This is a genomic window from Allobosea sp. P1_B10, from assembly GCF_056406735.1.
Genome location: NZ_JBFTZP010000001.1, coordinates 166,409 through 223,066, shown reverse-complemented (window position 1 = coordinate 223,066; position 56,658 = coordinate 166,409). Strand labels below are relative to the sequence as shown.

At 66.5% G+C, this 56,658-nt stretch carries 49 protein-coding genes and 1 pseudogene (2 of these 50 only partly in view); 34 read left to right on the top strand and 16 right to left on the bottom strand.

The window, feature by feature from the left end:
* Positions 1-335, bottom strand: the 5' portion of a protein-coding gene (locus AC1D2L_RS01100) for a LysE family translocator (RefSeq protein ID WP_476843967.1). It extends 298 nt beyond the left edge of the window; 335 of the gene's 633 nt are visible here — the first part of the coding sequence; its start codon is at positions 333-335; its stop codon lies off the left edge, out of view.
* A 207-nt stretch (positions 336-542) separates the two neighbouring features.
* On the opposite strand from AC1D2L_RS01100, the gene AC1D2L_RS01095 reads away from it, so the two are divergent.
* A complete protein-coding gene (locus AC1D2L_RS01095; RefSeq protein ID WP_476843966.1) occupies positions 543-1,157 on the top strand; it encodes a cold-shock protein in 615 nt (204 codons plus the stop codon).
* Positions 1,158-1,299: 142 nt separating this feature from the next.
* On the opposite strand, the gene AC1D2L_RS01090 is transcribed toward AC1D2L_RS01095, so the two are convergent.
* Complete coding sequence (locus AC1D2L_RS01090) at positions 1,300-1,650, bottom strand: HesB/IscA family protein (protein WP_476843965.1); 351 nt, start codon at positions 1,648-1,650, stop codon at positions 1,300-1,302.
* A gap of 98 nt (positions 1,651-1,748) precedes the next feature.
* Here AC1D2L_RS01090 and AC1D2L_RS01085 point away from each other — a divergent pair, with 98 nt between their 5' ends.
* The 15 genes and pseudogenes from AC1D2L_RS01085 to AC1D2L_RS01015 all read left to right on the top strand — a co-directional run bounded on the left by AC1D2L_RS01085 (position 1,749) and on the right by AC1D2L_RS01015 (position 17,216).
* Positions 1,749-2,978, top strand: coding sequence for a deoxyguanosinetriphosphate triphosphohydrolase (locus tag AC1D2L_RS01085; protein WP_476843964.1), 1,230 nt, complete (start codon positions 1,749-1,751; stop codon positions 2,976-2,978).
* 136 nt (positions 2,979-3,114) lie between these two features.
* The gene (gene argS / locus AC1D2L_RS01080) at positions 3,115-4,881 is read left to right on the top strand and encodes an arginine--tRNA ligase (protein WP_476843963.1); all 1,767 of its coding nucleotides are present in this window, start codon (positions 3,115-3,117) and stop codon (positions 4,879-4,881) included.
* A 97-nt stretch (positions 4,882-4,978) separates the two neighbouring features.
* Positions 4,979-6,556, top strand: a complete 1,578-nt coding sequence (locus AC1D2L_RS01075; RefSeq protein WP_476843962.1) for an SPOR domain-containing protein — start codon at positions 4,979-4,981, stop codon at positions 6,554-6,556.
* 225 nt (positions 6,557-6,781) lie between these two features.
* On the top strand, positions 6,782-7,879 hold the full coding sequence (locus tag AC1D2L_RS01070) for a TRAP transporter substrate-binding protein (RefSeq protein WP_476843961.1): 1,098 nt from the start codon (positions 6,782-6,784) through the stop codon (positions 7,877-7,879).
* A gap of 135 nt (positions 7,880-8,014) precedes the next feature.
* The gene (gene nagZ / locus AC1D2L_RS01065; RefSeq protein ID WP_476843960.1) at positions 8,015-9,025 is read left to right on the top strand and encodes a beta-N-acetylhexosaminidase; all 1,011 of its coding nucleotides are present in this window, start codon (positions 8,015-8,017) and stop codon (positions 9,023-9,025) included.
* A gap of 44 nt (positions 9,026-9,069) precedes the next feature.
* Positions 9,070-9,897: a segregation and condensation protein A gene (locus AC1D2L_RS01060; RefSeq protein ID WP_476843959.1), complete on the top strand. Its 828-nt coding sequence runs from the start codon at positions 9,070-9,072 to the stop codon at positions 9,895-9,897.
* A gap of 5 nt (positions 9,898-9,902) precedes the next feature.
* Positions 9,903-10,601 carry an SMC-Scp complex subunit ScpB gene (gene scpB, locus AC1D2L_RS01055; RefSeq protein ID WP_476844648.1) on the top strand — a complete coding sequence of 233 codons (699 nt, stop codon included), beginning with the start codon at positions 9,903-9,905 and terminating at the stop codon, positions 10,599-10,601.
* 173 nt (positions 10,602-10,774) lie between these two features.
* Positions 10,775-11,887 carry an ABC transporter ATP-binding protein gene (locus AC1D2L_RS01050; protein WP_476843958.1) on the top strand — a complete coding sequence of 371 codons (1,113 nt, stop codon included), beginning with the start codon at positions 10,775-10,777 and terminating at the stop codon, positions 11,885-11,887.
* A 68-nt stretch (positions 11,888-11,955) separates the two neighbouring features.
* Positions 11,956-12,201, top strand: coding sequence for a twin-arginine translocase TatA/TatE family subunit (locus tag AC1D2L_RS01045; RefSeq protein ID WP_476843957.1), 246 nt, complete (start codon positions 11,956-11,958; stop codon positions 12,199-12,201).
* 48 nt (positions 12,202-12,249) lie between these two features.
* Entirely contained in the window at positions 12,250-12,804 is a 555-nt protein-coding gene (tatB, locus tag AC1D2L_RS01040) for a Sec-independent protein translocase protein TatB (RefSeq protein ID WP_476843956.1), read from the top strand.
* Positions 12,801-13,625: a twin-arginine translocase subunit TatC gene (tatC, locus tag AC1D2L_RS01035; RefSeq protein WP_476843955.1), complete on the top strand. Its 825-nt coding sequence runs from the start codon at positions 12,801-12,803 to the stop codon at positions 13,623-13,625. The genes tatB and tatC overlap by 4 nt, the downstream gene beginning before the upstream one ends.
* Before the next feature lie 95 nt (positions 13,626-13,720).
* Positions 13,721-14,003: pseudogene (locus AC1D2L_RS01030) on the top strand (GIY-YIG nuclease family protein).
* Between the two features lie 329 nt (positions 14,004-14,332).
* Positions 14,333-15,637, top strand: coding sequence for a serine--tRNA ligase (gene serS, locus AC1D2L_RS01025; RefSeq protein WP_476843954.1), 1,305 nt, complete (start codon positions 14,333-14,335; stop codon positions 15,635-15,637).
* Positions 15,638-15,641: 4 nt separating this feature from the next.
* Positions 15,642-16,403 carry a 5'/3'-nucleotidase SurE gene (gene surE, locus AC1D2L_RS01020; RefSeq protein ID WP_476843953.1) on the top strand — a complete coding sequence of 254 codons (762 nt, stop codon included), beginning with the start codon at positions 15,642-15,644 and terminating at the stop codon, positions 16,401-16,403.
* Positions 16,404-16,538: 135 nt separating this feature from the next.
* The gene (locus tag AC1D2L_RS01015; protein ID WP_476843952.1) at positions 16,539-17,216 is read left to right on the top strand and encodes a protein-L-isoaspartate O-methyltransferase family protein; all 678 of its coding nucleotides are present in this window, start codon (positions 16,539-16,541) and stop codon (positions 17,214-17,216) included.
* Between the two features lie 82 nt (positions 17,217-17,298).
* Here the strand turns inward: AC1D2L_RS01015 and AC1D2L_RS01010 are convergent, their stop codons facing one another.
* Entirely contained in the window at positions 17,299-17,547 is a 249-nt protein-coding gene (locus AC1D2L_RS01010; protein WP_476843951.1) for a hypothetical protein, read from the bottom strand.
* A gap of 22 nt (positions 17,548-17,569) precedes the next feature.
* On the opposite strand from AC1D2L_RS01010, the gene AC1D2L_RS01005 reads away from it, so the two are divergent.
* Positions 17,570-18,799 carry a peptidoglycan DD-metalloendopeptidase family protein gene (locus AC1D2L_RS01005; RefSeq protein ID WP_476843950.1) on the top strand — a complete coding sequence of 410 codons (1,230 nt, stop codon included), beginning with the start codon at positions 17,570-17,572 and terminating at the stop codon, positions 18,797-18,799.
* Positions 18,800-18,978: 179 nt separating this feature from the next.
* Here AC1D2L_RS01005 and AC1D2L_RS01000 read toward each other — a convergent pair whose 3' ends face one another.
* On the bottom strand, positions 18,979-19,857 hold the full coding sequence (locus tag AC1D2L_RS01000; RefSeq protein WP_476843949.1) for an ATP-binding protein: 879 nt from the start codon (positions 19,855-19,857) through the stop codon (positions 18,979-18,981).
* A 329-nt stretch (positions 19,858-20,186) separates the two neighbouring features.
* On the opposite strand from AC1D2L_RS01000, the gene yajC reads away from it, so the two are divergent.
* The 5 genes from yajC to AC1D2L_RS00975 all read left to right on the top strand — a co-directional run bounded on the left by yajC (position 20,187) and on the right by AC1D2L_RS00975 (position 24,501).
* Complete coding sequence (gene yajC, locus AC1D2L_RS00995) at positions 20,187-20,456, top strand: preprotein translocase subunit YajC (protein WP_476844647.1); 270 nt, start codon at positions 20,187-20,189, stop codon at positions 20,454-20,456.
* A 55-nt stretch (positions 20,457-20,511) separates the two neighbouring features.
* Positions 20,512-22,122 (top strand): protein translocase subunit SecD, encoded by a 1,611-nt coding sequence (gene secD, locus AC1D2L_RS00990; protein ID WP_476843948.1) that lies wholly within the window; start codon positions 20,512-20,514, stop codon positions 22,120-22,122.
* A 28-nt stretch (positions 22,123-22,150) separates the two neighbouring features.
* Complete coding sequence (gene secF, locus AC1D2L_RS00985; RefSeq protein WP_476843947.1) at positions 22,151-23,101, top strand: protein translocase subunit SecF; 951 nt, start codon at positions 22,151-22,153, stop codon at positions 23,099-23,101.
* 9 nt (positions 23,102-23,110) lie between these two features.
* Positions 23,111-23,500, top strand: a complete 390-nt coding sequence (locus tag AC1D2L_RS00980) for an Mth938-like domain-containing protein (RefSeq protein WP_476843946.1) — start codon at positions 23,111-23,113, stop codon at positions 23,498-23,500.
* Between the two features lie 107 nt (positions 23,501-23,607).
* Positions 23,608-24,501, top strand: coding sequence for a phytoene/squalene synthase family protein (locus AC1D2L_RS00975; RefSeq protein WP_476843945.1), 894 nt, complete (start codon positions 23,608-23,610; stop codon positions 24,499-24,501).
* 81 nt (positions 24,502-24,582) lie between these two features.
* Here the strand turns inward: AC1D2L_RS00975 and AC1D2L_RS00970 are convergent, their stop codons facing one another.
* The 4 genes from AC1D2L_RS00970 to AC1D2L_RS00955 all read right to left on the bottom strand — a co-directional run bounded on the left by AC1D2L_RS00970 (position 24,583) and on the right by AC1D2L_RS00955 (position 29,944).
* Positions 24,583-25,896 carry an MFS transporter gene (locus AC1D2L_RS00970; protein WP_476843944.1) on the bottom strand — a complete coding sequence of 438 codons (1,314 nt, stop codon included), beginning with the start codon at positions 25,894-25,896 and terminating at the stop codon, positions 24,583-24,585.
* A gap of 161 nt (positions 25,897-26,057) precedes the next feature.
* Positions 26,058-27,488 (bottom strand): methylenetetrahydrofolate--tRNA-(uracil(54)-C(5))-methyltransferase (FADH(2)-oxidizing) TrmFO, encoded by a 1,431-nt coding sequence (gene trmFO / locus AC1D2L_RS00965; protein ID WP_476843943.1) that lies wholly within the window; start codon positions 27,486-27,488, stop codon positions 26,058-26,060.
* Positions 27,489-27,705: 217 nt separating this feature from the next.
* Entirely contained in the window at positions 27,706-27,858 is a 153-nt protein-coding gene (locus tag AC1D2L_RS00960) for a DUF1127 domain-containing protein (RefSeq protein ID WP_476843942.1), read from the bottom strand.
* Between the two features lie 490 nt (positions 27,859-28,348).
* Entirely contained in the window at positions 28,349-29,944 is a 1,596-nt protein-coding gene (locus AC1D2L_RS00955; RefSeq protein ID WP_476843941.1) for a gamma-glutamyltransferase, read from the bottom strand.
* A 317-nt stretch (positions 29,945-30,261) separates the two neighbouring features.
* Between AC1D2L_RS00955 and AC1D2L_RS00950 the strand changes: the two genes are divergently transcribed.
* From AC1D2L_RS00950 to AC1D2L_RS00935, 4 genes are all read left to right on the top strand, one after another.
* The gene (locus tag AC1D2L_RS00950; protein WP_476843940.1) at positions 30,262-31,140 is read left to right on the top strand and encodes an ImuA family protein; all 879 of its coding nucleotides are present in this window, start codon (positions 30,262-30,264) and stop codon (positions 31,138-31,140) included.
* Entirely contained in the window at positions 31,052-32,593 is a 1,542-nt protein-coding gene (locus tag AC1D2L_RS00945; protein ID WP_476843939.1) for a Y-family DNA polymerase, read from the top strand. Before AC1D2L_RS00950 ends, AC1D2L_RS00945 begins: the two co-directional genes overlap by 89 nt.
* A 169-nt stretch (positions 32,594-32,762) precedes the next feature.
* The gene (locus tag AC1D2L_RS00940) at positions 32,763-36,377 is read left to right on the top strand and encodes an error-prone DNA polymerase (RefSeq protein ID WP_476843938.1); all 3,615 of its coding nucleotides are present in this window, start codon (positions 32,763-32,765) and stop codon (positions 36,375-36,377) included.
* 103 nt (positions 36,378-36,480) lie between these two features.
* Positions 36,481-37,266: an SDR family oxidoreductase gene (locus tag AC1D2L_RS00935; protein WP_476843937.1), complete on the top strand. Its 786-nt coding sequence runs from the start codon at positions 36,481-36,483 to the stop codon at positions 37,264-37,266.
* Between the two features lie 99 nt (positions 37,267-37,365).
* On the opposite strand, the gene AC1D2L_RS00930 is transcribed toward AC1D2L_RS00935, so the two are convergent.
* Genes AC1D2L_RS00930 through AC1D2L_RS00905 form a run of 6 tightly spaced genes read right to left on the bottom strand, consistent with a single transcriptional unit; the run spans position 37,366 to position 42,778 of the window.
* Positions 37,366-37,773: a RidA family protein gene (locus AC1D2L_RS00930; RefSeq protein WP_476843936.1), complete on the bottom strand. Its 408-nt coding sequence runs from the start codon at positions 37,771-37,773 to the stop codon at positions 37,366-37,368.
* A 41-nt stretch (positions 37,774-37,814) separates the two neighbouring features.
* Positions 37,815-39,455: a benzoate-CoA ligase family protein gene (locus AC1D2L_RS00925; protein ID WP_476843935.1), complete on the bottom strand. Its 1,641-nt coding sequence runs from the start codon at positions 39,453-39,455 to the stop codon at positions 37,815-37,817.
* A 1-nt stretch (position 39,456) separates the two neighbouring features.
* Complete coding sequence (locus tag AC1D2L_RS00920) at positions 39,457-40,650, bottom strand: acyl-CoA dehydrogenase family protein (protein ID WP_476843934.1); 1,194 nt, start codon at positions 40,648-40,650, stop codon at positions 39,457-39,459.
* A 1-nt stretch (position 40,651) separates the two neighbouring features.
* Positions 40,652-41,485, bottom strand: a complete 834-nt coding sequence (locus AC1D2L_RS00915; RefSeq protein ID WP_476843933.1) for an enoyl-CoA hydratase family protein — start codon at positions 41,483-41,485, stop codon at positions 40,652-40,654.
* Positions 41,482-42,018, bottom strand: a complete 537-nt coding sequence (locus AC1D2L_RS00910; protein ID WP_476843932.1) for a MarR family winged helix-turn-helix transcriptional regulator — start codon at positions 42,016-42,018, stop codon at positions 41,482-41,484. The genes AC1D2L_RS00915 and AC1D2L_RS00910 overlap by 4 nt, the downstream gene beginning before the upstream one ends.
* A gap of 4 nt (positions 42,019-42,022) precedes the next feature.
* Complete coding sequence (locus AC1D2L_RS00905; RefSeq protein WP_476843931.1) at positions 42,023-42,778, bottom strand: SDR family NAD(P)-dependent oxidoreductase; 756 nt, start codon at positions 42,776-42,778, stop codon at positions 42,023-42,025.
* Between the two features lie 226 nt (positions 42,779-43,004).
* Here AC1D2L_RS00905 and AC1D2L_RS00900 point away from each other — a divergent pair, with 226 nt between their 5' ends.
* The 3 genes from AC1D2L_RS00900 (at position 43,005) to AC1D2L_RS00890 (ending at position 47,278) form a co-directional block, all read left to right on the top strand.
* Positions 43,005-45,332, top strand: a complete 2,328-nt coding sequence (locus tag AC1D2L_RS00900; protein ID WP_476843930.1) for a bifunctional salicylyl-CoA 5-hydroxylase/oxidoreductase — start codon at positions 43,005-43,007, stop codon at positions 45,330-45,332.
* Between the two features lie 66 nt (positions 45,333-45,398).
* Positions 45,399-46,175, top strand: coding sequence for a metallophosphoesterase family protein (locus AC1D2L_RS00895; protein WP_476843929.1), 777 nt, complete (start codon positions 45,399-45,401; stop codon positions 46,173-46,175).
* 155 nt (positions 46,176-46,330) lie between these two features.
* The gene (locus AC1D2L_RS00890) at positions 46,331-47,278 is read left to right on the top strand and encodes a ring-cleaving dioxygenase (RefSeq protein ID WP_476843928.1); all 948 of its coding nucleotides are present in this window, start codon (positions 46,331-46,333) and stop codon (positions 47,276-47,278) included.
* A 192-nt stretch (positions 47,279-47,470) separates the two neighbouring features.
* On the opposite strand, the gene AC1D2L_RS00885 is transcribed toward AC1D2L_RS00890, so the two are convergent.
* On the bottom strand, positions 47,471-48,424 hold the full coding sequence (locus tag AC1D2L_RS00885; protein ID WP_476843927.1) for a phosphoribosylaminoimidazolesuccinocarboxamide synthase: 954 nt from the start codon (positions 48,422-48,424) through the stop codon (positions 47,471-47,473).
* Positions 48,425-48,548: 124 nt separating this feature from the next.
* Positions 48,549-51,296 carry a type I DNA topoisomerase gene (topA, locus tag AC1D2L_RS00880; protein WP_476843926.1) on the bottom strand — a complete coding sequence of 916 codons (2,748 nt, stop codon included), beginning with the start codon at positions 51,294-51,296 and terminating at the stop codon, positions 48,549-48,551.
* A 234-nt stretch (positions 51,297-51,530) separates the two neighbouring features.
* Between topA and panB the strand changes: the two genes are divergently transcribed.
* The 5 genes from panB to dprA form a co-directional block, all read left to right on the top strand.
* A complete protein-coding gene (gene panB, locus AC1D2L_RS00875) occupies positions 51,531-52,352 on the top strand; it encodes a 3-methyl-2-oxobutanoate hydroxymethyltransferase (RefSeq protein ID WP_476843925.1) in 822 nt (273 codons plus the stop codon).
* Between the two features lie 122 nt (positions 52,353-52,474).
* Positions 52,475-53,419, top strand: coding sequence for an aspartate carbamoyltransferase catalytic subunit (locus tag AC1D2L_RS00870; protein WP_476843924.1), 945 nt, complete (start codon positions 52,475-52,477; stop codon positions 53,417-53,419).
* 89 nt (positions 53,420-53,508) lie between these two features.
* Entirely contained in the window at positions 53,509-54,801 is a 1,293-nt protein-coding gene (pyrC, locus tag AC1D2L_RS00865; RefSeq protein WP_476844646.1) for a dihydroorotase, read from the top strand.
* Positions 54,802-54,837: 36 nt separating this feature from the next.
* The gene (gene plsY / locus AC1D2L_RS00860) at positions 54,838-55,461 is read left to right on the top strand and encodes a glycerol-3-phosphate 1-O-acyltransferase PlsY (RefSeq protein ID WP_476843923.1); all 624 of its coding nucleotides are present in this window, start codon (positions 54,838-54,840) and stop codon (positions 55,459-55,461) included.
* A gap of 14 nt (positions 55,462-55,475) precedes the next feature.
* Positions 55,476-56,658: the 5' portion of a DNA-processing protein DprA gene (gene dprA / locus AC1D2L_RS00855; RefSeq protein ID WP_476844645.1), read on the top strand. Its footprint extends 17 nt past the window's final position; only the first 1,183 of its 1,200 coding nucleotides appear in the window; the start codon lies at positions 55,476-55,478; the stop codon falls past the right edge of the window.

Below are 56,658 nucleotides of genomic sequence, written 5' to 3'. Positions count from 1 at the left end.
CGGCGCAAGGGAATCGCGGCCTTGGAGGCGGAAGGGGCGAAGAGCGATGTCCGCGCCCTCAGCGTGGTCCAGGCCAGCCAGGCCAGATACGCCGCGCCGACCCAGCGCAGGATATCATACGCCATTGGCACTAGAACGAAGAGCTGAGACAGGCCGAGCGCTGTCGCGAATGCCTGCAGATAGCTTCCCGTCGCGATGCCGGCATAGGTCAGGAAGCCAGCCGCACGGCCCTGGCTGAGGCTGCGCGACGCGATCAGCAGCATATCGGGTCCCGGCGTGGCCGTGAGAACCGCGCAGGCCGCGGTGAAAAGCACCAAAGTCTGAAGATCGGGCATCGGGCGCTTCCGTTGCGAGGTGTCGTGTGGCGGCACGCTGCGAGCTGATCCTACCGCAGAATCGGTCCGGCGCCGGCGGACAATACGAAAGACCTAGAAAATCGACATCGAGGATGTGGATGAATCGGTGTGGGCTGTATCGCGACTCGGCAGCAATGATATCGTGAGATCAACGAATCAAGCCATTCGCGCGGAGATAGGCGACAAATGTCCGACGAGTTCGGTGAGAGCGGGCGACCACCAATGGGACCGATCCAGTCGCTCAATCGCGTCATGCGTCTCGATGGCCCCGATGGGCTCTCGCATGAGATCGGCGTCGAGCTCGCCGGTTATGTGAAGTGGTTCGACGTCAGCAAGGGCTACGGTTTCGTGGTCCCGGAAGACGGCGGCGCCGACATCCTGGTTCATGTCACCATCCTCAAGCGCGACGGCTTCAATGCCATCGCGGAGGGCGCGCGCATCGTTCTCGAGGCGATCGACAAAGCCCGGGGACGCCAGGCGATCCGCGTGCTCTCGATCGACACGACCGCCGCCCGCCACCCCGCCGAGTTGCCGATGGCGCGCACCAACGTCGCGGTGACGCCGACGAGCGGGTTGGAGCGGATGGTTGTGCGCTGGTTCAACCGGCTGCGCGGCTTCGGCTTCGTGTCGAAGGGCGAGGGCGCTCCCGACATCTTCGTTCACATGGAAACGCTGCGCCGCTACGGCATCGTCGAGCTCATCCCCGGCCAGACCGTGCTGGTGCGCTACGGCCCCGGCCCCAAGGGCCTGATGGCTGCCGAAATCCGGATGGAAGAAGGCGGCCCGCCAAGCTCGCACTGAGCACGGCCTGCAAAGCGTTCGCGCGATCCGCACGTTCTCGCGTCATTGCGAGCGAAGCGAAGCAATCCAGAGCGGAAGCGCGCCACGCCTCCTGGATTGCTTCGCTTCGTTCGCAATGAGGGTTTTTGTCGTCTCTGCCGACCTAGAGAGCGAACGACGTGCCGCAGCCGCATGAGCTGGTCGCGTTCGGATTGGTGATCCGGAACGATTGTCCCACGAGATCGTCGACGAAGTCGATCGTGCAGCCTTCGAGCAGGTCGACCGAAGTCTCATCGATCAGCACCGTGGCGCCGTCGCGCTCGATCACCAGGTCGCCGGGCGCTTTTTCATGGTCGACATCGAAGATATACTGGAAGCCGGAGCAGCCGCCGCCGGCGACGCTGACGCGCAGCATCGAGCCGGGCGGCTCCTTGGCCATCACGGAGAGAATGCGGCTGGCGGCGTTGCCGGTGACGGCGATGCCACGCGGGTTGACTTCGGTCAGGGTCGTCATGGCGATCTCCCGGAGCAGAAGCTCCTTGCACCTTCGTTGCCCACATAGGTAATTGCGCGACACCGCCTCGACAAGCAGGGGCCTGCATCGGGTCAGCCATGCCGAATCCACAAAGCCCCGAATTCGAGATCGGCGACCGCTGGCGGGCCGCCTATGCCTGCCGTTCGCGCCTCAGTCGGGGCCGTTTGATCGCAGAGCCGGGCTCGGCGACCCGCAATCATTTCCAGCGCGACCGCGACCGGATCATCCACAGCACAGCGTTCCGCCGCTTGAAGCACAAGACGCAAGTCTTTGTTTCGCATGTGGGAGATCACTTTCGCACCCGGCTGACGCACACCATCGAAGTCGCGCAGATCGCCCGGGCGCTCGCCCGTGCACTCGGGCTCGACGAAGATCTCGCGGAGGCCTTGGCATTGGCCCACGACCTCGGGCACACGCCCTTCGGCCATACGGGCGAGGATGCGCTCGACGACTGCATGGCTGAGTTCGGCGGCTTCGACCACAACGCGCAGACCCTGCGAATCGTCACGCGGCTGGAGCATCGCTACGCGGATTTCGACGGCTTGAACCTGAGCTGGGAGACGCTGGAGGGCCTGGTCAAGCATAACGGCCCGTTGCTCGGCGCCGATGGCCGGCCGACCGACCGCTATGCCGATACCGGGATTCCCGTCGCGATCCTGGAATACCAGCAGCAGCAGGATCTATGGCTCGACAGCTACGCCTCGGCAGAAGCGCAGGCTGCGGCGCTCGCCGACGATATCGCCTATAATGCCCACGATATCGACGACGGCCTAAGGGCAGGGCTGTTCGGCCTGGAGGATCTGCGCGCCCTGCCGTTCCTGGCCGGGTTGCTCGACGAGATCGAGGCGCTCCACCCCGGCCTCGAAGCGGGCCGGGCGACCAATGAGCTGGTCCGGCGCGCCATCACGCGCTTCGTCGAGGACGTCATCACGGAATCGCAGGCGCGGCTCGCGGCGCTCGAGCCTGCGGATGCCGACGCGATCCGCCTGGCGTCTGCGCCGGTGATCGCATTCTCGCCGGAGATCGCGACCGCAGACAGGCAGATCAAGGCCTTTCTCTATCCCAACATGTACCGGCACCCGCGTGTCGGTACGATCCGGGCCAAGGCAGCGCAGGTGGTACGCGACCTCTTTGCGAGGTTTTCCGCTGTGCCGACGACGATGCCGGCCGATTGGGCCGCTGGCTGCGACACCCTCGACGAAACCCGCCGCGCACGCCGCATCGCCGACTATATCGCGGGCATGACGGACTGGTACGCCCTCGACGAACATCGTCGCTTGTTTGACGCCACCCCCTCGCTGCGATAGGCGCAGAGCGCCATGCTTAATGCCTGAACCCCACAGCCCTCATCCTTCGAGGCGCGCGCAGCGTGCTGCTCAGGGTGATGACTGAAGAGGGCAGGCCCGCCCGAAGCTCGTTCCAAAGCGCGAAGACGTAACTGCGATGAATCTGTTTGAGAGCTATTCCGCCCATGTCGCTGTCGCCCTTGGGGAATTGGCGGCGCGCGGTGCGATTCCCGCTGGCCTGAACCTCGGTCGCGTCGTGGTCGAGCCGACGCGCGACCCCGCCCATGGCGATCTCGCGACCAACGCCGCGATGGTGCTGGCCAAGGAAGCGGGCATGAATCCCCGTGCCCTCGCCGAGCTGCTCTGCGCCGAACTCGCCGGCAAGGCCGAGATCGTCAAGGCCGAGATCGCCGGTCCCGGCTTCATCAATCTGACCCTGCAGCCAGCCGTCTTCACCGCGATCCTGCGAGCCGCTGTCGAGGCCGGTCTCGACTATGGTCGGGGCGCGGCAAAGCCGCTGCCCAAGGTCAATGTGGAGTATGTCTCAGCCAACCCGACCGGGCCGATGCATGTCGGCCATGGCCGCGGCGCGGTGTTCGGGGATTCATTGGCCAATGTGCTGGCCTTCGCCGGTCATGCCGTGACGCGCGAATACTACATCAACGACGCCGGTGCGCAGGTCGATGTGCTGGCCCGTTCGGCCTTCCTGCGGTACTGCGAGGCGCTGGGCCAGGATATCGGCGAGATTCCCGAGGGGCTCTATCCCGGCGACTACCTGAAGTCGGTCGGCGCGACGCTTGCCGCCACGCATGGCGATGCGCTTTTGGCCAAGCCGGAGGCGGAGTGGCTGCCGTTTGTCCGTAGCGTGGCGATCGACGGCATGATGGCGATGATCCGCGACGACCTGGCGGCGCTCGGCGTCGTCCATGAGGTCTTCTTCTCGGAGCGTTCGCTGCAGTCGGTCGACGGCAACATCGATGCGGTTCGCGCCACGATTGAGGACCTGCGCGCCCGCGACCTGATCTATGAGGGACGCCTGCCGCCGCCGAAGGGCCAGAAGGACGAGGATTGGGAGGATCGCGAGCAAACCCTGTTCCGCGCCACCCAGTTCGGCGACGATGTCGACCGGCCGCTGCTGAAGTCGGATGGCAGCTACACCTATTTCGCCAATGACATCGCCTATCACCGCTCGAAGTTCACGCGCGGCTTCACCGAGATGATCGACATCTGGGGCGCCGACCATGGCGGCTACGTCAAGCGCATGCAGGCGGCGGTCAAGGCTGTGACGGCGGGCGAGGGGGCTCTCGACGTCAAGCTCTGCCAGATGGTCCGGTTGTTGCGCAACGGCGAGCCGGTCAAGATGTCGAAGCGCTCGGGAGACTTCGTCACCCTGCGCGAGGTCATCGACGAGGTCGGCCGCGATGCCGTGCGCTTCATGATGATCTTCCGCAAGAACGACGCGACGCTCGACTTCGATCTCGCCAAGGTCGTCGAGCAGTCGAGGGACAACCCGGTCTTCTATGTGCAGTACGCCCATGCGCGCTGCGCCTCGATCTTCCGGCAGGCGCGCGAGGCCTTCCCGGATCTCGATCTGTCGCCTGCGGCCCTGGCCAAGGCGGAGCTCGAGCTGCTGACCGACGAATCGGAGATCGGCCTGATCAAGATGATCGCCGCCTATCCGAGGATGATCGAGGCGGCGGCAGCCGCTCATGAGCCCCATCGTGTCGGCTTCTTCGTGCATGAAATGGCCAGCGCTTTCCATTCGCTCTGGAACAAGGGCAAAGACTCGCCGCAATTACGGTTCGTTAATCAAACTGATCGAAACTCAACCCTGGCGAGATTGGCGTTTGTGCATGTGGTGCGCAGCGTTCTTGCTTCCGGTCTGGCAGTCGCGGGCGTCGCGGCGCCGGAAGAGATGCGTTGACGGCGAGTTTCCGGCAGCGCGCACAAGGTCAGGTTGACCGCGCGAAGTGTTCGGCGTTCCTATCGCCGCGCCGATCCGCGCTGGAATGGATCAAGCCATGAGTGAGCCAGCTAGAAATCGTTTTGCCCTCGATCTCGAAGATCTCGAGCGGCAGCTTCGCGGCGCGGCGCAGAGCCCCAAGCCCGGCCATGCGGCCGACCCGCTGACGGAGCTCACGCGCATCGTCGGTCAGGATGACCCGCTGAAGGACCTGTTCGCCCAGCGTCCGCAGCCAGGTCGCCCGCAGGCCGTCGCAGCGCCCGTCGCCGTTCCCGCCTGGCAGCAGCCGAGGCAGGAGCCGTCCTTCTCGCCGGCCGCCGCTGTTGCGCCGGTCCCCGAGGCTGCGCCTCCGGCGGAGCTTCGCGGCGCACTCGACGAATTCGAGGCACTGTTGCGTCGCTCCGAGCCGGCTACTGCGCAGCCGCGTCCGACCGACGCAGAGCTCGCGGCACGCGAGTATCAGCCGCCCGAACCGGAAGCCTATCAGCGCCCGGTCCCGGCCGCGCCGCAGGCGCCGGCTGCACGTGATCTGGACGAGGAAGCAGCGTCCTACGGCTATGGCTATGACGAGCCTGCGGGCGCCGGCATGGCCGAGCCCGCGCCGTATCCCGACGAGGACATGCCCGATCTGGAGCCGCGCCGCTCCTATAAGGGGCTCTGGACGGCAGCGGCCCTGCTTGCTGTTGGAGTCATCGGCGTCGGTGCCGCGATGACCTTCCGCTCGACGACGACGTCGAACAACGGCCAGCCGTTGGTGATCTCCGCCGATACGGGCCCCACCAAGGTCGAGCCCGCCAATCCCGGCGGCACCGAGGTTCCCAACCAGAACAAGCAGATCTATGACCGCGCCAGCGTCCCGCCGGCTGCGCCGACCAAGGTCGTCAGCAGCAGTGAGCAGCCTGTCGATGTCCAGCAGGCCGCGCGTTCCATGGCGCCGCGAGTCGTGCTGCCGGGTCCGGGCTCCGCTGGCTCGAACGGCACCGATGGCACGACCAACCCGCTTGCACAGGCGCCCGCAGCGCCGACGCAATCGGCGACCCCTGCCGAGCCCGCTTTGACCGCGGTGCCTCCGGTTCCCGGTCTCGGTGAGCCGCGCAAAGTCCGGACCGTCGCGATTCGGCCCGACGGCACGCCCGCCGGTGCAGGCAGCGTCGCCAACAACACGGCGCCGATGGTCACGGGGTCGGCCCCGTCGCGCTCTGCGCCGTCGATGGCGATGGCCAATCCGGCGTCGCCCGCCGACACCCCGCGCCCGGCTGCCAAAGTCCAGGAGCGCGCTTCGGCACCCGCCACCACGCCGGCCCCGACGCCTCCGGTGCGGGTTGCCGTCGCGCCGCCTGCGGCTGCCCCGGCCGCGACGCCGTCGACCGCGGCGATCCGCAGCGGGACCGGCGACTTCACGGTCCAGCTTGCAGCCCCGGGCAGCGAGGCCGAGGCGCGCGCGACATTCGCAGCGCTGGTGCGCAAGTATCCCGACCAGCTTCGCGGCCAGAACCCGATCGTCCGCAAGACCGATCTGGCCGGCGGCAAGACGGTGTTCCGCCTGCGCGTCGGTCCCTATTCCCGCGACGACGCGACCACGATGTGCACGGCGCTGCAGGGCGCCGGCGGCCAGTGCTTCATCTCGAAGAACTGATCGGCCCATCCATGCTCATCGAAAGCCGGCGGCGCACCCAGCGCCGCCGGCTTTCGGCGTTTTCGGACCGGCCTCTGGCGGTCAGGTGAATGTGACGGGCCAGGGGTCTTGCGTATCGGGTGTATTGGGTCTGACGATCGGTTATCGTGTGGCCTCGCAGCATTGCGTGCCCTATTTCGATAACGTGAGGCTGGGACTTCGAACTCCGGAAACGTCGAGGACACCATGGATCGTCGCACATTCGTCAAGTCGGCCGGCGCGGGCACGGCCGCCGGCGCCGCCACCATCGCCGCCCCGGCGATCGCGCAGTCCCAGCCCAAGATCAACTGGCGCCTGACCTCGAGCTATCCCAAGAGCCTGGACACTCTGTTCGGGCTCAGCCCGCAGGTCGCCAAGCGCGTCGCCGAACTGACCGACAATAATTTCCAGATCCAGGTGTTTGCTCCCGGCGAGATCGTGCCGGCGTTGCAGGCGCTCGACGCCGTCCAGAACGGCACTGTCGAGTGCAGCCACAGCCTGTCGAGCTTCTATATCGGCAAGGACCCGGCCTTCGCCTTCGAGACCTCGCTGCCCTTCGGCCTCAACACGCGCCAGCAGAACGCCTGGCTCTACTCCGGCGGGGGCCTCGAGCTCTGCCGCAATTTCATGAAGACCTATAACTGCCACACGATCCCGTCGGGCAATACCGGCGCCCAGATGGGCGGCTGGTTCCGCAAGGAGATCAAGACGCTCGACGACCTCAAGGGGCTGAAGTTCCGGATCGCAGGCCTCGGCGGCCGGATCATGGCCAGGCTCGGCGTCGTGCCGCAGACCATCGCCGGTGGCGACATCTATCCGGCGCTGGAGCGCGGCACGCTCGATGCCGTCGAGTTCTCCGGCCCGCTCGACGATGAAAAGCTCGGCTTCCAGCGCGTCGCAAAATATTACTACTATCCCGGCTTCTGGGAGGGCTGCGCCAATGTCAGCTTCCTGGTGAACCTCGACAAATGGAACGGCCTGCCGCCCTCCTACAAGGCGGCGCTGGAGGCCGCCTGCGCAGAGGCCAACGCGCTCTGCATGGCGAAATACGACCACGGAAATCCGGACGCGCTGGTGCGGCTGGCGGGCGCGGGGGCGGAATTGCGGCCCTTCCCGCAAGAGGTGATGCAGGCCGCCTTCAAGGAGGCGCATGCGCTTTATGCCGAACTCGCCGCCAGCAACCCGAACTTCAAGACCTTCTATGATTCGTTCCTGCCCTACTGGAAGAAGGAACAGCTCTGGTTCCGCGTCGCCGAGCTGCCCTTCGATGCCTTCAACGCCCAGATGGCGCAGCAGATGCGCTGAACCTCGGAGTCATGCCAGCGCAGCGAGGCAATCCAGGAACGTGGCCTTGCCGTCCTCTGGATTGCGTCGCTGCCGACGCATCCTGCGATGACGGGAGTGCTTGACCGCCGCCGCGCCGCTTCCTACGCCTGAGGCATGACCTCGCGCGCATTCATCGCCGGCTGCCTCGGCACGACTCTCACCCCCGACGAACGGGCGTTCTTCAAGGACGCCCGTCCCTGGGGCTTCATCCTGTTCAAGCGCAACACGCAGAGCCCGGAACAGGTCGCGGCTCTGACGGCCGAGATGCGCGAGACCGTCGGCTGGCATGCCCCGATCCTGATCGACCAGGAGGGTGGTCGCGTCCAGCGCATGGGGCCGCCGCACTGGCCGGCCTATCCGCCGGCACGCGCCTTCCTGGGGATCAACGATCCCGTCCAGCAGCGCGAACTCGTGCGGCTTTCCGCGCGGCTGATGGCCCATGACCTCAAGAGCGTCGGCATCGATGTCGACTGCCTGCCGGTGCTGGACGTGCCCGGTGCGGGCAGCCACGACGTCATCGGCAACCGCGCCTATGCCCACGATCCCGATCAAGTCGCACGCCTCGGGCGTGCGGCGGCGGAGGGGTTGATGGCGGGCGGCGTCCTGCCGGTGGTCAAGCACATGCCCGGCCATGGTCGTGCCAAGGCCGACAGCCATCACGACCTGCCTGTTGTCGATGCCTCGCTCGAAGAGCTGCGCGGCCATGATTTCCGGCCGTTCCGGCACCTTGCGGACATGCCGATGGCGATGACGGCCCATGTCGTCTTCACCGCGCTCGATGCAAGGCATCCCGCGACGGTGTCTCGCAAGATCGTCAGCGAGATCATGCGTGGCGAACTCGGTTTCGACGGCCTGATTATGACCGACGACATCTCGATGAAGGCGCTCTCGGGGGGCTTTGCCGAGAAGAGCCGGGCCGCGATCCGGGCAGGGGTCGATGTCGTGCTGCATTGCCACGGCATCATGGACGAGATGGTTGCGGTCGCCGGTGCGGTGCCGGAGATGAAGGGCGCAAGAGCGCGCCGCGCTGCCATGGCGCTGGCGCGCATCCGGCACGAGCCCGAACCTGTCGATCTCGATGCCGCGCGAGCGCAGATCGCGGCAGCCCTTGCCTTGAGCGCGTGATCGTCGGACGTTGACGCGGGGCGATCTTGGGGGGCGGGCCTGACATGGCAGCTGAGCTGCCATTCGACGATGACAGGCCGCGCCGTGGCAAGGGCGACGGCGAGGGTGAACCTGCGCTCGTCGTCGACGTCGACGGCTATGAAGGGCCGCTCGACCTTCTGCTCGATCTGGCGCGCCGGCAGAAGGTCGATCTGCACCGCATCTCGATCCTGGCGCTGGCCGAGCAGTATCTTGTCTTCGTTGAGCAGGCGCGGGCGCTGCGTCTCGAACTCGCGGCCGACTATCTCGTCATGGCCGCTTGGCTGGCCTATCTCAAATCGCGACTGTTGTTGCCCGAGCCGCCGAAAGGCGAGGAGCCGAGTGCGGCCGACCTCGCCACTGCGCTGGCGCTGCGCCTGCGTCGCCTCGAGGCGATCCGGGCGGCAGCCCGCAAGCTGGCATCACGCGAGCGGCTTGGGGTCGATGTTTTCGCGCGGGGCGCGCCGGAGGCGGTCGTCGCCGGCAGCCGTCCGGTCTGGGAGGCGGAGCTCTACGATCTCCTTGCCGCTTACGCCCATCAGCGCCAGAAGCGCGTCCAGGGCCATATCTCGGTCGGCCATCGTGTGGTCTGGTCGCTTGTCGAGGCGCGCGACGCGCTCAGGCGCCTGGTCGGCGAAGCCGGGGACTGGACCGCGATCGACCCCTATCTCACGCGCTACATGGCAGCGCATGGCCTGCCCGCGAAGGATATGTCCGCGACCGTCCGCGCCTCGGCGCTTTCTGCCATGCTCGAGATGGTCAAGGAGGGCACCCTCGACCTGCGCCAGGACCACGCATTCGCGCCGCTTTATATGCGCCGCCGCTCGGCGCGGCCACCGAGCCTGCCTATATGATCCCAATGAATACGGCTCAACGGATTGACGAGGACGACGACGGGCCGGAGGAGGCCTTCGCACTGGCGCTGCGCATCGTCGAGGCGCTGCTGTTCGCATCCGCCGTGCCGCTCCCGGCGGAGGAACTGACGCGCTCGGTCCCGGCCGGCATTGATATCGAGCAACTGCTCGCACGGCTGACGGAACTGTATGCGGGGCGCGGGGTCAATCTGCGACGTGTTGCCGGCGGATTCGCCTTCCGGACCGCGCCCGATCTCGGCTATCTCCTGGCTGCCGACGTCGAACCGCCCCGCAAACTGTCGCGCGCGGCGCTCGAGGTGCTGTCGATCATTGCCTATCACCAGCCGGTGACCCGCGCCGAGATCGAGGAGATTCGTGGCGTCGCGACCGCCAAGGGCACGCTCGATATCCTGCTGGAGGCGGGCTGGGTCAGGCTGCGCGGCCGGAGACGCACGCCGGGGCGCCCCGTGACCTATGGCACCACGCCGGGCTTCCTCGACCATTTCGGGCTAGATCGCATCGACGACCTGCCCGGACTCGAGGAGTTGAAGGGTTCGGGCTTCATCGAGGGCCGGCTGACCAAGGACCTGGCGATGCCGATCCCCGACGATGATCCAGACCTTCGCGCCGACGAGGACCCGCTGGGGGATCTGTTCAGCCCGCTTGACGAGGGCGATGACGGGCCGCACAGGGCGGATGAGTAGTCGGTAGTCGACTTCCGGGTCCTGATCCTTCGGATGCGGCGGTCCCCCTGCCTGCGGTCGCCCGGGATGACAGAGCGCATCGATCTGGTATTCCAGCCGACTGACATCGTTCGCTGTCTGATCGGCCAGACTCTCGGGACGCCGACTTTTGGCCGGTACATGAAGGATAGGTTTTGACCCTGAGCGACTCCAGATCACGCTGGCTGAGTTGGGGCCGGCGCGGGACGGCCGGCGCGGCGATCCCGATGGCGCTCGGCTTTCGCAATGTCAGCCAGCGCTTCGGCGACGTTTCCGCGCTTGAGGATGTCAGCTTCGCTGTCGAGCCCGGCGAGATCGTCGCGCTGCTCGGCGAATCGGGTTGCGGCAAGACGACGCTGCTGCGGCTGGCCGCGGGCGTCGAGCGCCCGACCACAGGCTGCGTGCTGCTCGAAGGGCAGGATGTCTCGTCGCCCGGCAGCTTCGTCGAGCCCGATCGACGCGGCATCGGCCTCGTATTCCAGGATTACGCGCTCTTTCCCCATCTGAGCGTGCGCGAGAACGTGCGCTTCGGACTGCGGGACAGCGGCGCCGTCGCAGCCGATGCCACGGCGCTGCGCGCGCTCGCCCGCGTCGGTCTCGCCGATCTCGCCGACGCTTATCCCCATATGCTTTCGGGCGGCGAGCAGCAGCGCGTCGCGCTGGCGCGCGCGGTCGCCCCGCGCCCGGGCGTGCTCCTTATGGACGAACCCTTCTCCAATCTCGATCGGCGGCTGCGCGATGTCGTCCGCGACGAGACAGCCGCCTTGCTCCAGGAAACGGGCGCGACGTCGATCATCGTGACGCATGATCCCGAGGACGCGATGCGCATCGCCGACCGGATCGTGCTGATGCGGGCAGGGCGCGTCGAGCAGCTCGGGACCGGCGAAGAGCTCTACCACCGACCCAAAAGCCTCTTTGCCGCCCGATTCTTCTGCGATTTTACGGAAGTCGAGGGACGCGTCGCACGCGGCGCGATCGATACCCCGCTCGGGCGATTTCCGGCTCCCGGCCTTCGGGACGGCACTGAGGCCGTGGCCTGCATCCGGCCACATGCGATCCGGCTGGTGCCCAAGGGTTTCTATCTGGCCGGCAGGGTGGTGACGCGCCGTTTCCTGGGCGAAGTCGATCATGTTCTGCTCGCCATCGACGGCTTCGATCACCTGCTTGCGGCGCGATTGTCACTTGCGGGCCGAATTCGCGAAGGCGACGAGGTCGGGATCGAGATTCCCTCTGATGAAGTTCTTGTGTTCCCTGCGGGGGACACATAGGTTCCGCCGCAAGCACTTGGACCGGGTTCGAAAAGCCCGGCCGCAGGACATTCGTAAGGGAGACCGCCATGGGTGGCGTCAGTATCTGGCACTGGATCGTCGTCGGCGTCATCGTGATGCTGCTGTTCGGGCGCGGCAAGGTTTCCGAGCTGATGGGCGACGTCGCCAAGGGCATCAAGTCGTTCAAGAAGGGCATGGCCGAGGACGACGAGGCGACCCCGCCTGCGCCGAGCGCGGCCCCGGTCGATCCCAAGATCATCGACCATGCGGCAACCACCAATCCCGCTCCGGCCAAGGCCGAGCACAAGGCCTGATGGCGCGTCCTTCGCCGCAAGGCGAGGGGCTGAGAGGACGAGCCGTCGATGTTCGACATCGCCTGGAGCGAATTGATGCTGATCGGGGCGGTTGCGCTCGTCGTGATCGGCCCCAAGGATCTACCCAAAGCCCTGCGCACCGTCGGACAGACGGTGGGCAAGGTCCGCCGCATGGCCAGCGAATTCCAGGGCCAGTTCAACGACGCGATGCGCGAAGCCGAACTCCACGACCTGAAGAAGCAGGTCGTGGATGTCGGTGGTTCCGTGTCGAGCGCGATGAACCCGGATTTCAAGCCGATCGAGATGCCCAAGGATGAGCCGCCGGCCTCGACGGGCCTCGACGACGTCGCGCTGAAGGAGGCCGAGGCGAAGCTCGCCGACCTGCCATTGCCAGAGCTTCCGCCGGTCGAGATCGCGCCCGTCGAGATCACGCCTCCCGTGGTCGAGGAGCAGGCCAAGCCAAAGCGTCGCCGCAAGGTCGCCGCCGAAGTCGCTGCAGCCGACGTCTCTGAGCCCGTGGTCGTCGCAGAACCGGTTCCGGCGAAGGCCCCGCGCAAGCGCAAGGCCAAGGTCGCAGAACCCGATGATGGGAGTGCGGCATGAGCGTCGCCAATCTCAAAGACGGCGAAGACGAGATCGAGGCCTCGCGCGCTCCGCTTATCGATCACCTGATCGAACTGCGCTCGCGGCTGATCAAGTCGCTTATCGCGTTCCTGATCATGTTCTTCATCTGCTTCGCCTTTGCGACGCAGATCTACAACCTTCTGGTCCTGCCCTATGTCTGGGCCGCCGGGCCGGGCGCGAATGTGCAGCTGATCTACACGGCGCCGCTGGAATATCTCTTCACACAGATCAAGATCGCAGCCTTCGGCGCAGGCTTCTTTGCCTTCCCGGTGATCGCGACCCAGATCTACAAGTTCATCGCTCCGGGCCTCTACAAGAACGAGAAGCAGGCCTTCGCGCCCTATCTCGTGGCGACGCCGTTCTTCTTCGTGGCCGGCGCCGCGATGGTGTTCTTCTTCGCCATGCCGGTGCTGATGAAGTTCTCGATCGGCATGCAGCAGGCCGCCACTGACGGGCAGGCCGGCATCGCGCTCCTGCCGAAGGTCAGCGAATATCTTTCGCTGATCATGACGCTGATCTTCGCCTTCGGCGTCGCCTTCCAGCTGCCGGTGATCCTGACCCTGCTCGGCCAGGCCGGCATCATCGATTCGCAGTTCCTCAAGGACAAGCGCCGCTACGCGATCGTCTTCGTCTTCGTGGTCGCCGCGGTGCTGACGCCGCCGGACGTGATCTCGCAGCTGATGCTCGCCGTGCCTATGCTGATCCTCTACGAAGTGTCTGTCTTCTCGGTGCGCCATGTCGAGCGAAAGCGTGCGGCAGCGAAAGCCGCCCAGGAAGCTGCTGAGAAGGCGGCGGAGTAGGCTCAGTCCTCCGCGTCATCTCGGGCTTCACGCGGCGAAGTCGCGAATTGCGCAGCTGAGCCGTTTGTCCATGATGACACACGGGGGAGCGGCCTATGTGGGTGTACATTATGGCCAGTGGCTGGAATGGCACCCTCTACATTGGTGTCACAAACAACCTGATCTGACGCATCGGCGAACATAGGGATGGACGCGGGTCAGCTTTCGCCAGGCGCTATGGGGTCGGTCATCTCGTGTATGCAGAGCTTCGAGCGGGCCGACGAGGCCATCGCGCAAGAGAAGCTCATGAAGCGCTGGCGCCGGGAGCGGAAGAAAGCGCTGATTGAGCAAGCCAATCCAGCGTGGCGTGATCTTTGCGACATGACCCACCGCGATTGACGAGGCACGCCCTTCCGCCAAACGTCCACGTCATCCTGGGCTTCGCGCAGCGAAGTCCCGGGATCCATCGCGAGGCGCTGTCGATCCCTAGGATGGATCCCGGAGCTGCGCCGCTGCGCGGCTTGTCCAGGATGACGGGCGCGAGCGCGAGCCGCTGGGGATGTCCATCAGATCGGTGGCCGGAATGGCGTGCGCTACCGGCGTAACCGAGAATCGCCTCCGTCATCCCGCCGATCGCACGCCTCCCGACGATGTTGGTGGTTCCCTCGCACCCGATCCCGGTCTAGAGCATCACGCGATATCTTCAGCGATTGCGTGGCTTGAGAGCGATGTACGACATCAAATGGATTCGCGAGAACGCCGAGGCGTTCGACACCGGCTTGAAGCGGCGTGGGGCAGAGCCCCTGTCGGCCTCGCTGCTTGCGCTCGACGATACCAGGCGCTCGGCCATCGCGAAGGCGCAAAGCTCGCAGGAACGGCGCAATGCGCTGTCGAAGGAGATCGGCAAGGCGATGGGCGCCAAGGATGCAGCCCTCGCCGACACGCTGAAGGCCGAGGTGGCTGCGCTCAAGGAGCTGCAGCCGGCGCTCGAGGCTGAAGAGAAGGCCGCCAAGGAGGCTCTCGACTTCCAGCTTGCCGCGATCCCCAACGTGCCACACGACGATGTGCCCGATGGCGCGGACGAGCACGACAATGTCGTCAAGTCCGTCCATGGCGAAGCGCCCGAGAAGGCTGGCGGCCGGCTGTTCGGCTTCAATCAGCTGAAAGAACATTTCGAGCTGGGCGAAGCGCTTGGCCAGATGGATTTCGAAACGGCGGCAAAGCTTTCGGGCTCGCGTTTCGTCGTGCTGAACGCCGGAGTTGCCCGGCTCAGCCGCGCCATCGGCCAGTTCATGCTCGACAATCACACCGAGGAGCACGGCTACACCGAGGTGAATCCGCCGCTGATGGTGCGCGATGACGCGATGTTCGGCACGGCGCAGCTGCCGAAGTTCCGGGACGACCAGTTCCGGGCGGGCGACGATCACTGGCTGATCCCGACCGCGGAAGTCCCGCTGACCAACCTCGTGCGCGAGTCCATCCTTTCGGAGGAGGAACTGCCGCGGCGCTTCACCGCGCTGACCCCGAGCTTCCGCGCCGAGGCCGGCTCGGCCGGTCGCGATACGCGCGGCATGCTGCGCCAGCACCAGTTCGAAAAGGTCGAGCTCGTCTCGATCACCACCCCTGAGAAATCGCGCGAGGAGCACGAGCGCATGCTCGCCTGCGCCGAGAACATCCTGAAGAAGCTCGATCTGCATTATCGCGTGATGACGCTCTGTGCCGGCGATATGGGCTTTGCCTCGCAGAAGACCTTTGACCTCGAGGTCTGGCTGCCGGGCCAAAAGACCTATCGCGAGATCTCGTCCTGCTCGGTCTGCGGCGATTTCCAGGCGCGGCGGATGAATGCCCGCTATCGTCCGGCCGAGGGCGGCGCGCCGCGCTTCGTGCATACGCTCAACGGTTCGGGCACGGCGGTCGGCCGTGCGTTGATCGCGGTGATGGAAAACTACCAGAACGCCGACGGTTCGATCACGGTGCCGGATGCGCTTGTTCCCTATATGCGCGGCGTGACCCGCATCGAAAAGGTGGCCTGACTCCATGCGTATCCTCGTCACCAACGATGACGGTATCCACGCCGAGGGCCTGGCCGTTCTGGAAGAGATCGCCCGCCAGCTTTCGGACGATGTCTGGGTCGTCGCGCCCGAGACCGACCAGTCGGGCGTCGCCCACTCGCTGTCGCTGTCCAATCCGCTGCGCCTGCGCCAGATCGAGGAGAAGCGCTTCGCGGTGGCCGGCACGCCGACCGATTGCGTGATCATGGCGGCGCGCTCGATCCTGATGGATCACCGTCCCGACCTCGTGCTCTCGGGCGTCAATCGCGGCCAGAACGTCGCCGAGGACGTCACCTATTCCGGCACCATTGCGGCCGCGATGGAGGGCACTCTGCTGGGCATTCCGTCGATCGCTGTCAGCCAGGCCTACGGCGCCCAGGGGAGGGACCAGATCCACTGGGATTGCGCGCGTCACCATGCACCCGGCATCATTCGCCGGCTGCTCGATGAAGGCATCCCGAAGGACATCCTGTTCAACCTGAACTTCCCGAACGTGCCGCCGGCCGAGGTCGCTGGCGTTGCGGTCACGGTACAGGGTCGGCGCGACCAGGAGCTCGTGCGGCTGGAGCCGCGCAAGGATGGGCGTGGCAATCCGTACTTCTGGATCGCCTTCCAGCGCGGCAGGACCGAGCCTGCCAACGGCACGGATCTCAGGGCGTTGTCCGAGCGCAAGATCTCGGTGACGCCGCTCGAGCTCGACTTGACCCATGAACCGACCTTGACCCGCTTCGCGCAGGTGTTCGCTTAACTCCATGTCCACCACCACGGCCCTCATCCTGAGGAGCAGCGAGGCGGCGTCCCGACGGGCGCTGCAGCGCGGCGTGGGACATCCTCTGTGGCGCGGCCCTGAGGGTGCTCCCGAGGATCGGGGCTGAGGATGGCGATGGCGCTCGAAGACACCGACGAGACCCAGGCTTCGAGCGAAGGCGAGCGCACCGTCGCCTTCCTGTTGTCGCTGCGCGCGCAGGGCGTCCGCGACCTGACCGTGCTTCGGGCGATGGAGCGGGTCGCCCGGGAGCGCTTCGCGCCCTCGCGCTTTGCTGATCTCGCACGCCAGGACGTTTCGGTACCGCTGCCCTGCGGCCAGACCATGACCGCACCTCACACCGTCGCCAATCTGCTTACCGCCCTCGAAATGCAGCCCGGCGCGCGAGTGCTCGAGATCGGCACCGGTTCCGGCTACGTAGCGGCGCTGCTCGCAGCCATGGGCGGGGAGGTGGTCTCGCTCGAGCGCTACCGCACGCTGGCACTGGCGGCCCATGAGCGCATCGGCGGCAGCGGCTACGAGAAGGCCGTCGATCTGCGCCACGCAGACGGCTTTCAGCCCGACCGGACTCTCGGCCGCTTCGACCGCATCCTCGTCAACGGCGTCACCAATTCCGTGCCGGAAGCACTGCTGATGCGTCTGTCGCCGAATGGCCGGCTTGTCGGCGCCTTGCGGGTCGAAGGCATTTCGCGTCGCGTCGTGGTGACCAGGCAGGCCGACGACACCTTCGATCATGCGCTAGGGCCGATGCTGCGGCTGGCCCCGCTCGCGCCCGGGTTGGCGCGCGCTCTGTAAATGCGAATCAAGGCCAACAAAAAATGAAGATGCCCGGCAGGTGCGAAACGGTTTCGTAACCTGAACGGGGCTTTAATCCTGGTCATCGAGTTGCGTTGTTCGCGAGTGCCAGTTCCATGCGTAGCCAAACCGGATCGGTCCTGCCCAGCGTCGTCGTTCGCGCGTCGGCTGTCTGTGTTTTAGCCTTGGGCGTCAGTGCTTGCTCGTCGGATACGATGCGCTTCACCGATGCGCCCTTCTCCAGTCCCTTCAAATCCGCCCAGGCGCCCACCACGGCGCGTGACCCGGCGACGACCGGCTCCATCGGCCGCGTTGCCAGCACGCCCGTCACGTCGGCTCCTGCCGTCTCCAGCGTGCGTTCGCAGCCGCTGCCGCCGCCCCAGTCCGCCGTTGCCCTTCGCAACGCGGCTCCGGTCGCGGTTGCCGGCAATTCCGCTGGCTGGTCGGCCCAGGGCGGCACGCCGATCGTCATCGCCTCCGGCGAGACGCTCGACACCATCTCCTCACGTTATGGCGTGCCACGTTCGGCGCTGATGTCCGCCAACGGCCTGTCCAGCTCCGAGCTGGCGCCAGGCTCGCGCCTGACGATTCCAGTCTACAACGCGAGCGCCGGGTCGGCTCCCGCTGCCCGCCAGGTCGCGCAGAGCTCCCAGATCCTGAGCGACGCGCGTCCCGAGCCGTCCCGTACCCTTGCGGCTCCGCCGAGCAATCTGGCCGCGCCGGTTCGCGCTGCCGCTGCTGCTCCCGTTCAGGATGCAAGGGCGAAAGCCCAGGCGCAGGCCCAGGCAGCCGCCGCTGCAAAGGCCCAGTCTGCCGCCGATGCCAGGCAGGTCGCTGAGGCCAAGGCGAGCGCTGCAGTCGACGCGAAGGCGAAGGCCGCCGCCGATGCCCAGGCGATGCGCGACTCGCGTGCGAAGTTCGCTGCCGAGGCAAAGGCCAAGGCCGAATCGCGCAAGGTTGCGGTGGCTCCGGCCGCCAAGGCAGTCGTTGCCAGCCCTGTCGCCGCAAAGCCCGTCATTGCCGAGGCGAAGAAGGTTGCTCCGGTCGCCGAGAAGGCCAAGCCGGTCGTCGTCGCCAGCGCGCCTGCCGCCGAGCCAAAGGTGACCGCCATTCCGAAGGCAGCACCTGAGCCCGCGCCTGCGCCGACCCCGGAGCCCAAGACCACGGCGAGCCTGCCCAAGGCGGCGCCCGCCGCTGCGGAGACCGAGAGCGAGAAGGGTGACTTCCGTTGGCCCGCTCGCGGCCGCGTCATCTCCGGCTTCAGCGGCAAGGGTGGAAACGAGGGCATCAACATCGCGGTTCCCGAAGGCACCCCGATCAAGGCTGCCGAAGGCGGCACCGTTGCCTATGCCGGCAGCGAGCTTAAGGGCTACGGCAATCTCGTTCTGATCCGCCATCCCAACGGCTACGTCTCGGCCTACGCCCATAACGGCGCGCTGAACGTCAAGCGCGGCGACACCATCAAGCGCGGCCAGGTCGTGGCGACTGCCGGCCAGACCGGCAATGTCTCCTCGCCGCAGCTTCACTTCGAGCTGCGCAAGGGTTCGACCCCCGTCGATCCCACGCCTTACCTGAACAACTGATTGGATATTCGATCGGTACCCGCGAGACCCCGCCGATCGGAACAAGCGCGGGGCGGTCCCAGGAAAGGCCGCCCCGCTGCTACTTTTCATAGCCGTCGCCCATCGGGCGCTGGTGGCTGCCGGGCAGCCGGAGGAAGGGTCGCGCGAGCGGCCCTTTTTGTTTTCGTGCGCGGGGCGGCTCAGCCGTCGAGCCGTGTGCCCAGGCGTCCGGCCAGATCCTGGATATACTGCCAGGCCGTGCGGCCGGAGCGCGAGCCGCGGGTGGTCGCCCATTCGAGCGCCTCGCGACGCAGGTCCTCAGGCGCGATCGCCAGCTTGAAATGCCCGACATAGCCGTCGATCATCTCCAGGTATTCGTCCTGGCTGCACTTGTGGAAGCCGAGCCAGAGGCCGAAGCGGTCCGACAGCGAGACCTTTTCCTCAATGGCCTCGCCGGGATTGATCGCCGTCGAGCGCTCATTGTCCATCATGTCGCGCGGCAGGAGATGCCGCCGATTCGAGGTCGCGTAGAACACGACATTGTCGGGGCGTCCCTCGACGCCGCCATCGAGCGCGGCCTTCAGCGACTTGTAGGAGGTGTCCTGCCCGTCGAAGGACAGGTCGTCGCAGAAGACGATGGCGCGATGCGGATCGGCGCGCAGCAGGCCCATCAGCGCCGGCAGGCCTTCGATGTCCTCGCGATGGATCTCGATCAGCTTCAGCGGCAGGGCCTCGCCCTTCAGCCGCTCGTTGGTGTCGGCGTGCACCGACTTCACCAGCGAGGACTTGCCCATGCCGCGCGCGCCCCAGAGCAGGACGTTGTTGGCTGGGAGGCCGCGTGCGAAGCGTTCCGTGTTCTCGGCGAGCGTGTCGCGGACGCGGTCGACGCCGCGCAGCAGTTCGAGCGCCACCCGGTTCACCTTGGCGACGGGGGCAAGCTCGCTGCCCGTCGGATGCCAGACGAAGGCGTCCGCAACGGTGAGGTCGGCAGGCTTGCGCGGCTGTGGTGCGATGCGCTCGAGGGCGGAGGCGATCCGCAGCAGGGCCGCGAGGGTCTGGTCGCTAGCGATGTCGGTCATTGGGAAGCGCCTTGAAACGGGGGAGCCGCAGCAGCCGTACCCGGCGGTACGGTTCGACTGGACCGGTAAACTGCACTGCGACGCAAAGCGCAAGGCCATTGCGCGAATGACGCCAAGCCCATAGGTGATGAGCGCGGCAGGGCGACCGGCCGCTCCAGATTGATTTACCGGCGTCCGTGGCTATAGTCCGCGCGATTTCACTAGCTGGACGAAGCATTTCGCCGCCCATTGCGGCCGGTGGTTTTGTGCCGCCGCGATAAAGGAGCCTATTCGTGATTACCCCTGCTTTCGCCCAGGCCGCCGGTGGCGGCGGCACCACCGACATCCTGATGTCGCTGGTCCCCTTCGTGCTGATCTTCGTCATTATGTGGTTCCTGATCATCCGGCCGCAGCAGCGCCGCGTGAAATCGCATCAGGAGCTGATCAAGAACATCCGTCGCGGCGACACTGTCGTGACCGCGGGCGGCATCGTCGCCAAGGTGTCCAAGGTCGTTGATGACGGCGAGGTCGAGGCCGAGATCGCCGACGGCGTGCGCGTGCGTCTCGTCAAGGGCATGATCACGGACGTTCGCAACAAGAGCGAGCCGGTCAAGAGCTGATCGGCGCTGAAGGCCCTCTGGGGTCTTTCGCGCAACAACAAGGCTGTTCACGCAGATGCTTCGTTTCCAGGCCCGCAAGGTCATCGCGGTTCTCCTCGTCCTGCTCTTCGGCTGCGGACTTGCGCTCCCGAACCTGTTCTCCCAGGAGACACGGGACGCCATCAAAAACGGCGCTCCTGCGTGGATTCCGCGCGTTCTGCTGCCGATCCATGCTGTCGTTCTCGGTCTCGACCTTCAGGGCGGCTCGCATGTGCTGCTCGAGATCGACCGTGCCGACCTGATCCGCACCCAGGTCACGCAGCTTCGCGACGACATGCGTGCCAAGCTCCGCGAGGAGCGTATCGCGCCTCAGGGCGGCATCGGCACCATCGCGCGCGGCGTGCAGGTTCGCATCCCCGATGCCGCCGAGCGCGCCCGCCTGCTGCCGAAGCTGCGTGAACTGGCCCAACCGGTCGGTACGCTTGGCGCCTTCGGGCCCTCGGGCAACAACACCATCGAGGTGCAGGAGCAGCCCGATGGCGTGATCCAGATGCAGCTCACGGAGGCTGGTGCAAATGAGCGCATCCGTCGCGCCGTCGAGCAGGCCATGGAAGTCCTGCGCCGCCGCGTCGACGCGCTCGGCACGACCGAACCCAACATCCAGCGCCAGGGTCTCGATCGCATTCTCGTCCAGGTTCCGGGCCTGCAGGATCCGCAGCGTCTCAAAGACATTCTGGGCCAGACCGCGAAGCTCCAGTTCCGCATGGTTGCCGAGAATTCCGCCGGCGATGTCGACATGCTGCCCTCGCAGGATGCCGGAGGACAGCCGGTGCCGGTCGAGCGCCGTGTCATCGTCGAGGGCGAGGACCTGATCGACGCGCAGCCCGCCTTTGATTCGCGGTCCTCGCAGCCGATCGTCAATTTCCGCTTCAACATCCGCGGCGCCCAGCGCTTCGGACAGGCTACCACCGAGAACCTCGGCCGCCCGCTTGCCATCGTGCTCGACAACAAGGTGATCTCGTCACCGGTCATCCAGTCGCCGATCACCGGCGGCTCTGGCCAGATCTCCGGCAACTTCACGGTCGAGGCCGTGAACAATCTGGCGATCCTGCTGCGCGCCGGCGCCTTGCCTGCCAAGATGACGATCGTGGAAGAGCGCACCGTCGGCCCCGGCCTCGGCGCCGACTCGATCCATGCCGGCAAGGTCGCGACCCTGATCGCGACCGTGCTGGTCGTGATCTATATGCTCGCAACCTACGGCGTCTTCGGCCTGATCGCCTCGGTCGCGCTGCTGGTCCATGTCTGCCTGATCTTCGGCCTGATGTCGGTGCTGGGTGCGACCATGACCCTTCCGGGCATCGCCGGCATCGTGCTCACCATCGGCACGGCGGTGGACTCCAACGTGCTGATCTACGAGCGCATGCGCGAAGAGGAGCACGCGGGCAGATCGCTGGTCTCGGCACTGGAGGCGGGCTTCCAGCGCGCCTTCGCGACGATCATCGACTCTAACGTGACCATGCTGATCGCCGCTGTCGCCCTGTTCTCGCTGGGCTCCGGCCCGGTGCGCGGCTTCGCGGTCGTCTTCATCCTGGGCATCCTCACCACCGTCATCACGGCGGTGACCCTGACCCGGATGCTGATCGCGCTCTGGTATCGCTGGGCCAAGCCCAAGCGCCTCCCGTTCTGACGCTGCCACCCTTTAGGAGGAAAAGCGCATGCGTCTGCTTCGCATCGTCCCTGACAATACCAAGTTCAAATTCGTCCGCTTCCGGCGGTTCAGCTATCCGCTCTCGGCGGCCTACTCGATCCTGACCCTCGTCCTGTTCCTGACGGTCGGCCTGAATTTCGGCATCGACTTCAAGGGCGGCACGCTCATCGAGATGCAGGCCAAGAGTGGCAAGCCCGACATCGCGCAGGTTCGCCAGACGGCGCACGGGCTCGGCTTCGGCGAGGCCGAGGTCCAGGAGTTCGGCACCGGCGGCGACATCTCGATGCGCTTCGGCATGCAGCCGGGCGGCGAGACGGCCCAGCAGGCCGTGGTTGTCAAGGCGCGCGAAGCCTTCGCGGGAACGTATGATTTCCGTCGTGTCGAGACAGTGGGTCCGCGCGTTTCGGGCGAACTGGTCCAGGCCGGTACGCTCGGTGTCGTGCTCGCGATCATCGGCGTGCTGATCTATCTCTGGTTCCGCTTCGAGATGCAGCTCGCGATCGGCGCGATTCTCGGAACGCTCCATGACATCGTGCTCACGCTCGGCTTCTTCCTGATCACGCAGCTCGAGTTCAACCTGACCTCGATCGCGGCGATCCTGACCATCGTCGGCTACTCGCTGAACGAAACCGTCGTCGTGTTCGACCGGACGCGCGAGCTCCTGCGTCGCTACAAGACCATGCCGGTCGCCGACCTGCTCGACCTCTCGGTCAACTCGACCCTGTCGCGCACGGCCATGACGGCGACCACGACCTTCCTGTCGCTGCTGGCGCTGGTCCTGTTCGGCGGCACGGCGATCGAGGGCTTTGCTCTGGTCATGCTGTTCGGCGTCGTGGTCTGCACCTATTCGGCCATGTTCGTCTCGACTCCGGTCCTGCTGTATCTCGACGTCCGGGCAGGGCGCCCCGACACCGCCGACGAGAAGGTGCCTGCTGGCGCCAAGCCGAAGGCGGGCTGAGACGCACCCATGGCTGCTGCCGCTCCGCGCTTCGATGGTTTCGTTCCGGGGCGGCATCAGCTTGATGCGTTTGGCGCGGGCGGCTTCCGCTTTGCCGGGATGAGCCATCGGGGCTCGATCCTGGCGACGCCCGCCGGGATCCGGATCTGGCCGGTCTCCACTTTTGCCGATCTGACCCTGGAGAGCCTCCAGCCGGTGCTGGATGAGGCAGGCGAGATCGACTTCCTCCTGATCGGGACCGGCAAGGATATCGCCTTCATCCCTAACGCATGGCGCGAGCGCTTTCGCGAGGTCGGCGTCACCATCGAGGGCATGGCGACCGGCGCCGCGGCACGGACATACAATGTGCTGGTCGGCGAAGACCGGCGCGTCGCCGCCGCCTTGATCGCCGTGGATTAACGTTCGCAGGCTTGTCATGCCTCGCGGGCGTAGCCATCGACCCTGCGATCGGCCTACACTGCGCGTCTAGCAAAAGGCCCGAGCACATTCTTGGCCGGGGCGGAATCATGCCGCATACCACTGAAACCGACGATCGTCGCCAGGCCGCGCTTCAGGCGCTGCCCGAGGCCTATGCGCACTGCGCCGCACTGGTCCGCGAGCACGACCATGATCGCTATGTTGCGACACTTTACGCGCCCGAGTCGCAGCGCCCGGCGCTGTTTGCGCTCTATGCCTTCAGCCACGAGATCGCCCGCGTGCGCGCGCTGGTCAGCGAGCCGCTGCCGGGCGAGGTGCGCATGCAATGGTGGCGCGACCTCCTCGAGGGCGAAGGCCAGGGCGAGACGCAGGCCCACCCGGTTGCGGCGGCGTTGCTCGACGCGATCGCGCGCTACAAGCTGCCGATCGCGCCGCTGACGGGCCTGATCGAAGCCCGCATCTTCGACCTCTACGACGACCCTATGCCCTCGCAGCGTGATCTCGAGGGCTATGTCGGCGAGACCGCGAGCGCTCTGATCCGTCTCGCGACCATCGTGCTTGCCAACGGCCGCGACCCCGGCGGCGCGGCGGCCTGCGGCCATGCCGGCGTGGCATATGCGCTGTGCGGATTGATGCGCGCCTTTCCGTGGCATGCGGCGGCGGGGCAGGTCTATCTGCCGGCCGACATATTGGCGCGCAACGGCGTCACCCGTGACGATATCGTGCGCGGACGGGGCGGCCCGGGTGTCCTGTACTCGCTCAAGGAAATGCGCGAGATCGCGCGTGCGCATCTCACGAAGCTGCGGGGGCTGCGCGAGACCGTGCCGCATGCCGCGGTTCCCGCCTTCCTGCCGGTATCTCTGGTCGAGCCCTATCTCAAGCGCATGGAGGTCGCTGGCTACGATCCCTACCGGACGATCATCGCCCTGCCGGCCTGGCGCCGGCAATGGACGATCTGGCGCGCGGCCCGGGTGGCGCGCTGAACGCAGGCGATAGCCACAAAAAAGCTCCCGGCCGAGGCCGGGAGCTTTGTCGTTTTGGGGATTGCTGTCCGTCGAAAGCGCCTAGTCGTGGACCGAGCGGTTCTGGACGATCAGGATCGCGATCACCGCAAGGGCGCAGCAGGCCATCAGGTAGACAGCCACGTAGGTGGGGCGGCCGCCATCCGCCGCGACCAGGGCCGCTGCAATGAACGGCGTCGGCCCGGCCACGAGCACGCCGTTGAGTTCTCGCGACATGGCGAGGCCAGAGAAGCGGTAGCGTGTCGGGAAGAGGTTCGAGAGGAACGCCCCCTGGGCACCCGACGTCGCGCCGAAACCGAAGGCATAGCAGATGGCGATGCCGAGCGTCGCCCAGAACAGGCTGCCGGTATCGAGCATCATGAACAGCGGGAAAGCCATCGCCATGATCAGCAGGCAGCCGCCGATATAGACCTTGGCCGGGCCGATCCTGTCCGCCAGCGCGCCCAGGAATGGAACGCCGACGATGCCGCAGAGCGAGCCGATAGACACGGCGATCAGCCCGTCCGGACGGCTCATGCCGACGGTGTTGACCATGTAGCTCAGGGAGAAGGTCGAGAGGATATAGGCGTTGGCATTGTGCCCGGTGACCGACAGGAAGCCGAAGAAGACCTCCTTGGGGCTCTCCCGGAAGAGCTGGCCGATCGGGACCTGCTGCTCGTGTTTCTTGACCTCGGCCTGCGCCATCGCGGCGACGTATTCGGGCGTCTCGTCGAGGTGCTTGCGGATGTAGAGCGCGACCAGGAAGAGCACGCCCGAGAGCAGGAACGGCACGCGCCAGGCCCAGCCCAGCAGGACCTCCTCGGGCAGATAGGATATCGCCAGGAACGAGAGCGTCGCCAGCATGATACCGACCAGCGTCGCGGCGTTGGGCAGGCTCGTATAGAAGGCGCGGCGGTTTGCCGGGGCGTATTCCGCGACGAGCACGATCGCACCAGCGAGTTCGGCGCCGGCGCCGAAGCCCTGGATCAGGCGCATCAGCACCAACAGGACCGGGGCCATCAGGCCGATCGTCTGGTAGGTCGGCAGCAGGCCCATCATCACCGTGGCCAAGCCCATCAGCGCGATGGTGAGGATCAGGGCGGGCTTGCGGCCGAACTTGTCACCGATATGCGAGATCACGATGCCGCCGACCGGCCGGGCAAAGTATCCCACGGCGAAGGTGGCGAAGGCGGCGAGAATGCCGGTCGTCGGGGAGAGGTTCGGAAAGAACAGCTTGTTGATGATCAGGCCGGAGGCGGCGCCGTAAAGGGCGTAATCGTACCACTCGATAACGGTTCCGACCGTTGCGGCGGCGACCGCCTTGCGAATGTTCGCGTCTTTCACGGCCGGGCGCGCGCCGGCTTGGGGGCTCGTCATAAGATTATGTGATCCTGAACCTGCTCCCCAGCAGCTCCCTGATAGCCGATGCGACAGCATGCAGCCACGGCGCACGCCGCATCGTGTCATGCGAAAACGCGCTGACGATGGGTCAAACGCGCGCCTGGCGCTCGCGCCGGACTTTGCCTGCTCTCGTCAGCTCAGGCCGGCTGGACAGCGGAGAAGTCGTTCGCCCAGCCCTGCATCTCGTCCTTGGCCCTTGCGGTCAGCGCATGCTTGCGCGCCACGCTCTTGGCTGGGCCCTTCAGCTTCTTGCCGTCCGGGCCGTGCGTCGCCTGGCCCTCGATATGCGGGAACAGCCCGAAGTTGATGTTCATCGGCTGGAAGGAGCGCGGACCTTCGTCGATCGTGACGATATGGCCGCCGGTGATGTGGTTCACCAGCGCGCCGAGGGCGGTCGTCGCCGGAGGGATCGGCAACTCGCGGCCAAGACGCTCGGCCGCCGCCATCCGTCCCGCCAGAAGGCCGATCGCGGCGCTCTCGACATAGCCCTCACAGCCTGTGATCTGGCCGGCGAAGCGCAGGCGCGGATCAGCCTTCAGCCTCAGCCGTTCGTCGAGCAGTCTTGGCGAGTTCAGGTAGGTGTTGCGGTGAATGCCGCCGAGCCGGGCGAACTCGGCGTTCTGCAGACCTGGGATCATCCGGAAGATCGCGGCCTGCTCGCCATATTTCAGCTTGGTCTGGAAGCCCGTCATGTTGAACAGGGTGCCTAGCGCATTGTCCTGCCGGAGCTGGACGACGGCGTAGGCCTTCACCGTGGGGTTGTGCTTGTTGGTCAGGCCGACTGGCTTCATCGGGCCCCAGCGCAGGGTCTCGCGCCCGCGTTCGGCCATGACCTCGATCGGCAGGCAGCCGTCGAAATAGGGCGTGCCTTCCCATTCCTTGAACTCGGTCTTCTCGGCCGCCAGCAGGGCGTCGATGAAGGCTTCGTACTGGTCGCGGTCGAGCGGGCAGTTGATGTAGTCCGCGCCGGTGCCGCCGGGGCCGACCTTGTCGTAGCGCGATTGGAACCAGGCCTGGTCCATGTCGATCGAATCGAAATGGACGATCGGGGCGATCGCGTCGAAGAAGGCGAGCGAATCCTCCCCCGTCAGCGACTGGATGCCCTGCGCCAGCGCCGGCGAGGTCAGGGGGCCGGTCGCGATAATGACATTGTCCCATTCGGCCGGAGGCAGGCCGGCGATCTCGGCGCGGTCGATCGTGACGAGGGGGTGCGCCTCGAGCGCGGCGGTCACTGCTTCGGAGAACCCGTCGCGGTCCACGGCGAGCGCGCCGCCGGCCGGGACCTGGTGGGCATCGCCCTTCGCCATGATCACCGAATCGAGCTGGCGCATCTCCCAATGCAATTGCCCGACGGCATTGTTCAGCGAATCGTCGGAGCGGAACGAGTTCGAGCAGACGAGTTCGGCCAGGCCCTCGGTCTTGTGCGCGTCGGTGCCGCGGACAGGCCGCATCTCATGCAGCACGACCGGCACGCCGGCCTGGGCGATCTGCCAGGCGGCTTCGGAGCCGGCAAGGCCGCCGCCGATGATGTGGACGGGAGTACGGGTGGACGATGAGTTGGCTGTCATGCCAGCGATGTGTCCGCAGGCAGGCCAAAGGTCAAGAGACGCTGGCGGCCCGCATGGCGGGAATCGGCGCGAGGCTCCCGGTTTTCGGGATCACACGACCCCAGAACGCAAAATGCCCGCTCGAAAGCGGGCATTCGCTCTTCGACCAGATCCGAGGGGAGGACTCAGGACCCGGGAGAACTACTTTGTAAGCGGCAGCTTCGAAAAGCGCGCTGCTTCAGAGAGCGTGGGCACGCGCAATGAAGGGGATCTCCGAGCGCGAGAGGCCGAGATCATCGAGCTCGCGGTCGCTCAGGCGCGAGAGCTCGCGAACGGTCTCGCGGTAGCGAAGGAAGGCACGGATCTTGGCAGCGATCATGGTGACGAACATGGCGAAAAGTCCTTGGTTTTTTCGGGCGTTAACCCCGACAGCGATGAATTCGTTGTGCACTGCATATAAGGTAGCCCCGCTGGCGCAAACAGAGGCGATCCTTCAATTCCGTCATGCGCAGAACGCATGATGACTTAACGGTCGCTTTAATTTTTGGAATGTGGCTGCGCTCAGCGCGGGGCAAGGCGAGCGGCATGCCCAAATATATGATTATAAAATGAGCAATCCTTATTTTCTTACGTTCGCCGGCAACGGGATGCCTGTTTTATGGGCGTATATCCGCTCAATTTTAGAGAAATGCTGCGCTGCGGCATAATCCCCAAGGCGGCCGTGCAAGCAGGGTCGTCCCAGTGTGGGACCGATGCCGTTTGGCGGCGACGGCTAGCGGCCCGTCCGACCGGATAGCCGGCTGTGAAAACGCCTGCCCCTCTCTCGAGAGGGGCAGGCGCGCGATCGTGCAGGACGTGTCGTGAGGAGCGCTGCCCGCGCCTTACGCCTGCGCGGCGACGGCTGCCGACCAGGGCGAAACCACGTCGCTGCAACCCTCCGCCTGTCGCGGGCTCGCGACGATGAAGTTGGGGCAGGCGAAATTGATCGGAAGCACGCCGTGCTCGACGATCGAGAGATTGCCGGCCTGCTCCAGCGCGTCCAGCACGTCGTCGCGCAGGCGCTGGTCTGCGCTGGTGGAACCGGGGCCGGAGACGTCGATGCGCGCCTGATGGGCGGCTGTGTCGACGTCCATGCCGAAATCCAGGCTCCAGGCGAGCATCTGGTAGACGCTCGCCAAGATGCGGCGCCCGCCCGATGCTCCGCCCGCGATGCGCGGCCAGCTGCCGTCGGTGGGGGTGACGATGACGGGGCACATGTTGCAGAGCGGGCGCGCGCCGGGCGCGATCGCGTTGGCGCTGTCTGGCCGCGGATCGAACCACATCATGCCGTTGTTCATCAGGATGCCGGTCTCCGGCAGCACGACGCGGCTGCCCATGGAGGAGAGCAGGGTGGTCGTGACCGAGACGAGATTGCCCTCGCCGTCGACGACTGTGAGATGCGTTGTGCAGGTGTCGCCGGGCTCCTTGGCGGTCGCGGCGCCGAGCCCCTCGAGGCGGCTGGCATAGGCCTCGCGCATCACAGCCGACAGCTGCGAGAACCAGGCTGCGTCGGGCCCGCTCGCGGGAAGGGCCGCGGAATCCATGCCCGCGACCACCTGGGCAAGGGTGGGAGCCGCCGTCAGCCCGCCTGCCGTGTGGATCTGGTGGCTGCCGCGCCAGTCGATCACCGGCGCCTCGCGCAGCGTCGCCTGGCAGTTGGCGAGATCCTCGGAGTCGACGACGCCGCCTGCCTTGGCGATGTCTGCGACCAGGAGCCTTGCCGTCTCGCCCTCGTAGAAATCGCGCAGGCCGGCCTTGGCCAGGCGCTCCAGAGTCGCGCCGAGATTGCCCAGCGTGAAGAAGCCAGCTTCGCCCTGATAGGGCGGCACAGGCGGAAGGCCGCCCGGCAGGTAGATCCGCGCGCTCTCTTCATAGAGGCGCAGCACGGAGGCCGAGGAGGAGATCTTGAGCGTGGTGTACCAGTCCTGCGCCATGCCGCGCTTGGCCAGCGCGATCGCGGGTGCCAGCAGATCCGAGACCGGCATGCCGGAGCCGAAGCTCTCTTGCAGCTTGGCGTACCCGGCGACCGAGGACGGGATGCAGAAGGACAGCGGCCCGTGGATGTTCTTGTCGCCGACGACCTCCGGCCAGGTGAAGAGGTCCTTCTTCATGGCGCCTGTCAGCGGGTAGTCGGCGGGGTCGGCGCGATGGGGCGCGACGGGGCCGAAATCGACGACCTGCGCCCGCGTCTCATTGGCCTTGAGCACCAGCGCGAAGCCGATGCCGCCGAGCCCGCTGTTCCAGGGCTCGACTGCCGCCAGGGCGAAACAGGCTGCCACCGCCGCATCGGCCGCATTGCCGCCGGCCTCGAGGATCGCTGCGCCCGCTTCAGCTGCTTCGCGGTTCTGCGAGACGACGATGCCGTGCTGTCCGCTCGCGGAGGGCTTGGTGAGGTTCCAGTGCTGGGTGCGGTAGGCTTTGGCGCGAGCGGTAGGCATTGATGTCTCTCTGGCTGTGGTGAGCGATAGTGGCATGGCGGGATGCATGGCGTCGAACGCGATCTGCGCTGGGCCGAGGTTGCGAAAAGGTCGGGGGCGACGGCCTTTTGCGGAGTATCGAATCCCAGCGAGAACCGCGCTGTCACCCCGGGGCGACCGGGATCCCTGCCTGACCTTTTCAGGGGAGCGCTCGGGAATGGAGCCCGGCTCTTCGCGCCGCTCTCCCCGGGATAATGGCACTGCCCTCAATCGCGACTCGCCTTCGCGGTGGGGCCATTCTATAAGGAACAAATAGAGAACAATTTGCGCTGGCATGCATGAACACCAACCGTCCTCTCCTGGCCGAACTCCGCAGCCAACTCGCGCAGGCCGCGCGGTTGAGTGCGCCTGCGGCCATGGGGCAGGTGACCTTTGGCGTGCCGGCGCTCGATGCGGCCCTGGGTGGCGGCATCGCCCGGGCCGCTCTCCATGAGATCTATGCGCCGGGGACCGCCGATCTCGCCGCGGCGACGGGGTTTGCGGTCGGCCTCGCGATCCGGTCCGCCGGCCTGCGTCCGATCCTGTGGGTCCGGCAGGATATGCTGGATGCCGAGACAGGGCGGTTGCACCCGCCGGGTCTCGCCGAACTCGGCCTCGATCCCGCGCGTATCCTGCTGGTGCGGGCGCGCGATGCGCAGGGCGTGCTGCGAGCCGGGGCCGAGGCGGCACGCTGTTCGGCGCTGGGCGCGGTGCTGATCGAGCCCTGGGGCGAGCCGCGCCTGCTCGATCTGACCGCGAGTCGGCGCCTGGCGCTCGCGGCTGAAGGCTCAGGCGTCGCCGTCCTGCTCCTGCGCGCTGTGGCCAACCCCGATTCGAGCGCCGCGCGCACACGCTGGCAGGTCCGGGCTCTGCCCTCGCGCGCACTGGAGGCGAATGCGCCGGGAGATCCGTCTTTCAATGTGACGCTGCTGCGCAATCGCGGCGGCCTGGGTGAGTGCGAGTGGCGTGTGGAGTGGAGCCGTGACCGACAATCTTTCCAAGAAAGGCCTGCTTTCCCGGAAAGACCCGCTTTCCAGGAGAGACCAGCCCGGCCCGCCGCCGGAACACCCCACCCCCAGAGTTCTGCCGATGTCGCGCCGCTATCTCAGCCTGTGGTTTCCTTTCCTGGCGACAGACCGGCTGCTGCGGGAGAGGCCCCCTTGCGACGAGCCGGATAAGCGCCCGCTCGTCCTCGTCGAGAAGGATCGTGGCGCGTTGCGGCTCTGCGAATGCGACCGCCGCGCGGTTGCGCTGGGGCTCAGGCGCGGCCTGACGCTGGCCGATGCGCGCGCGCGCATTCCCGATCTCGTGGCGCTGGAGGCCCAGCCCGAGGCCGATGCCCGCTTCATCCTCCGTCTGGCCGCCTTTTGCGATCGTTTCACGCCGCTGGTGGCGCTCGATCCAGGCCATGGGTTGATGCTGGACATCACCGGCTGCGCCCATCTCTTCGGCGGCGAGGCGGCGCTTGTCGATCTGATCACCAGGAAACTCCGCGCCGGGGGGCTGGGCCTGCGCAGCGCGATTGCCGGCACGCCCGAGGCCTCGCGGGCTTCGTCGCGCTTTGGCCCGGGCGGCATTGTCGCGCCGGGCGGCGACGAAGCGATGGCGCGTCCGTTGCCGATCGCGGCGCTCGAACTGCCGTCCGAGACCGTCACGGCCCTGTCGCGTGCCGGTCTGAAGACCCTGGCCGATCTCACCGAGCGCCCGTCGATGACGCTGTCGGCGCGGTTCGGCGACGCGGTCGCCACCCGGCTTCGGCGCACGCTCGGCCATGAGGATGCGCGCATCACGCCGCTGCGTCCGCCGCCCGAATGCGTCGTCGAGCGCCATTTCGCCGAGCCCCTGCTCGATGTGGAGGGGCTGGAGACGGTGATCGCGCGGCTGATCGCCGAGGCGTCCCGCGTGCTGGAATTGCGCGGCGAGGGTGGGCGCGCCTTCGAGATCAGCATCTTCCGGACGGATGGCGCGGTCCGACGTCTCACGGTCGAGACCGGGCGGCCCTCGCGCGACGCAAAGGCGATCCTGCGGCTCTGGCGCGAGCGCGTCGATACGTTGGCCGATCCGCTCGATCCCGGCTTCGGCTTCGACGCGGTGCGCCTGGCAGTGCCGCGTTGCGAGCCGCTGAACCAGGCGCAGGTCAATCTCGATGGCCGCGCCGTCGAGGACGATGCGGTGGCCGATCTTGTGGACCGCCTGGTCACCCGCTTCGGGCGTGACCGTGTTCTGCGTTTCGCTGCCCTGGACAGCCATGATCCGCGCCGCGAGGCGAAAGCGGTTTCGGCTGCAGCGGCGTCGGGCGCCATCATCGCCTGGCCGGCGCCGGAGCCCGATGCGCCGCCGGCGCGCCCGCTCCAGCTTTTCGACCCGCCGCAACCGATCGAGACGCTGGCGCAGGTGCCAGACGGCCCGCCGCTGCGCTTCCGCTGGCGGCGCGTCCTGCACGAGATTGCCCGCGCCGAGGGGCCCGAGCGCATCGCCCCGGAATGGTGGCGCGACGGACCTGCCGAGCCGATGCGCGACTACTATCGCGTCGAGGATGCGCAGGGGCGCCGCTTCTGGCTTTTCCGGGCGGGCCTTTATGAGCGCGACAACGAGGTTCCGCGCTGGTTCCTGCACGGGCTGTTCGCGTGAACAGCGATCAGAACCCACAATGCGTCATCCCGGGCGACCGCAGGGAGACCCGGGATCCATTCCGGAAGCCAACCGGCAAGCGCTCCGGAATGGATCCCGGATCTCCGCTTCGCTGCGTCCGGGATGACGGAGGGTTTCTGCGCCGTCGCGACAAACGCTGGAGGGCGCGATGATTCAATCCATCAGCCCATACGCAGAAGCCGTTGCGGCCACGAACTTTTCCTTTCTGCGCGGCGCTTCGCCGGGCCCCAATCTGGTGCTGACGGCGTTGCTGCTAGGGCATTCCGGCATCGGCATCGCCGACCGCAATACGATGGCCGGCGTGGTTCGCGCCTGGAGCGCGCTGGAGGCTTTGCGCGAGAGCGGCCTGCCAGAACCGGAAAAACTGCGCGAGGGTGGCAGCCCCGGCGAATTTGTCTGGATCGAGAACCCGTCCTTCGTCGATCTGCCCCTGTCGGCCGCCGAACTGCAGCCAAGGGCGCAGGCCTTCAGGCTCTGCACCGGCAGCCGGCTGGTCTTTGCCGACGGCACGCCCGACATCGTGGTCTATCCCGCCAACCGAGCCGGCTGGGGCAGGCTTTGCCGCCTGCTGAGCCAGGGCAACCTGAAGGCGCGGAAGGGTGAATGCCTCCTGCATATCGAGGATCTCCTCACGGATGCGCGCGATCTGCTGCTGATCGTCATGCCCGGGCGGCGTCTGGACGGGTTTTCGGCCCTGCTCGCAAGGCTGGAGGAGGCTGCGCCCGGCGCGGTCTGGCTGGCCGCCTGCATGCACCGCAAGGGCGACGACCGCCGCCGTCTGGCGCGGCTGAAGGCGCTCGCGGCCGCCACGCGCACGCCGCTGATCGCCAGCAACGACGTGCTCTATGACGCGCCCGAGCAGCGCGATCTCCAGGATGTGCTCAGCTGCATCCGCGAGGGCGTCACCATCGAGCGGGCGGGGCGGCTGCTTGAGGCCAATGCCGAGCGCCACCTCAAGACCGGCCGGGAAATGGCCAGGCTTTTTCAGGATGCGCCGGAGGCCATCGCCGAGACCGGCCACCTGATGAGCCGCGTCGAGTTCGATCTGGGCCAACTGACCTATGAGTATCCCGACGAGCCCGTGCCGCCGGGCTGGAGCGCGCAGGCCTGGCTGGAAGAACTGGTGCGCCAGCGTGCTCCGATGCGCTACGCGGAGGGCGTGCCGGACAAGGTCCAGTCGCTGCTGGACAAGGAGCTCACCCTCATCGCGCAACTCGACTACGCCCGCTATTTCCTGACCATCCGCCAGATCGTCGAATTCGCCGATGGCAGGGGCATTCTGTGCCAGGGGCGAGGTTCCGCCGCCAATTCGGCTGTCTGCTTCGTGCTGGGCATCACGGCGGTCGATCCCGCCGAGAGCGATGTCCTGTTCGAGCGCTTCATCTCCACCGAGCGCAAGGAGCCGCCCGATATCGACGTCGATTTCGAGCATGAGCGGCGCGAGGAGGTGATCCAGTGGATCTACGGGAAATATGGCCGCCATCGCGCCGGCATCGCCGGGACGGTGATCCGCTATCGGCCGCGCAGCGCCATCCGCGATGTCGGCAAGGCGCTCGGACTGACCGACGACATCACTGCCCGGCTGGCCGGCACGCAATGGGGCAGCTGGGGCACGGAGATCGGCGATGAGCGCGTGCGCCAGGCCGGGCTCGACCCGACCAACCCGACGATTCGCCGGGCCGTCGACTTCGCGATCAGGCTGCTCGGCTTCCCGCGCCATCTCTCGCAGCATGTCGGCGGCTTCGTGCTGGCGCGCGGCCGGCTCGACGAGATGGTGCCGGTCGGCAATGCCGCGATGGCCGACCGTACCTTCATCGAGTGGGACAAGGATGACATCGACGCGCTGCGCCTGATGAAGGTCGACGTGCTGGCGCTCGGCATGCTGACCTGCATCCGCAAGAGCTTTGACCTGCTGCGCGAGCATGAAGGCATGGACTGGGGCCTCGCCGAGGTGCCACGGGAGGATTCCGAGACCTACGACATGCTCTGCGAGGGCAAGTCGCTCGGTGTCTTCCAGGTCGAGAGCCGGGCGCAGATGAACATGCTGCCTCGGCTGAGGCCGCGCGAGTTCTACGACCTCGTCATCCAGGTCGCGATCGTCCGGCCGGGTCCGATCCAGGGCGACATGGTTCATCCCTATCTCAGGCGCCGCGCCGGGATCGAGGACGTGCATTATCCCGCGCCGGCGCCGGATCATGGCCCCAAGAACGAGCTTTATGAGGTTCTCAACAAGACCAAGGGCGTGCCGCTCTTCCAGGAGCAGGCGATGAAGCTCGCCATGGTCGCGGCAAAGTTCGACGACCGCGAGGCCAACGGCCTGCGCAAGGCGATGGCGACCTTCCGCAGCGACGGCACCATCGGCCGCTTCGAGGCCCTGATGGTCGAGCGCATGGTCGCACGCGGCTATGAACGCGATTTCGCCCAGCGCTGCTTCGAGCAGATCAAGGGCTTCGGCAGCTACGGCTTTCCCGAAAGCCATGCCGCTTCCTTCGCCAAGCTGGTCTACATCTCGTCATATCTGAAGTGCCACCACCCGGCGGCCTTTGCCTGCGCGCTGCTGAACTCCCAGCCGATGGGTTTTTACGCGCCCGCCCAGATCGTGCGCGAGGCGCAGGAGAATGGCGGCGTCGAACCACGCGTCATCGACGTGAATTTCAGCGGCTGGGACAATGCGCTGGAGGCGGTACGCCGCATCCGTGAAAAATACGCCGCCATCCCGGGCGACCGAAGGGAGACCCGGGATCCAGTCCAGGACCTTTCCGGAAAACGCTCTGGAATGGATCCCGTGTCTACGCTGCGCTTTGCCCGGGAGGACAGCCCTTCACGCATGACACCTTGCAGCCCTCATCCTGAGGAGGTCCGAAGGGCCGTCTCGAAGGATGTTTCAGGGAGTGCGGATGCTGGGATGCGGGTTGGCCCAGGCAAAACACCCTTCGCCCTACGCCTGGGCTTCCGCCAGATCGACGGTTTTCGCGAGGAGTGGGGGCTGCGCATCGAGCGCACGCGCGGGGCCGGCTTTCCAGATGTCGAGGCCCTGATGCGGCGGGCCGACCTGCCCGCCCGCGCCATGCGGCTGCTGGCCGATGCCGACGCCTTCCGCTCGATCGGGCTCGACCGGCGCGAAGCGCTCTGGGCCGTGCGTCGCCTGCCCGATGACGAGGCGCTGCCGCTGTTTGCCGCCATGCAGGCGAAGGAACTGGGGCAGGAGCCAGAGATGGCGCTGCCCCTCATGCCGCTGCGCGAGCACATCGTCGCAGACTACCAGACGGCGCGGCTCTCCCTGAAAGGGCATCCGATGGGATTGCTGCGTGAAAAATTCCGGCGAGAGCGCATCCTGAGCAGCCGTGAGATGGAAGGAAAGCCCGACGCGAGCTGGGTGCGGGCGGCCGGCATCGTGCTGGTCCGCCAGCGGCCGGGCAACGGCAAGGCGATCTTCATCACGCTGGAGGACGAGACCGGCATCATCAATGTCGTGCTCTGGGCGAGGCAGTTCGAACGCTTCCGGCGCGAGGTCATGGCGGCGCGGCTGCTGCTGATCGAGGGCAGGGTGCAGAAGAGCCCCGAGGGTGTGACGCATCTGATGGCCCAGCGCGTCATCGATCGCACGCCGGACCTGCTTGGCCTGTCGCAGACGCATGAGGCGCAGGTCACGCTGTCACGCGCCGACGAGTTCCTCCACCCGCAGCATCCGCGCGGCAAGGACCCCCGCGCCGCCCATCCGCGCGATGTCAGGATCATGCCGAAGTCCCGCGACTTCCACTGAGCGCCGCGCCCACCGACGACCGCAGCCATTCCCATGGCAGGGGCGAGCCGCTATCAGCGGCGCTACGAGGCGGACGAGCCGCCGCACAGGGATGGAGCAGACAATGGATCTCGGCCTCACAGGAAAACGCGCGCTGGTCGTCGGCGCGAGCCGCGGACTGGGCGCCGCCATCGCGCGCACGCTGGCCGCCGAAGGCGCGACGGTCATCGCCGCCGCTCGCAACACCGCCGCGACGCAGGCCTGGATCGCGGAATGCCCGGCCGATGTCGCCGCGCGTCTGTCCGCTACGGCGCTCGATCTTGCCGATCTCGGTTCCGTCGACGCGCTTGTCGCCAGCCTGGGCGCTGCCGGCGGCGTCGACATCGTCATCGGCAACTCCGGCGGCCCGCCGCCTGCCGAAGCCCGCGAGGCCTCGCGCGGTGACTGGCTCAAGCATTTCGAGGCGATGGCCGCCAACCTCTTCCATCTCGCCCAGGGGCTGTTGCCCGGCATGACGGAACGCGGCTTCGGCCGGATCATCACGATTGCCTCCTCGGGCGTCGAGCAGCCGATACCGCGCCTGGCCTTGTCGAACGGCATCCGCTCGGCCGTCATCGGCTGGTCCAAGACACTTGCCGCCGAGGTTGCCGCCCAAGGCGTCACCGTCAATGTCGTGCTGCCGGGCCGTATCCATACAGAGCGCGTCGACCAGCTCGACAAGGCCGCAGCCGACCGTTCCGGCAAGACGATCGAGGAAACCGCGACCGCCTCGCGCGCTACGATTCCGGCTGGCCGCTATGGCAAGCCGCAAGAGTTCGCCGACGTCGTCGCCTTCCTCGCCAGCGAGCGAGCATCCTATGTCACCGGCACTAAGATCCGCATCGACGGTGGCGCGACCCGCAGCATCTGACGCTAGGTCTGACGACAAGCCGGCAGGTCGAAAGCCTGCCGGGCATTGCCATTCTCACGGCCCTTTGCAGGATCAGGGCTGGAGATGGGTCTGGGCGTCTCAGCGCGAGACTACAGCAGTGGCCTCGATCTCGATCATGGCCTGCGGCTCGACCAGCGACACGACCTGCACCACGGCCATCGCCGGGAAATGCCGGCCCAGCGCCTCGCGATAGACCGGACCCATCTCCTTGAGGCTGGCGCGATAGGCGTCGATGTCCGTGACGTACCAGGTGAGGCGCACGATATCCTCGACGCGCCCGCCGCCGGCCTCGACGACGGCGCGGATGTTCAAAAGTGTCTGGCGCAGTTGTGGCAGAAACCCCTCGGCGAAGACGCCCTGCGCGTCCCAGCCGACGAGCCCGCCCGTGACGAGGACGCGCCCCTCGGCGACCATGCCGTTGGCATAGCCGCGCGGCACGGGCCAGCCTTCCGGCAGGATTGCGCGCATCAGAGCATCGTTCGACATGGCGGGCTTTCGGGTTCGTCCTGTGAAGAGGGTTCGGGCTTTCAGCCCTCGCTCTGGGCCATCTGGCGCAGGGCGAAGCGCTGCAGCTTGCCGGTGGCGGTTTTGGGCAATGCGTTCACGAATGCAATCGCCCGCGGGTATTTATACGGCGCAATCGACGCCTTGACGTGCTCCTGCAGCGCCTTGGCGAGTGCCGGATCCCCGGCAACACCATCGCGCAGCACGATATAGGCTTTCACGATCTGGCCGCGATCGGCACAGGGCGCGCCGACCACGCCGCATTCGGCCACCGCCGCATGGGTGAGGAGGCAGGCCTCCACCTCCGGCCCGGCGATGTTGTAGCCGGCGGAGATGATCATGTCGTCGGAGCGCGCCTGGTACCAGAAATAGCCGTCGGCATCGCGCAGATAGGTGTCGCCGGTGATGTTCCAGCCGTCGCGAACATAGTTCGCCTGGCGGGGATCGGCGAGATAGCGGCAACCGGTGGGTCCTCGCACGGCCAGCTGCCCGGGCGTGCCGTCGAGCACCTCCTTGCCATCCTCGTCGACGATCCTGGCTTCATATCCCGGCACGGGAATACCCGTGGAACCCGGTCGGATCGCTTCGCGCGGCGCGCCGATGAAGATGTGCAGCATCTCGGTCGCGCCGATGCCGTCCATCAGCGGCAGGCCGGTCTTGGCCTGCCAGGCGTCGAAGGTCGCCTTGGGCAGCGCCTCGCCGGCGGAGACGCAGATGCGCAGGGACGAGACGTCCCGCCCGGCCAACTTGTCGAGGATGGCGCGATAGGCGGTGGGCGCGGTGAAGCTGACGCTGGCCTTGTGCCGCTCGATCGCGTCGATCAGATCGGCCGGCGAGGTCTTGTCCGGCAGCACCATGGCCGCGCCGATGCGCATCGGGAATAGCACGAGCCCGCCCAGCCCGAAGGTGAAGGCCAGCGGCGGCGAGCCGATGAAGCGGTCATCGGGCGAGGCTTTCAGCACGCGCGCGCCATAGGCATCGCAGATCGCCAGCAGGTCCTGCTGGAAATGCATGGTGCCCTTGGGCTCTCCGGTGGTCCCAGAGGTAAAGCCGATCAGGCAGACATCGTCGCGCGAGGTATCGGCTGCGGTGAAGGCCTCGTAGCCCTCCTGCTGCATCAGGGCTTCGAGGCTGGCGGCGCCGCCATCGCCCCATCCGACGATCCGCTTCAGCTCCGGCGCTTGATTCTGCGCGGCAACAAGATCGTCCAAGAGCCTGGAATCGCAGAGAGCCAGCGCGACCTTCGCCTTGCGGATGGGGTAGGCGAGTTCTCCCGCCCGCAGCATCGGCATGGTGGCCACCGCGACGCCGCCGGCCTTGAGAACCGCGAGATAAGACGCCACCATCATCGGCGTGTTCGCGGCCCGCAGCAGCACACGGTTGCCCGAAACCATGCCGAAATCGCGGGTCAGGGCGTTGGCGATGCGATTCACCGTCTCGGCGAGTTCGGCATAGCTCCACTGGCCGTGGTCGCTGACGATGGCTGTCCGCGCGCCGCGCCCTTCCGCGACATGGCGGTCGAGCAGTTCGCTGATGACGTTCAGCCGCTCGGGATAGCTAAGCCCGGCCTCGGCCAGCCGCAGATCCGGCCAGCTTTCGGACGGCGGAAGGTTTTCGCGCGGGAAGGGATCGCGATGACCCGAGCGCAGGAAATCCGCCGCCATTCTAGCCTCCCGCCTTGCCGGCCTGCGCCTTCAACAGGTCGCGCGCGATCACGATCTTCTGCACTTCCGTCGCGCCCTCGTAGATCCGCAGAGCCCGGATCTCGCGATAGAGTTCCTCGACCTTGACGCCCCTGGTGACGCCGAGCCCGCCATGGATCTGCACGGCCCGGTCGATCACGCGCTGCGCGTTCTCGGTGGCCACCATCTTCGCCAGCGCGGCCTCGCGCGTGACGCGGGCTGCACCGCGATCCTTGGTCCAGGCGGCGCGATAGACGAGCAGGGCAGCCGCATCGACCTCGGCCGCGCTGTCGGCGATCGCCGCCTGCGACAACTGCAGATCGCCCAGCGTCCCGCCAAAAAGCTTTCGCGTGTTGGCGTGTGAGACGGTCTCGTGCAGCGCCCGCCTTGCGAAGCCGAGCGCGGCAGCACCCACCGTCGAGCGAAAGATGTCGAGCGTCGCCATCGCGACCTTGAAGCCGTCGCCGGGGCCGCCGATGCGGTTGGTCGCGGGGATCCGGCAGGCGTCGAAGCGCAGGGTCGCCAGCGGATGCGGGGCGATCACGTCGATCCGCTCCGCGATGCTGAGGCCCGGCGTATCGGCGGGCACGAGATAGGCCGAGAGCCCGCGCGCCCCCGGAGCCTCGCCGGAGCGGGCGAAGACGACATAATGGTCGGCGATGCCGCCATTCGAGATCCAGGTCTTTTCGCCGTCGATCCGGACATGGTTGGGGCCGTCTGGCGTGGCGGTCGCCGCCATCGCCGCCACGTCGGAGCCCGCTTCCTTTTCGGAGAGGGCGAAGGCCGCGATATGCGTGCCGGCGCAGACGCCGGGCAGGATCGCCTGCTTCATCGCCTCGGAGCCGGCGATGCTGATCGCGCCCGTGCCTAGCCCCTGCATCGCAAACGCAAAATCGGCGAGCCCGTCGCGCGCGGCCAGCGTCTCGCGCGCCAGGCACAGCGTGCGCACGTCGAGCTTCTCGCTCAGTCCCCCATAGGCCTCCGGCACTACGGCACGCAGGAAGCCGGCCTCGCCGAGCGCAGTGACGCGCGCCCGGCAGGCTGCCTCGACATCGTCATGCGGCATGCCAGGCAGCGTCGCGTCGGCCCAGCCGCTGAGTTGGTGGGCGAAACGTCGGTGGCGCTCCTCGAAGAAGGGCCAGTCCAACGTGTCGGAAAGCAGCCCCCGGAGCGTCATCTCAATTGCCCTCGAAAACCGGCTTCTGCTTCGCGGCGAAGGCGTGATAGGCGCGGGCGAAATCTTCGGTCTGCATGCAGAGCGCCTGCGCCACGGCCTCGGCCTCTATCGCGCTCTCGACCGACATCGCCCATTCCATCTCCAGCATGCGCTTGGTCATGGCATTGGCGAAGGTCGGCCCGTCGCCGAGTTCGGCTGCCAGGGCCTGCGCCTCGGAGAGCACGGCGTCGCGGCTGACGATGCGGTTGAGGAACCCCCAGCGTTCGGCCTCCTCGCCGCGCAGGATACGGCCGGTGTAGAGCAGTTCGGCCGCCCGACCCTGGCCAATGATGCGCGGAAGGATCGCGCAGGCGCCCATGTCGCAACCGGCAAGTCCGACGCGGTTGAACAGGAAGGCGATCTTGGTCTCGGCCGTGCCCAGCCGCATGTCGGACGCCATCGCCATGATCGCGCCCGCACCCGCGCAGATGCCGTCGATCGCGGCGATCACCGGTTGCGGGCAGGCGCGCATCGCCTTCACCAGATCGCCGGTCATGCGGGTGAACTTCAGGAGCTCTTTTGTCTCCATCTCGACCAGCGGGCCGATGATCTCGAAGACGTCGCCGCCCGACGAGAAGTTCCCGCCGGCGCCCGTCACGACGATGGCCTTCACGCCCTCGTCCTTTTGCGCGGCCAGGAAGAAATCCGTGATTTCGCGGTAGCTTGCAAATGTCAGCGGATTCTTTTTCTCAGGCCGGTTGAGCGTCACGGTCGCGACCTTGCCGGAGACCGCTAGCTCGAAATGCTCGGGGACATAGCTCGCCAGTGGCAGCGTCGTGGCGTTGGCGAAGCTCATTTCGTCTCTCCCTTGGTCGCGTTGGCACGCTGCGCGATCGCCCGGTGCAGCGAGGCCTTGGTCTTGCCGAGAAGCCTGAACAGCTGCGGGATTTCCCCGGGCTCATGGCCCGCAAACAATTCGGCGATCCAGCTCTCGTGGCGCTCCGCCATCGCCTTGAAGGCCTTGCGGCCCGCGGCGGTCAGCGTCAGCACCTGGACACGCCGGTCCTGCGCGGCGGCGCGCTTGTCGACGAGCCCGTCCGCCAGCAGCCCGGCGACGACCGCCGTGACATTGCCGTTCGACACCATCAGCCGCTGCGAGACCTCGCCGACGGTCATTCCGGTCGTCGACTTCTCGAGCTGCGCCATCAGGTCGAAGCGCGGCAGCGTCGTCTTGAATTCTTCGCGCAGTCGGTTGCGGATCTCGGTCTCGATCAGGGTCGAGCAGGTCAGCAGCCGCAGCCACAGGCGCAACTCGTCCTTGTGGTCGCCGGGGCGCTCGCTTGCCTTGGTCTCGCGGTCGAGCATCAAGCTGGGCGAGGGTGTCTCCATCGCCTCAGAACTCCCCGCCATTGACCAGCAGCGACTGGCCGGTGACGGATTGGCTGCCCGGTCCGCAGAGGTAGAGCACAGCGGCGGCAACCTCCTCGGGTGAGATCAGGCGGCCCTGGGGATTGTCCTTCACCAACTGCGCCAGCGCGTCGTCGCTCGTCATGCCCGTCTTGGCGGTGATCGCCGCGAGGCTTCCGGCCACGAGATCGGTGTCGGTATAGCCGGGGCAGACCGCATTGACGGTGACGCCGGTGCGGGCCGTTTCCAGCGCCAGAGAGCGGACGAGCCCCAGCACCGCGTGCTTTGCGGCGCTGTAGGCGGAAACGTAAGCGTAGCCGCGATGGGCGGCCGTCGAGGCAATCGCGATCAGGCGGCCGTCGCGGCGGTCAAGCATGCCGGGCAGGGCGGCGTGGAAGGCGTTGACCGTGCCGATCAGATTGATCTCGACCATGCGCCGGAACCTGTCGRCATCGCCGCGCGCAAACGGCCCGGTCTCGACCGCGCCGGCATTGGCGATGACGATGTCGAAGGGCTGGGTCTGGGCGAGTTCGGCGATGCTAGACGCGGTCGCCGCCTCGTCGCGGATATCGCAGGCCGCGAAGCTGTCGGCGGCGCCGTTCGCGCAGGCCTCGCGCAGCACGGCCTCGTCGCGGCCAAGAATGCTGACCCGCGCGCCTTGCGATTTCAGAGCAGTGGCGATGGCGCGGCCGATACCGCGTCCGCCGCCCGTGACCAGCGCGTGCCGTCCTGTCAGAGACATCCGACCGACCTCCCGATCCGGCGAATATATTTTAGGTCTAAAGGAATTTGCAAGCGCCTGCTGATTGCGCCCCTCTTGGAGCAGTTCAAGCTGAATGGCGCTCAAAATAGGAAGCATCCACCATACTGCGAGCGCGTCGACCCTCTTCTCGCCGAGCGGCTGCCGCCCTCTTGAGATAAAATTATTTCAGACCTAAAATAATTTCTGAAGCGAAGGGGAGAAGGTCATGAAGCGCATCGCGGTTGTCGGCGGCGGGCCGGCCGGGCTCTACTTCGCCCTGCTGATGAAGCGGGACTGGCCTCAGCTCGACGTCACCGTCTTCGAGCGCAACCAGCCAGACGACACTTTTGGCTTCGGCGTGGTCTTCTCCGACCAGACGCTCGACACCTTCAAGGCCGCCGATGAGGCGAGCTATGCCGCGATCCGCGACAATTTCGCATACTGGGACGATATCGAGATCCATTTCAAGGACAGCGTCCATCGCGTCTCCGGCAATGGATTCTGCGGCTGCTCGCGCCGCTCGCTGCTGATGCTCGTGCAGGATCGCGCACGCGAACTCGGCGTGCAGCTGCGCTTCGGCGAGGAGGCGGCCGATATCGAGACCCTGAAGGCGGAGTACGACCTCGTCGTCGGCGCGGACGGGATCAACAGCCGCATCCGCGAGGGCTGGCGCGAGCGCTTCCAGCCGCAGACCGACCTGCGCCCGAACTATTTCACCTGGATGGGCTCAACCCGGCCCTTCGATGCCTTCAACTTCTTCGTCAAGGAAACCGAGCACGGGCTCTTCATCGCCCATTGCTACCAGTACGAGGCCGGCCGCTCGACCTGGGTGCTGGAGACCGATCCCGAGACTTTTGCCAAGGCCGGTCTCGCCGCCATGGATGAGGAGGCCTCGGCCCGCTTCCTCGAAGGCGTTTTTGCGGAGGAACTGCAGGGCCACGGCCTGATCACCAACCGCTCGCTCTGGCGCAATTTCCCGATGATCCGCTGCCGCAATTGGGTCGCCGAGAACGTCGTCCTGATCGGCGACGCCAAGGCGACTGCGCATTTCTCGATCGGCTCCGGCACAAAGCTCGCGATGGAGGACGCGATCGCGCTCCACAAGGCCTTCCACAAGGCCGGGCTCGACGTCGCGAAGTCCCTGGCGCTGTTCGAGCGCACGCGCCGCGAAGAGGTCGAGAAGACCCAGCACGCGGCCGATGTCTCGCTGGTCTGGTTCGAGCAGCTGCGCCGGTTCTGGGATTTCGATCCGCTGCGTTTCGCCTTCGGCCTGATGACGCGTTCAAAGGCCATAACCTATGACAACCTTGCTCTCCGGGCGCCGGCCTTCGTGGCCGCCATCGACGGCCTCGTCGCCGAGGAACTCGGTCCGCTCGCCAGGACGCGCAAGGACGGCTCGCCGGTCCCGCCGGCTTTCCAGCCGCTGCAACTGCGAGAAATGCGCATCGAGAACCGCATGGTGCTCTCGCCGATGTGCCAGTATTCGGCACATGACGGTCTGCCCAATGATTGGCACCTGATGCATTACGGCTCGCGCGCCATCGGCGGGCCCGGCCTGATCGTCACCGAGATGACCTGCGTCGCCGACGATGCACGCATCACGCCGGGCTGCGCCGGGCTCTATACGGATGAGCAGGAAGCCGAATGGCGCCGCATCGTCGATTTCGTCCACGCGAACTCGGCAGCGAAGATCTGCCTGCAGCTCGGCCATGCCGGCCGCAAGGGCGCGACCAAACTGATGTGGGACGGCATGGACCGGCCGCTGGACGAGGGCGCCTGGCCCATCATCTCGGCATCGCCGCTGCCCTATTACCCCGAGAGCCAGACGCCGCGCGAAATGGACCGCGCCGACATGGACCGGGTCAAGGCCGAGTTCATCCAGGCTGCGGAGCGCGGCATCCGCGCCGGCTTCGACATGCTGGAGCTGCACTGCGCCCATGGCTATCTGCTGGCGAGCTTCCTCTCGCCGCTGACCAACCATCGCAGCGACGCCTATGGCGGTTCGGTCGAAAACCGGCTGCGCTATCCGCTCGAGGTGTTCCGCGCCCTGCGCGAGACCTGGCCGCGCGAAAAGCCGATGTCGGTCCGCATCTCCGCCACCGATTGGAAGGCGGGCGGCCTCTCGCCTGAGGATATGGTCGCCATTGCCGCCGCGTTCGGCAGCGAGGGCTGCGATCTCGTCGACGTCTCGACCGGCCAGACCGTCAATGACAGCAAGCCGGTCTATGGCCGCATGTTCCAGACGCCGTTCTCCGACCAGATCCGCAACGAGGCCCGCATCGCCACGATGTGCGTCGGCAACATCACCACCGCCGACCAGGTCAACACCATCGTCGCATCGGGTCGTGCCGATCTCGTCGCGCTCGGACGGCCGCATCTCGCCGACCCGTCCTTCGTGCTGCGGGCGGCAGCCTGGTACGGCGTCGATATCGCGCAGCCCGTGCAGTACCAGCCCGGCAAGGACCAGCTCATGCGCAACACCCCGCGCGAGCGCGAGGAGGCCGAGGCGCTGAAGCTGAAGGCCAAGCCGAGCCGCCACGCCGTGGCGAACTGACGCTGGCATTGCGGCCGGAGGCGCGGCGGGCGACAAAGCTCTCGCTCGTCCGCTCCGGAGACCGCCATGCCTGCGCCTGCCGACCTCATGCCTGATGCACTCGCGCCCCCGGCTGGGCGTCGGCCGACGGTGCCGCCGGGAATGCGCCTCTATGTGATCGGCGACGTCCATGGCCGGCTCGATCTCCTCCATGAGATCGAGCGGCAGATCGAGCAGGACGCCGCTACAGCGCCGGAGCTTCACATCGTGCAGGTGATGCTGGGCGACTACATCGACCGCGGCCCGGATTCGCGTGGCGTGATCGCGCATCTCATCGCGGGTGTCGCCGGGCGAGAACTCGTCACCCTGCGCGGAAACCATGAAGTCTATCTGCTGGACCTTCAGGCGGATCTCGTACCGCATTGGTGTCGCTATGGCGGTCGGCAAACGCTCGCCTCCTACGGGCTCGACCTCTCCGATCTCGACGACGCCGCGCTGGAGGCGTGCGTGCCTGATCTCGTCAGGCGCGTCCGAGCGGCTGTGCCGGCGGATCACGCTGCCTTCCTTGCCGCGACGCAGATGACGTGGCGCTGCGGCGACTATCTGTTCGTCCATGCCGGTATCCGACCCGGCGTGCCGTTGGCGCAGCAGGATCCCTATGATCTCGTCTGGATTCGCCGGGATTTCCTCGACAACGACGACGACCACGGTTTCGTCGTCGTTCACGGCCATACCCCGGTCCATACCGCGATCGTCAGGCACAACCGGATCGGTCTCGATACCAAGGCTTTTGAGAGCGGGGTCCTGACCTGCCTCGTGCTCGAAGGCACCCAGCAGCGCTTTTTGGCGACAGCTGGCCGCTAGGTCGCAGCCCGCGCCAGAACAGCGGCAGAAAATCATACATTGCAATTTTGCAATGTCGCCATTGGCCGATTGGTCGTGATATTGCGCTTAGGGCGCTCTATCTCTGTCGTGAAGCCCGGGCCTGATCGTCCGGCGCCACAGCAAAGGGTTCTGTCATGAAGCTCACCGGCATCCACCACGTTACCGCCATCTCGGCCGACGCACCCGGCAACCGGCGCTTTTATGTCGAGACCATGGGCATGCGCATGGTCAAGAAGACGGTGAATCAGGATGATACCTCGGCCTATCATCTCTTCTATGCCGATGGCGCGGGTTCCCCCGGCACGGATCTGACCTTCTTCGACTGGCCGGCCGCTCCGGCGCGGCGCGGGACCAACTCGATCGCCCGCAGCTCGCTGCGCGTCGCCAATGAGGCGTCGCTGGACTGGTGGCATGATCGGTTGACCAAGGCCGGGGTCAAGACCTCGCCGGTCCGCAGCATCAACGGCCGCGCCGGCCTCGATTTCGAGGATCCGGAGGGACAGCGGCTGACGTTGATCGTCGATGGCGGCGATATCCCCTTCGTCGTCTGGGACAGGAGCACGGTTCCCGCCGAGCATCAGATCCGCGGCTTGGGTCCCGTCACCATTTCGGTGCCGAAGCTGGAGCGGACGGAGGTCGTGCTGACGCAGTTGCTGGGTCTTGAGCGAGTGTCGAGTTATCGCGACGAAGCGCACGCCTCGGGCGAGATCCACGTCTTCAAGATCGGGGAAGGTGGGCCCGCAGCCGAGTTGCATGTCGCCGTCGAGCCCGATGCGCCGCAGGCCCGCGAAGGCGCTGGCGGGGTGCATCACCTTGCTCTGCGCACTCCGACCTTCGGAGACTACGACGCCTGGGCGGAGCGGCTGAAGGCGGCCGGCTATCCCAATAGCGGCAAGGTCGACAGGTTCTATTTCCGCTCGCTCTATCTGCGCGAGCCCAATGGCATCCTGATCGAGATCGCGACCGACGAGCCCGGCTTCTCTGCCGACGAACCGGCCGAGACCATGGGCGAGAAGCTGGCGCTGCCGCCCTTCCTGGAGCCGAAGCGCGCGCAGATCGAAGCGGGCCTTAAGCCGCTCTAGGCTTGGCTGACCGCCAGCACGGCCGTCATTGCGAGGAGCAAAGCGACGAAGCAATCCAGAAGGGGGTAGCGCACTGCCGCCCCTGGATTGCTTCGCTGACGCTCGCAATGACGAACTGGTCCGATCAGGAAAAGCTCTTAAACCACAAAAATCCCGCCGGGTTGCCCGGCGGGATGTTCTGTTCTTAGGGGCTTACGAGAAATAAGGCCGGAGGTTGGTCCGGATCCGCTCCAGCACGGTGCTGCCGGACAGGTCGGATTCGAAACGCTTCCCGGTGAGAAGCTCATAGGCCTGGATATAGACCTTGGAGGTCTCGGCGATGAGGTCCTGCGGGATCTCCGGAACCGGGTCCTTGTAGGGGTCGCAACGCTCCACCACCCAGGCGCGGACGAAATCCTTGTCGAGGCTGCGCGGGCGCTTCCCGGCCTCGAAACTCTCCTGATAGCCGTCGGCAAACCAATAGCGGCTCGAATCGGGCGTATGGATCTCGTCGGCGAGCACGATGCGCCCGGTCTCGTCCGTGCCGAACTCGTATTTGGTATCGACCAGGATCATCCCGCGCTCCGCCGCGCGCTTCTGCCCGCGGGCGAAGAGCTCCAGAGAGTAGCGGCTGACGGTTTCCCACTGCTCGGCCGTGAGCAGACCCTGGGCCAGGATCGCCTCGCCCGAAAGCGGCTCGTCATGGCCGCCGTCGAAGGCCTTGCTGGTCGGCGTGATGATCGGCTGCGGCAGCTTCTCGTTGTCGCGCAGACCGTCGGGCAGGCGCATGCCGTACATCTCGCGCTCGCCCTTCTTGTACTTGGTGAGCACGGAGGTGCTGGTCGTGCCGGCGAGATAGCCGCGCACGACCATTTCCACGGGCAGGATCTTCAGCGTCTTGCCGATCACGACGTTGGGGTCGGGATAGGCGAGCACGTGGTTGGGGCAGATGTCGGCCGTCTCTTCGAACCAGTAGCGCGCGGTCTGCGTCAGCACCTCGCCCTTGAAGGGGATCGAGGTGAGAATGATGTCGAAAGCGCTCAGCCTGTCGGTTGCGATGATGATGCGGCTGCCGTCGGGCAGGTCGTAGTTCTCGCGGACCTTGCCGTTGTAGCGGTTCGGCAGTTCCGGGATGAAGGCATCGGTCAGGACGCGGGCGGCGTTCATGGAAACAGACCTCTCATTTGAACGGCGCTTGCAGACCGTATGAATATACCGGAGCGCTCATCCCGAGGAGCCCTTCCGGTGGAATGGCCTCTCGAAGGATGGGGTTCGATGTGTAGGGCCGCGCTCAGCCTTCGGCGGCGACCTTCGCCTTGGGCGCGGCCTTCGGTTTTGCCGTAGCTTTGGGCTTGGCTGAAGCCTTTGCCTTGGCAGGAGCTTTTGCCGCTGCCTTGGCAGGCGCCGTCGCCGCGTCCTTCGCGGGTGCCTTGGCCTTTGCCACAGCCTTTGGCTTGGCAGCAGCCTTGGTCTTGGCTGCGGCCTTGGGCTTGGTCCCGCCCTTGACGCCGCTTGCTTCGGCCTTGGCGTTGACGAGTTCGATGGCCTGCTCGAGCGTGATCGCTTCCTGCGTCATGCTCTTGGGCAGGGTGGCGTTGACCTTGCCCCAATTGACGTATGGCCCGTACTTGCCCGCGCGCACCACAAGGTTGCCGCCGCCGGGATGCTCGCCGAGCTCGCGGCCCGGCGTTGCCGCGCCGCGCCCGAAGCGAGCGCCGGGGCCGCCGCTTTCCTTGGCGACGATCAGGTCGATGGCACGGTTGCCGCCGATCTGCAGGATGTCGTCGTCCTTGTCGATATTGGCGTAGGTCTTGCCGTGCTGGACGTAAGGGCCGTAGCGGCCGATGCCGGCCAGGATCGGCTCTCCGCTCTCGGGATGCTTTGCGACCTCGCGCGGGAGCGAAAGCAGCGCCAGCGCCGTTTCGAGATCGACGCTGCCCGGGCTCATGCCCTTGGGCAGGCTGGAGCGCTTGGGCTTCTCGCCCTCACCCAGCTGGATATAAGGGCCGAAGCGTCCGTCGCGGATTGTGACGTCGACCTGCGTGACGGGATCCTTGCCCAGGATGCGCACACCCGGCGCCCCGGTGCCGCCTTCGGCCGTGGCCTCACCGTCGACCGCCGAGACTGTGAGCGGACGGGTGTAGCGGCATTCAGGATAGTTGGAGCAGCCGACGAAGGCGCCAAACTTGCCCAGCTTGAGCGACAGCGTGCCGGTGCCGCAGACCTGGCAGGAGCGGGGATCGCCGCCATCCTCGCGAGCGGGGAAGACATGGGCCCCGAGTACGCCGTTCAGCGCCTCCAGCACCTCGGTGACGCGCAGGTCCTTGGTCTCGCCGATCGAGGCCGTGAACTCTTCCCAGAATTCGCGGAGCAGCACCTTCCAGTCGATCTCGGCATTCGAGACCCGGTCGAGCTTCTCTTCGAGGCTCGCCGTGAAATCGAACTCGACATAGCGCTTGAAGAAGCTTTCCAGGAATGCCGTCACCAGCATGCCCTTGTCCTCGGGGACGAGGCGCTTCTTCTCGATGCGGACATATTCGCGGTCGCGCAGCGTGCCCAGCGTCGAGGCATAGGTCGAGGGGCGGCCGATGCCGAGTTCTTCCATGCGCTTGACCAGGCTCGCTTCCGAATAGCGCGGCGGCGGCTCGGTGAAGTGCTGGTCGGCGGCGATAGCGCGCTTCTCCAGCCCTTCCCCCGTCTTCATGACAGGCAGCTTCTTGGAGTCCTCGTCCTCCTCGTCGTCGCGGCTTTCCTGGTAGAGTGCCAGGAAGCCGTCGAAGAGCACGACCTGGCCGGTGGCGCGCAGCTCGAGATTGCGTGCGGCGACCTTGGCCGCGATGTCGACAGTGGTGCGTTCGAGCGAGGCCGATTCCATCTGGCTGGCGATGGTGCGCTTCCAGATCAGCTCGTAGAGCTTTGCCTGCTCGGGCTCGAGATGGCGCGCGACCATTGCCGGCAGCCGCGCGAGGTCGGTCGGGCGGATGGCTTCGTGGGCCTCCTGCGCGTTCTTGGCCTTCACGGTGTATTTGCGCGGTGAGCCGGGCACATAGGCGTCGCCGAATTCCTTGCCAATCACGCTGCGGGCAGCGGTGATCGCGGCGGGGTCCATGTCGACGCCGTCGGTACGCATATAGGTGATGAGACCGACGGTCTCGCCGCCGATATCGACGCCCTCATAAAGCCGCTGCGCCACCTGCATCGCCCGTGCGGGAGCCATGCCAAGCTTGCGCGAGGCCTCCTGCTGCAGGGTCGAGGTCTGGAACGGCGGGAAGGGGTGACGCTTGACCGGCTTGGCCTCGACATTGGCGACCGAGAAGGCGGCAGTATCGAGAGCCGCCTTGAAGGCATGCGCCTCGTCGCCCGTGCCGATGTCGAGCCGGGTGATCTTCTTGCCGTCGGCGCCGACGAGGCGCGCGTCGAAGACGCCGCCAGTCGAGGTCGCCAGCGTCGCCACCAGCGACCAGTACTCGCGAGCCCGGAAGGCCTCGATCTCGCGTTCGCGGTCGCAGACGATGCGCAAGGCGACGGACTGCACGCGGCCGGCCGAACGGGCGCCAGGCAATTTGCGCCAAAGCACCGGCGACAGCGTGAAGCCGACGAGATAGTCGAGCGCACGGCGCGCCAGATAGGCGTCGACCAGCGCCTGGTCGACCTGGCGCGGATTGGCCAGCGCCTTCTGCACGGCGTCCTTGGTGACGGCGTTGAAGGTCACGCGCTCGACCGGAATGCCCTTGAGCGCCTTCTTGGCGTTCAGCGCTTCTAGCACGTGCCAGGAAATCGCCTCTCCCTCGCGATCCGGGTCAGTTGCGAGGATCAGCTTGTCGGCGCCCTTGAGCGCCTTGACGATCTCGGCGACCTGTTTGGCGCCGCGACCCTCGATCTCCCACTTCATCGCGAAGTCCTGATCCGGCTCGACCGACCCGTCCTTGGCCGGCAGGTCGCGAATGTGCCCGAACGAGGCGATGACCTCGTAATCCGAACCCAGGTACTTGTTGATCGTCTTGGCCTTGGCCGGCGACTCGACGACGAGGAGCTTCATGGCGGGTTTTTCTGTCTCACAAGGCGAAGTGCAGGGCCGGCAAAGCCTGGGCAGGACACTCTAGCAGTGCCCGCCCGGCCGAACTCGGCGCGGGTCGCGTTGATAGCGGTTCGGATTGGCGCGCGAAAGTGGTTCACGCCGTTCTGTCTGTCAAACGCCGATTACGCTTTTCGTGGCGGGCCTGAGAGGCTACCCCACCGGCAAGCATCGGAGTGTGCTCGGCTGGAGGATATCGTGTCGGTTCAGACTTTAAACAAGCGGCGCACTGCGCAGGACATCAGGGCGCGCAAATCGGGCGAGCCGATCGTTTCGCTGACGGCCTATACCGCGCCGATGGCGGCACTGGTCGACGAAGTCGCGGATTTCATCCTCGTCGGCGACTCGCTGGGCATGGTGATCTACGGCCTCGACAGCACGGTGCCGGTCACGCTGGAGATGATGATCTGCCACGGGCAGGCCGTGATGCGCGCCAGCCGCAATGCACTGGTCGTCATCGATATGCCTTTCGGCTCCTATGAGGAGAGCCCCGCGCAGGCCTTTCGCAATGCAGCCCGGGCGATGCAGGAGACGGGGTGCGGCGCGGTCAAGCTCGAAGGCGGCCAGCGCATGGCCGAGACGATCCGCTTCCTCGTCGACCGCGGTATCCCCGTGATGGGCCATGTCGGCCTGACCCCGCAGGCGGTGAATACGCTGGGTGGATACAAGGCGCAGGGCCGTACCCGCAGCGAGTGGCCGCTGCTCATCAGGGACGCTGAAGCCGTTGCGGCGGCGGGCGCCTTTGCCGTCGTCATCGAGGCTGTGGCGGAGCCGCTGGCCGCCCAGATCACGGAAGCGGTCGCGATTCCGACGATCGGCATCGGCGCGTCGGCCACCTGCGACGGGCAGGTCCTGGTCCTCGACGACATGCTGGGCCTGACCGGGCGTATCCCGAAATTCGTGAAGCCCTATGGCACGCTCGGCGAGGGGGTGAGGAAAGCTGTCGCCGAATATGCCGACGATGTCCGCGCGCGCCGCTTTCCGGGCCCCGAGCATGTCTATGGTGTCAAGGTAGGCTGAGGGCGGATCGAGCTCGCTGTCTTCCTATGGGTGATTACATGTCGGGATGGGGGCGGCGCTCTGGACAATATCGCGCGACGCCTTGCGCCCATCCCGACTCGCGCCTAAACACCCATCTTCAAATGACAGCCCCCGCACCGCTCTACCCGCACCGCCATCTCCTCGGTATCGAGGGGTTGTCCCATCTGGACATCGAAGCGCTTTTGGACAGGGCCGACACCTATGTCGCGCTGTCCCGCCAGGTCGAGAAAAAGACCGCGACCTTGCGCGGCCGGACCCAGATCAACCTGTTCTTCGAGCCCTCGACCCGCACGCAGGCCTCGTTCGAGCTTGCCGGCAAGCGGCTGGGCGCCGACGTCATGAACATGTCCGTCGCCTCGTCCTCGGTGAAGAAGGGCGAGACCCTGATCGACACCGCAGCCACGCTGAACGCGATGCGCCCCGACATTCTCGTCGTGCGCCATCACTCGGCCGGCGCGGTCAATCTTCTGGCCCGCAAGGTCGGCTGCTCGGTCGTCAACGCCGGCGACGGTGCGCATGAGCACCCCACCCAGGCGCTTCTGGACGCGCTGACGATTCGCCGCAACAAGGGCTCGATCATGGGCCTGACGGTGGCGATCTGCGGCGACATCGTGCACTCGCGCGTGGCGCGCTCAAACATCATCCTGCTCAATGCGCTGGGCGCAAAGGTCAGGCTGATTGCGCCTTCGACGCTGCTGCCTGCCGGCATCGAGCGCATGGGCGTGACCGTCTTCACGGACATGAAGAAGGGACTTGAGGGCGCCGACATCGTGATGATGCTGCGACTCCAGCTCGAGCGGATGCATGGCGCTTTCGTGCCGTCATCCAAGGAATATTTCCGCTATTTCGGCCTGGACCGCGAAAAGCTTGACGTCGCCAAGCCCGATGCGCTGGTGATGCATCCCGGCCCGATGAACCGCGGCGTCGAGATCTCATCGGAGGTTGCCGACGGCGCCCAGTCGCTGATCCGCGAGCAGGTCGAGATGGGCGTCGCCGTCCGCATGGCTGTGCTTGATGCGCTAGCGCAGCACCTGCCCAATGTCTGAGCGCCTCGCACAACCTAACAGCGGCGCGGCCGCCTCCCAGCACTCCAGGCAAGGCCGCGACGGCATCAGCGGGACCGATCATGGCTGAAATCCGAGACATCGCTATCGTCAACGCACGCCTCGTCGATCCCGCGACGGGACGCGACGAGACGGGTTCGCTGCTGCTGCAGGGCGGGCAGATCGCCGACATCACCTGGGGCGCTGCGCCGGCGACCGGGGAGGGCGTACAGCGAATCGACGGCCGCGGGTTGGTGCTGGCGCCGGGCCTTGTCGACCTGCGCGCCTTTCTGGGCGAGCCGGGGGCGGAGTTCCGCGAGACGCTGAGCACCGGCTCGCAGGCAGCCGCCGCTGGGGGCGTCACCACGGTCGTCTGCCGGCCCGATACGGATCCGCCGGTCGACGACCCCGCAATCATCGACTTCATCAAGCGCCGCGCCCGCGACAAGGCGATCGTCAACGTCCTGCCGTCCGCGGCCCTGACCAAGGGCCTGCTCGGCAAGGAGATCACCGAATTCGGACTGCTCGGAGAGGCTGGCGCGGTCGCCTTCAGCGATGGTGCCAAACCCTTGCGCAATCCGCAGGTAATGCGCCGGGCGATGATCTACGCCCGGGACTTCGATGCGCTGATCATGAACCATGTCGAGGACCCCGATCTGCGGGGCTCCGGTGTGATGAACGAGGGCGAACTCGCCAGCCGCAAGGGCCTCCCGGGCATTCCGCAGGAAGCCGAGACGGTGATGCTGGAGCGTGACATCCGTCTCGCCCGGTCGACCGGCGCCCGCTACCACGCCGCGATGATCTCCTGCGCGGAATCGGTCGAACTCGTGCGCCGCGCCAAGGCGTCCGGCGTGGCGATGACTTGCGGCGTTTCGATCAACAGCCTGACGCTGAACGAGAATGACGTCGGCGAGTACCGTACCTTCTGCAAGGTCTCGCCGCCGCTTCGCAGCGAGGATGAACGTCTCGCGCTCGTCACGGCGCTGGCCGAAGGCGTGATCGACGTCGTCGTCTCCGACCACGACCCGCAGGATGTCGAGACCAAGCGACAGCCCTTCGCCGAAGCCGCCGACGGCGCGCTCGGGATCGAGACACTGCTCTCGGCGGCGCTCCGCATGGTCCAGGCCGGCCAGATCGACCTGGCTACGCTGCTGGCGCGACTGTCCTATCGTCCGGCGCAGCTGCTCGGGCTCGCCTGTGGCCACATCGCGATCGGCGCACCCGCCGACCTGATGCTGCTCGACGCCGAAGCGCCCTATGTCGTCGACAAGGCCAAGCTCAAGTCCCGGGCCAAGAACTCGCCTTTCGACGAGGCGCGGCTCGAAGGCATCGTTCAGGTTACATTCGTAGGCGGACGAGTGGTCTACGAGGCGCAACCCGGCTAGTCTGCCGCCAGAGAACGACAAGGGGCGAGGGGCGGCATGCCGGACATGATGAGTTGGGGCCTGTCCGGGCTCCAGATCCTGGCGGCGCTCGCGATGGGCTACCTGCTAGGCTCGATCCCGTTCGGCATCATCCTGACGAAGCTGAGCGGCGGGCCCGATCTGCGCAGCATCGGCTCCGGCAATATCGGCGCGACCAATGTCCTGCGCACCGGCAACAAGAAGCTCGCCGCCCTCACGCTGATCGGCGACATGCTCAAGGGCACGGTCGCGGTCCTGCTTGCAGCCTATCTGATCGGGGGCCGGGAGGCGGGACTGATCGCCGGATTCGGCGCCTTCATCGGCCACCTCTTCCCGGTCTGGCTGAGCTTCAAGGGCGGCAAGGGCGTCGCGACCTATCTCGGCATCCTCATCGGTCTCGCCTGGCCGGTCGCACTTGTCTTCGCCGTCATCTGGATCGCTGTCGCGTATCTCTCGAAATACTCGTCGCTCTCGGCCCTGCTGGCCAGCCTCATCGCGCCGCTGCTGCTCTGGCTCTGGTTGGGCGATCAGCGGGCTGCGCTGGTGATGGCCGTGCTGGCGGCGCTGCTCTGGTTCATGCACCGCACCAATATCGCCCGGCTGCTCGGAGGCAGTGAGGGCAAGATCGGCCAGAAGGGCTGAATGACATGGCTGGCATCGATCTCGACGATCGCCAGCGCCTCGACTGGCTCCGCCTGATCCGCAGCGAGAGCATCGGCCCCCGCACATTCCGCTCCCTGCTGAATCGATTCGGCGGTGCCGCTGCTGCCCTGGATGCGCTACCCGACCTCGCGCGGCAGGCCGGCCGCTCCTTGAAGCTCTGCGGAATCGCCGACGCCGAACGCGAATTGATCGCCCTGCGCAAGCTGGGTGGCCGGTTCGTCGCACTGGGCGAACCCGGCTATCCCAGGCCCCTGCAAGCCATCGATTCGGCACCGCCCATGCTCGCGGTCCTGGGTGCAAGCGACGTGATTCTTCGGCACTGCGTAGCGCTGGTCGGTTCGCGAAATGCCTCGGCCGCCGGCCAGAAATTCACCGCTCGCCTGGCGCACGACCTGGGCGATGCCGGATTCGTCGTCGTCTCCGGGCTGGCGCGCGGCATCGATACCTCAGCCCATGAAGCCAGCGTCGCCACCGGCACCGTGGCGGTTCTGGCTGGCGGGCTCGACGAAATCTACCCGCCGCAGAACCTGCCCTTGCTGCAGCGGCTGCTGGAGCGGGGCGCTGCGATCAGCGAGATGCCGCTCGGCTGGGGCCCGCGAGGCCGCGATTTTCCACGCCGCAACCGGCTGGTGTCCGGCCTCTCGCTTGGGACCGTGGTGGTCGAGGCCGCGCGCAAATCAGGCTCCCTGATTACCGCACGTTTCGCCAATGAGCAGGGCCGCCTCGTCTTCGCCGTGCCCGGCTCGCCGCTCGATCCACGAGCCGAAGGCGGAAACCATCTGATCCGCGAGGGTGCGATCCTGATTTCGGAGGCGACTCATGTCATCGAAGCGCTGCTGCCGCTGCGTGAGCAGAATCAAGGATTCGAGGCCGCGGCGGGCGTATGGAACGGTGAAAATGGGGGCGGCACCCACGCCTTGTGGGACGAGCTCGACCTCCCCGATGTCAGGCCCGCCGCGCGAAGCGAGATGCCGCTGGAACCGCCGCCGGGCGTCTTCGCACCGGTAGCGTCAACGGGGTCTGATCGGGACCGGCTTCTGGCCCTGCTCGGCGTGGCTCCGATCTCGATCGACGACCTCGTGCGCAGCAGCGGTCAGGCGGCCCGCGATGTCAGCCGGCTATTGCTAGAGATGGAACTTGCCGGCGACGTGGCGCGCCAGCCGGGTGGGCTGCTCA

What these genes read in the sequence shown, in the direction of transcription:
- AC1D2L_RS01095 (WP_476843966.1), top strand. Translation starts at nt 543, where the DNA reads ATGTCCGACGAGTTCGGTGAGAGCGGGCGACCACCAATGGGACCGATC.
- AC1D2L_RS01090 (WP_476843965.1), bottom strand. Translation starts at nt 1,650, where the DNA reads ATGACGACCCTGACCGAAGTCAACCCGCGTGGCATCGCCGTCACCGGC.
- AC1D2L_RS01085 (WP_476843964.1), top strand. Translation starts at nt 1,749, where the DNA reads ATGCCGAATCCACAAAGCCCCGAATTCGAGATCGGCGACCGCTGGCGG.
- argS (WP_476843963.1), top strand. Translation starts at nt 3,115, where the DNA reads ATGAATCTGTTTGAGAGCTATTCCGCCCATGTCGCTGTCGCCCTTGGG.
- AC1D2L_RS01075 (WP_476843962.1), top strand. Translation starts at nt 4,979, where the DNA reads ATGAGTGAGCCAGCTAGAAATCGTTTTGCCCTCGATCTCGAAGATCTC.
- AC1D2L_RS01070 (WP_476843961.1), top strand. Translation starts at nt 6,782, where the DNA reads ATGGATCGTCGCACATTCGTCAAGTCGGCCGGCGCGGGCACGGCCGCC.
- nagZ (WP_476843960.1), top strand. Translation starts at nt 8,015, where the DNA reads ATGACCTCGCGCGCATTCATCGCCGGCTGCCTCGGCACGACTCTCACC.
- AC1D2L_RS01060 (WP_476843959.1), top strand. Translation starts at nt 9,070, where the DNA reads ATGGCAGCTGAGCTGCCATTCGACGATGACAGGCCGCGCCGTGGCAAG.
- scpB (WP_476844648.1), top strand. Translation starts at nt 9,903, where the DNA reads ATGAATACGGCTCAACGGATTGACGAGGACGACGACGGGCCGGAGGAG.
- AC1D2L_RS01045 (WP_476843957.1), top strand. Translation starts at nt 11,956, where the DNA reads ATGGGTGGCGTCAGTATCTGGCACTGGATCGTCGTCGGCGTCATCGTG.
- tatB (WP_476843956.1), top strand. Translation starts at nt 12,250, where the DNA reads ATGTTCGACATCGCCTGGAGCGAATTGATGCTGATCGGGGCGGTTGCG.
- tatC (WP_476843955.1), top strand. Translation starts at nt 12,801, where the DNA reads ATGAGCGTCGCCAATCTCAAAGACGGCGAAGACGAGATCGAGGCCTCG.
- serS (WP_476843954.1), top strand. Translation starts at nt 14,333, where the DNA reads ATGTACGACATCAAATGGATTCGCGAGAACGCCGAGGCGTTCGACACC.
- surE (WP_476843953.1), top strand. Translation starts at nt 15,642, where the DNA reads ATGCGTATCCTCGTCACCAACGATGACGGTATCCACGCCGAGGGCCTG.
- AC1D2L_RS01015 (WP_476843952.1), top strand. Translation starts at nt 16,539, where the DNA reads ATGGCGCTCGAAGACACCGACGAGACCCAGGCTTCGAGCGAAGGCGAG.
- AC1D2L_RS01000 (WP_476843949.1), bottom strand. Translation starts at nt 19,857, where the DNA reads ATGACCGACATCGCTAGCGACCAGACCCTCGCGGCCCTGCTGCGGATC.
- yajC (WP_476844647.1), top strand. Translation starts at nt 20,187, where the DNA reads ATGTCGCTGGTCCCCTTCGTGCTGATCTTCGTCATTATGTGGTTCCTG.
- secD (WP_476843948.1), top strand. Translation starts at nt 20,512, where the DNA reads ATGCTTCGTTTCCAGGCCCGCAAGGTCATCGCGGTTCTCCTCGTCCTG.
- secF (WP_476843947.1), top strand. Translation starts at nt 22,151, where the DNA reads ATGCGTCTGCTTCGCATCGTCCCTGACAATACCAAGTTCAAATTCGTC.
- AC1D2L_RS00980 (WP_476843946.1), top strand. Translation starts at nt 23,111, where the DNA reads ATGGCTGCTGCCGCTCCGCGCTTCGATGGTTTCGTTCCGGGGCGGCAT.
- AC1D2L_RS00975 (WP_476843945.1), top strand. Translation starts at nt 23,608, where the DNA reads ATGCCGCATACCACTGAAACCGACGATCGTCGCCAGGCCGCGCTTCAG.
- AC1D2L_RS00970 (WP_476843944.1), bottom strand. Translation starts at nt 25,896, where the DNA reads ATGACGAGCCCCCAAGCCGGCGCGCGCCCGGCCGTGAAAGACGCGAAC.
- trmFO (WP_476843943.1), bottom strand. Translation starts at nt 27,488, where the DNA reads ATGACAGCCAACTCATCGTCCACCCGTACTCCCGTCCACATCATCGGC.
- AC1D2L_RS00960 (WP_476843942.1), bottom strand. Translation starts at nt 27,858, where the DNA reads ATGTTCGTCACCATGATCGCTGCCAAGATCCGTGCCTTCCTTCGCTAC.
- AC1D2L_RS00955 (WP_476843941.1), bottom strand. Translation starts at nt 29,944, where the DNA reads ATGCCTACCGCTCGCGCCAAAGCCTACCGCACCCAGCACTGGAACCTC.
- AC1D2L_RS00950 (WP_476843940.1), top strand. Translation starts at nt 30,262, where the DNA reads ATGAACACCAACCGTCCTCTCCTGGCCGAACTCCGCAGCCAACTCGCG.
- AC1D2L_RS00945 (WP_476843939.1), top strand. Translation starts at nt 31,052, where the DNA reads ATGTCGCGCCGCTATCTCAGCCTGTGGTTTCCTTTCCTGGCGACAGAC.
- AC1D2L_RS00940 (WP_476843938.1), top strand. Translation starts at nt 32,763, where the DNA reads ATGATTCAATCCATCAGCCCATACGCAGAAGCCGTTGCGGCCACGAAC.
- AC1D2L_RS00935 (WP_476843937.1), top strand. Translation starts at nt 36,481, where the DNA reads ATGGATCTCGGCCTCACAGGAAAACGCGCGCTGGTCGTCGGCGCGAGC.
- AC1D2L_RS00930 (WP_476843936.1), bottom strand. Translation starts at nt 37,773, where the DNA reads ATGTCGAACGATGCTCTGATGCGCGCAATCCTGCCGGAAGGCTGGCCC.
- AC1D2L_RS00925 (WP_476843935.1), bottom strand. Translation starts at nt 39,455, where the DNA reads ATGGCGGCGGATTTCCTGCGCTCGGGTCATCGCGATCCCTTCCCGCGC.
- AC1D2L_RS00920 (WP_476843934.1), bottom strand. Translation starts at nt 40,650, where the DNA reads ATGACGCTCCGGGGGCTGCTTTCCGACACGTTGGACTGGCCCTTCTTC.
- AC1D2L_RS00915 (WP_476843933.1), bottom strand. Translation starts at nt 41,485, where the DNA reads ATGAGCTTCGCCAACGCCACGACGCTGCCACTGGCGAGCTATGTCCCC.
- AC1D2L_RS00910 (WP_476843932.1), bottom strand. Translation starts at nt 42,018, where the DNA reads ATGGAGACACCCTCGCCCAGCTTGATGCTCGACCGCGAGACCAAGGCA.
- AC1D2L_RS00900 (WP_476843930.1), top strand. Translation starts at nt 43,005, where the DNA reads ATGAAGCGCATCGCGGTTGTCGGCGGCGGGCCGGCCGGGCTCTACTTC.
- AC1D2L_RS00895 (WP_476843929.1), top strand. Translation starts at nt 45,399, where the DNA reads ATGCCTGCGCCTGCCGACCTCATGCCTGATGCACTCGCGCCCCCGGCT.
- AC1D2L_RS00890 (WP_476843928.1), top strand. Translation starts at nt 46,331, where the DNA reads ATGAAGCTCACCGGCATCCACCACGTTACCGCCATCTCGGCCGACGCA.
- AC1D2L_RS00885 (WP_476843927.1), bottom strand. Translation starts at nt 48,424, where the DNA reads ATGAACGCCGCCCGCGTCCTGACCGATGCCTTCATCCCGGAACTGCCG.
- topA (WP_476843926.1), bottom strand. Translation starts at nt 51,296, where the DNA reads ATGAAGCTCCTCGTCGTCGAGTCGCCGGCCAAGGCCAAGACGATCAAC.
- AC1D2L_RS00870 (WP_476843924.1), top strand. Translation starts at nt 52,475, where the DNA reads ATGACAGCCCCCGCACCGCTCTACCCGCACCGCCATCTCCTCGGTATC.
- plsY (WP_476843923.1), top strand. Translation starts at nt 54,838, where the DNA reads ATGCCGGACATGATGAGTTGGGGCCTGTCCGGGCTCCAGATCCTGGCG.